Origin of the sequence: Pseudoalteromonas prydzensis, assembly GCF_001661495.1 — a bacterium.
Classification (GTDB): domain Bacteria; phylum Pseudomonadota; class Gammaproteobacteria; order Enterobacterales; family Alteromonadaceae; genus Pseudoalteromonas; species Pseudoalteromonas prydzensis.
The window spans coordinates 346030-403700 of sequence record NZ_BDDT01000003.1 but is presented as its reverse complement, the minus strand read 5'-3'; the positions used below and the strand labels follow the sequence as shown (position 1 = coordinate 403700).

The following is a 57671-nucleotide window of genomic DNA, read 5'->3' as shown; positions in this document are numbered from 1 at the left end:
ATCACGTTAGCAGTTCTATCAACAATTATTGGCATAGTTAAACCAACAGGACCTAATGAACCAGGTTTTGCACCAATAGCAGCAACGATGTCTGCTTCGCTGGCCATTTCAAGTGGTGAGTCAACTAATGGGTGTTTCTCAGCTTTTAATTCGTTGAGTTCGTGATCGCCACGAACAATTAACGCAACTAGGCCTCGTTTACCATTTTCGTCTGGCGTACCGTATACAATGAGGGTTTTTACGCCGCGATGTGGTTTAACACCATAATGCTTTTTAAGCTCTTCGATGGTTTTAGCGTCAGGCGTTGGAAATGCTTTTAATTCTTTTGCAGCAGCAGGGCGCGCTTCGCTAGGCGCTAATGCTTCAGCTTTTTCAATATTTGCTGCGTAATCGCTACCATCACTAAAGGCAATGGCATCTTCACCAGATTCGGCTAAAACGTGGAACTCATGCGATACGCTACCACCAATTGAACCTGTATCAGCAATAACTGGGCGGTAATCCAAGTTTAAACGCTCAAAAATATTGCAGTAAGCTTTGTGCATAACTTGATAGGTTGCGTCTAAACACTCTTCAGTAAGGTGGAATGAGTAGGCATCTTTCATGGTAAATTCGCGTGCACGCATCACACCAAAGCGAGGGCGGCGTTCATCACGTACTTTAGTTTGTACTTGGTACAATGTAAGTGGTAGCTGTTTATAAGAGCTGACTTCTTTACGAACAAAATCGGTGATCACTTCTTCATGGGTTGGACCTAGTGCAAACTCGCGATTGTGACGATCGGTAAAGCGCATTAACTCAGGACCAAATTGTTCCCAACGACCTGATTCTTGCCATAAGTCAGCAGGTTGAATAACAGGCATCAGCATTTCAATTGCGCCTGTTTTATCCATTTCTTCACGAACGATGTTTTCTACTTTTCTTAACACGCGTAAACCAGAGGGCAACCAAGTGTACAAACCTGACGCTACACGACGGATCATACCCGCTCGTAGCATTAATTGATGTGAAACGATTTCAGCATCAGACGGTGTTTCTTTCAGTGTTGCGAGTATATATTGACTGGTACGCATGGTTAATTCCGATAGTTATAAAGTTTTTATTTCGATAGGCGCTAAGTTTAGCAGCGGTTGCTTTTACACTAAAGCGCTAAGTGTGTTTTTCTAGTTTTTTTCTATACTGCTGACGTAGTTATGGTCGTCGTTTACCTGCCAACGAATATTAAAATCGTATAATGTCATACCATAACTTTGCTCACCATCTTGCTGTTTTTTATAAGCAGGGCGTGGATCTTGTTTTAGTACATTACTGATAAAGTCTTGCAGCTCTGGATAGCTATGCTGTTTGGCAATAAAATCCAAGCTCGCTTGGCTAAATTCAACGCTCATATCTGTTTCTGGACGAGTATCGGCAAAGCCCGCACTCGCATCGAGCATCGCATCCGAATAAGGTAAATAAGGCTTAATATCTAAAATGGGTGTGCCGTCGAGTAAATCAATGCCCGCAAGTAGTAAACTTAATTGGCCATTTTTATATTCAATGCCTTCAAGTTTTACTGCGCTCATGCCAATGGCATTTGGCCTAAAAGTCGCACGTGTAGCAAATACCCCTTTTCGTTCGTTGCCCCCGAGACGCGGTGGCCTAACCATTGCTGAGTAGCCTTTATCTGCGGTTTCATGAAAACGAAAAAGTAACCAAATATGGCTGAATTCATCCAAGCCACGTACAAACTCTTCACGATTAAAATCTGCAGTGAATACCAATTTTGCTTTGGCTTGCGGCACTAAGCGAGGTTGACGGGGAATCGCAAACTTTTGTTTATAAGGAGAGTGAATATGGCCGATGGCCGTTAGTTGATAATCGCTCATGGGACTCAAATACAGTGAAAGATGCGATATTCTAACCGTTAACAACAAAAAAGGCAGCTTGAAGCTGCCTTTAACTGTTAAATAACCTGTAACGTAGCAATAAGAAATACCTAGAACATATATTGGAATGATACTGAAGCGACATCCATCTCAGGATCAAAGTCATCTTCTAACTCGTAACGCTCATACTCTAAACGCACCTGCATGTTAGTGGTAAATGCATACTCGATACCTGCACCATAGAATACATCACCGCCACTTTGGTCCGCTGATATCTCGCCAATGGCTGGAAGATCGCTAGATACTTCTGCATCCCATTCAAACCAACCCCCTTTAGCATAAACCGAAAAACTTTCAGTGATAGGGGCAGCTAAACGTGCTGCTAATGACACGCCATCTACTTCTGCGTAGCTGTCAATGTCGCTCACTTCATCAAAGTTTTGATAGGCGAGCTCTAAACTGAGGTACTTATTGAACTGTGTACCAACATAACCCTTGAGCATTTGTGAGTCATCATCGAAATCGATGTCGTCTTCAGAGTCTTCAAACTGGAATGAGTATTGGCCATAACCAATACCTGTGTAAACACGCGGGTAATCCATGTTTGTGGTGTCTGCTTGTGCCGCATTATTAAAACCAAGTAATGCCAGTGAAATTGCAGAAAGTGAAATTGCTTTAATCATTTAATAGCTCCTTTACAAAATAAAAATAACGCAATTTAGCGTTGGTTTAGTTCATTTCACTTTGTATATTGCACTACGCGTGCCAGTTGTGTTTTGTTTGAATAACATACTGTTAGAGCTATTTTTGGTTATTAATTAGTAAGAATGAGCGCTAAACAAACGCTCATTCAGTTTCACCAGAGAAATGATTTCTCAGTGCTATGTAGATTTTACGCAGCGAGCAGTGCGGGGCAGTTACGGCTCTGTTTTATGCAGTAGGGTTTCGGTCTCAATAGCAATTTCTTTCATTTTTATTGCGTAGTTTTCGATTTTTTTATCTTCATCGCTTTGTGCTGTGTATGCCGGTACTGCGACAGGGTAGCCAGTTTCATCCATAGCAATAAAGCTGATCACACAATGATTGGTTTCAACAAGGTTGCCGGTTTTTGGGTCGCCACAGCGTACTTGAATAAAAATTTGCATACTGGTTTTACCTGTATGGGCAATTTTTGCTTCAACTTCAACAATTTGACCAACGAGGATAGGGCGCTGAAATTTAACCCCGGCAACAGATACTGTCACGCAGTAATGACCACTCCAACCTGCAGCGCACGCATAGCCTGCTTGGTCAATCCACTTCATGACCACGCCACCATGGACCTTTCCACCAAAATTAACATCGGTGGGCTCAGCTAAAAAACGAAATATAACACTCGACGACGGCATAAACTTACTCATAGTTATTAAACAGTTATTATTGAGCATAGCGCAAAAAAGGGGCCGAAGCCCCCTGCAATTTAGGATTTGTTTAAAATTAAAAGTAATTACATATTCGGGTAATTAGGTCCACCAGCGCCTTCTGGTGTCAGCCAAGTAATATTTTGGCTTGGATCTTTAATATCGCAGGTTTTACAGTGCACACAGTTTTGCGAGTTGATCACAAACTCATCTTTACCTTCAATCTGCTGAACTTCGTACACGCCTGCTGGGCAATAGCGCTGAGCTGGCTCATCAAACTTAACTAAGTTAACTTCAATTGGAATAGCCGCGTTTTTAAGTTTTAAATGGCACGGTTGTGATTCTTCATGATTAGTATTAGATAAAAACACCGATGACAGCTTATCAAAACTTAATTGCCCATCCGCTTTTGGATAACTAAGTTGTGGTGCTTGGCTTTTATCAACCAAGGTTGCATAGTCTGGGGTGTTGTCTTTAAAGGTGAACGGTAATCCACCGCCGAATAAGTTTTGATCTAGCGTATTGTAAGCGCCACCCAAAAATTTACCGAGTTTATGCATTACAGGGCCAAAATTACGCGATTGGTGTAATTCTTTATACGCCCATGATTGTTTAAATGCGTCGCTGTAATCAACCAAGTCAGTATGCTGTTGCTCGTTTGCAAGCGCGGTAAAAATAACCTCAGCAGCAACCATGCCTGATTTCATCGCCGTGTGATTACCTTTTATTTTGGCAAAGTTCAGTGTGCCCGCATCACAACCTACCAGCAAACCACCCGGAAAGTGCATTTTTGGTAATGAGTGTAAGCCACCTTTAGTTATCGCCCGAGCGCCATAAGCAATCCGTTCGCCACCTTCAAGTATCTCTTTAAAGATAGGGTGATGTTTCATTTGTTGAAACTCATCAAACGGGCTCAAATGTGGGTTACTGTAATTAAGATCAACAATTAAGCCAACCACAACTTGATTGTTGTCGCTATGATACATAAAGGAGCCACCGTTGGTATCGCCACTTAATGGCCAACCCGTGCCATGCACAACGGTGCCTTGTTTGTGCTTTGCAGGATCAATTTGCCAAATTTCTTTAAAGCCTAAACCATAGTGTTGCACTGATACGTCTTTATCCAATGCAAATTGATTGATTAATTGTTTACCTAAATGGCCACGGCAACCCTCGGCAAATACAGTATATTTAGCTCGCAGCTCCATACCAGGCATAAAACCATCTTTTTCCTTGCCGTCGGTATCGAGGCCCATATCACCGGTGATAATGCCTTTTACTGTGTCATCTTCAATAATCAGTGAGTGTGCGCTAAAGCCTGGGAAAATCTCAACCCCGAGATTTTCTGCTTGCTCTGCCAGCCAACGGCACACGTTACCCATAGACACAATATAATTGCCGTCATTGTGGAATGTTTTAGGCGTAGCAAATTGGGGGATAGCCGTTGCTTTATTTTCGTTATTAAACCAATAAATTTCATCATTAGTTACTTTGGTTGTAACGGGGGCCCCTAATTCTTGCCAATTTGGCAGTAACTCATCAAGTGCAGTGGTTTCAAATACTGCGCCAGATAAAATATGAGCGCCAACCTCAGAGCCTTTTTCAACAACACAGATCATGCACTCTTGATCTTTTTGTTGGGCTTGCTGCGCTAATCTTATCGCGGTAGAAAGCCCTGCAGGGCCTGCACCTACGATTACTACATCAAATTCCATGGTTTCGCGTTCGACCATAATAACCTCTTGTGTGTGACGGAGCCGTACCTTTAACCAAGGTAATTTCATACTTGCAAATGAAACGTTACAGGCTTTGAATAGTTTAAGGTTATTTTAGGTTGACGTTTACGTCAACAGGAAGTAGTCTGAATTCATAAAATAAATAGGTTGACGTACACGTTAGCTTGTAGGTTTAAATAATTATGGAGTTCCTATGAAAGTTCTCGTTCCAATAAAAAGAGTCATCGACTACAACGTGAAAGCACGCGTTAAAGCAGATAACAGCGACGTTGATCTAACTAATGTAAAAATGGCACTTAACCCATTTTGTGAAATTGCCATTGAAGAAGCTATTCGCCTAAAAGAAGCGGGCACTGCAACCGAAGTAGTTGCTGTAACCATAGGCGCTAAAGCGTCACAAGAACAATTACGTACCGCACTGGCTCTAGGCGCAGATAAAGCTATTCATATTGAAACTGATGAAAAGCTAGAATCGCTTCACGTTGCAAAGTTACTTGCCAAGATTGTAGAGCAAGAAAGTCCTGAGCTGGTGATTTTAGGTAAGCAGTCAATCGACTCTGACAACAACCAAACAGGGCAAATGCTAGCTGCCTTAACGGGTCGCGGCCAAGGTACATTTGCTTCTAAAGTAGATGTTGCAAATGGCACAGTTAATGTGACCCGTGAAGTGGATGGCGGCTTACAAACTGTAGCGTTAAAACTGCCAGCGGTTGTGACAACCGACTTACGTTTAAATGAACCGCGTTATGCGTCATTACCTAATATTATGAAGGCAAAGCGCAAACCGCTTGAAGTAATTGCAGCAGATAGCTTAGGTGTTGATTTAACACCGCGTACTCAACTTGTTGCAGTACACGAGCCAGCTAAACGCAGTGGCGGTATCATTGTAGACGACGTAGCACAGTTAGTTGATTTGTTAAAAACACAAGCGAAGGTGATTTAAATGAAAACATTAGTTATTGCTGATCATGATAATGGCGTTTTAAAGCCAGAAACATCAAAAACGATTAATGCTGCGCTAAAGCTTGGTTTTCCGGTTAATGTGCTTGTTGCTGGCGAAAGTGTGGCGCCACTGAGTGAAGTGATTGCCAGTATCGAAGGTGTTAATAGTGTACTTATCGCAGATAACAGTGAGTATGCTCAGCAACTAGCAGAGAAAATTGCGGACTTAGTGGTATCACTTGCTGCTGATTACTCACATATCGTTACCAGTGGCACTACGACAGGTAAAAACTTTATGCCACGGGTGGCTGCATTACTCGATGTTGCACAAATTTCAGAAATTATTGAGGTAGTGGATGCTGATACCTTTAAACGGCCAATCTATGCGGGTAATGCAATCGCAACGGTAAAATCACTCGATAGTAAAAAAGTGATCACAGTACGTGCAAGTAGTTTTGATCTGCAAGGTACACAAGCACCTGCTGAATGTGTCACGATTGATGCGGTATTTAGTAGTGAATTAAGCAGTTTTGTGAGTGTTGAGCAAACTGAATCTGAGCGCCCAGAGTTAACCGCTGCGCAAGTGGTGATCTCGGGTGGTCGTGGTATGCAAAACGGTGAGAACTTCTCATTACTGCATGGCATTGCCGATAAACTCGGTGCTGCCATTGGTGCATCACGCGCTGCTGTTGACGCAGGCTTTGTACCAAACGATATGCAAGTGGGTCAAACAGGTAAAATTGTTGCCCCTAACTTATATATTGCCGTAGGTATTAGTGGTGCAATTCAGCATTTAGCGGGCATGAAAGATTCAAAAGTGATTGTTGCAATCAATAAAGATCCCGACGCGCCGATTTTCCAAGTTGCCGACTATGGCCTTGTTGCAGATTTATTTGATGTGCTGCCAGAGCTTGAACAAGCGCTCTAATTTACCTTATTCTGGTTGTTAAAAGCTGTTGTGATTGGTTCGCTGATCACACAGCTTTTTTTCTTTTTATGGCTTTTTTGCACAAAATATCAGCTCACGCTAAGCTATTGCTGCTAAGGACTAGAAATTTACAGCCAAAAAATGAATAATCAGCGGGTTAACTTGTTACCATCATAAATTGGCTCGAGCCTTAAATTTATTCCTAAAACGTTGAGACCCAGTAGTGAAAACCAAAGAGATCCGCAATTTTTATATCAATGAAGAGCAGTCGGTCTATTTGCTTTCTCACCACGATGCTAAAAAACATCGCCAGTGGCTTAATATCTGTATTAAGCAGCTAACTAATTTAGGCTATCGAGACGTTGAAATGATTGGCTCTGGTGCGTTTGGTTTTGTGTTTGCAGGGCTTGATCATCAAAACTTACCCTGGGTATTTAAATTCTCTCGTATCACCCTTGCACAAAGTGTGCGTGACCGCCTTGAAGATGAAGCATTTATGCTCTCCCAAGTTGATAATCCATTAGTGCCGAAGTTTTATGCGTTTGAGCGGATAAAAAAACAGGGCATTTTAATGATGGCCCGTGCAATGGGTGAAGACTTAGAAAAAATATCGCTCAAAAAAGGCCGATTCAGCGCCGCGACAATCACCGATCTTGCGTTAAAACTCCGTAATGTACTGATTGATTTGCGAAATCATAAAAACGGGTTAAGCCCACAGCCGATTGTGCACGGCGATATTAAACCCTCAAATTTAGTGTGGGATGAAACAGCCAGCGCATTATCGCTGGTGGATTGGGGAAGCTCTGTTTATGCGCAAATGGACAGTGATGCAAACCCAATAGCCAGTAATATAATGGATTTAATGTCCGGTGATTTAAGTACCACCAATGCCCGTATGGGAGATGTGTACTTTATAGGTGACGAGCAAATGTCGGGAGCTAAGTCATCCCCTCGTTTTGATGAGCAAGGAGTAGCATCGACTCTTTATGCGCTTGCCTCCGCGCAATCGTGTCGTTTTGGTGCACAAGTGATCCCCGCAAGCTCACTGGGTTTACCGATGGAGCTGGCAAAAGTGATTGACGGCATGTTGTCAAAAGACAAAACCGTCCGTGATGGCGCAGGTGATTACTTTATGCGTAATATGCCAAGTATGGCAAAAGCCTATTTACCGGAGCTCAATTTGGCGGAAGATGATAGGGCGCAGATCCCATTTTGGTTTGGCAGCGCTGATGAACTTCCTGATACTGTGGTATATAGCTCGCGAAAACAGTTTTTACGTCAAGCCGATCACAATCAGCAATTACTTGATGTAAATGATGCGCAACTTGACCGTTATTATAAAGAATTTTTGTTTGATACCGGTGATACCGAAAAAGCATTTTTAGCTTCAATTAGCCGCTTAGCAAAATACCCCGCAGTGGGGGGCTTAAGTTTTCATTGGAAAGAAGACTCACTGTTTATTGAATCTTCCTTGATAATGCATGACGAAAGTTTAGGCGCTGCGTTTACCCAAGCGATTAATAACACAGTGATGTTGGCTCAAGGGATCAGCCAAAAAGGACTGTTTAAATGTTGCCTATTTGATGCCCGTAAAACGATTCAACTAGAGCGTGATGGCACGGGGGCATTTAAATTTGAACAACTCCCAGAGCTTGATTACGAAGTAATGAACTTAGCCAGCTCAGATGTTACGCGCCCGCATTCATACTTTGAAGATGGTAAAGATCCCGATGAGCAATTACAGCTACCGAAAAAAGTGATCAAGTGTGTATTTGAACTAAACCAAATTCATCATACTGGCTGTATTATTTTTGAAGCCCTGCCGGATAGAATGAAAATTCACCATTACTATCGGCTACTAGATGCCAGTAAAGAAGTTGAATTTAAACGTCTGCTCAATAAACTCATGCAATATGCTGTCAGTATTACCGATGTGGGCGTTGCCGGGTTTATGAAATTACCCTACAAAAACACCCGTGAATTTGGTTTATGTGACCAGCAACCTGAATTATTCTTCCCGAAAGATCCAAAGCGTTATGACGCTTAACGAATAAAGCATTAAAGATAGGAGCAGCAATGGCAAAAAATAAGCCTGAGATCACTTTACAAAGTTATGGTATTTATAGTCATTGGGACTCATCGTCAAAAGAGTTACCACAAATTCAATCGTTTACTAATAAAGTACCCGCTAAACTCGATATTGAATTTGGCTTAATCGTCAATATTAAAAAAGCCAAAGGCGAAAAGCTCCATTACTGTATTTATCACCCTAATATTCCAGATGCCGATGGCGAGGTAATGCCACCATTCGATGGCTTTGAATACGTTAAAGATAACGACTGGCACTTTTATTTAGGCGATACCTTGTGGGAGCCAATAGCCAATAAAACCGGCAATTGGCGTATGACGATTGAGCTAAACGGTAAATTGATCGCCGATAAAACATTTACTGTGTTTGAACAAGAAGCAATGTCAGAAATAGAATTTTGGCAAAAGCGCGGGTATTGATGTTTTCATAGTAAGCAAGCTTAGGATTTTAGCTAATGCGTATTTATATCTGATACGTTGTTATTTTTCTCTAAATTTAATTAAATGACGCTATAACGCGTATTCTCTAACACGGAGGTTTATTTACATGAATATTTGTTTGATCGTTGCGGGAACATTGAGTGCTATTGCTGCACTACTGCATTTAGGCTGTATTTATTTTGGCGCACCTTGGTATCGATTTTTCGGTGCTGGAGAGCAAATGGCAAAATTGGCTGAGCAAGGTAGTATTCAGCCTACGTTGATCACATTGGTTATTTTTATGGTGCTTGCAACTTGGTCACTGTATGCCTTTTCTGCGGCAGGGCTTATTTTAAAACTGCCTTTTGTGCGCTTGGTGTTGATACTAATAACAACAATATATCTAGTTAGAGGAATTGCTGGCTTTTTTCTTATTAGCTCGCCAATGGGGCGCTCTCCTGAGTTTTGGGTTTGGAGTTCTGCTATTTGTTTATCTTTAGGTGTTATACATTTTATAGGGCTAAAGCAGCAATGGCAAAGCCTGTAACAGGTTAATAAAAGCTTCCTATAAAAACAAAAACGAGGCAGAAATCATACCTCGTTTAAAATACCTCACCAGTAATACTCTTAACCGGCTGCTAACTCTTTGCGGATGATCTCTGCGCCTGCTGTTAATGCATTGAGCTTGCCTCTGGCAACTGCGCGAGGAAGCGGTGCCATACCACAGTTAGTGCAAGGGTAGAGTTTATCTGCATCCACGTACTGGAGCGCTTTACGCAGGGTGTTGGCCACTTCTTCTGGCGTTTCTATGCTGTTGGTTGCAACGTCAATGGCACCTACCATCACTTTTTTACCGCGAATAAGCTCAAGTAATTCCATTGGCACATGCGAGTTATGGCACTCTAATGAGATTATATCGATATTAGATTGCTGCAGTTTAGGAAACGCTTGTTCGTACTGGCGCCATTCTGAGCCTAAGGTTTTTTTCCAATCAGTATTAGCTTTGATACCGTAACCGTAACAAATATGCACGGCTGTTTCGCATTTAAGACCCTCAATGGCTCGCTCTAAACAAGCAATACCCCAATCATTTACTTCATCAAAAAACACATTAAAAGCAGGCTCATCAAATTGGATGATATCAACACCGGCCGCTTCTAACTCTTTGGCTTCTTGATTAAGAATTTTGGCAAATTCCCACGCAAGCTTTTCACGGCTTTTATAATGGTCATCATAAAGCGTATCAATCATGGTCATAGGGCCTGGCAGTGCCCATTTTATTGGCTGTTTAGTTTGGCTGCGTAAAAACTTTGCATCATCGATAAAAACGGGCTTTATACGACTAACAGGGCCAACCACTGTAGGCACACTGGCATCATAGCGATCACGAATTCTCACTGTTTTGCGGTTTTCAAAATCTACGCCATTAAGGTGCTCAATAAAGGTGGTGACAAAGTGTTGGCGGGTTTGCTCACCATCACTAACAATATCAATACCTGCGTGTTGTTGCTCTTGTAAAGAGATGCGCAGCGCATCGTGTTTGCCGTCGATTAATTGATCACCTTGTAGCTTCCAAGGTGACCAAAGTGTCTCTGGCTCTGCAAGCCATGTTGGTTTTGGCAAACTGCCCGCAGTTGAAGTCGGTAATAGGGTTTTGTTAATACTAGTTTTCATAATAAGTAATGCCGTCTCTATAATTTAATTTTGGTAGCAATTAAGCCATACGCTTAGGCGTAGCTTGCAGAGAATTGCTCAAGTACCGTTTGATATGGCTTGATAAAGTGTTGCTCTGCAAATTTGCCTTGCTGATTTGCTAATTGGCTTCGCTCTTCACGGTCATAGACAATTTGCGTTAATGAGTGATCCAAGTTCTTTAGGTTTGGCTGATAGCATTTGCCAGCAACCGCATTGGCATTATAAATTTCTGGACGATAGATTTTTTGAAACGTTTCCATCGTACTTATCGTGCTGACTAACTCAAGATGAGTGTAATCATTCAATAAATCGCCAACAAAATAAAATGCAAGCGGTGCAACGCTGTTTGCAGGCATAAAATAGCGAACCTGTAAGCCCATCTTTTTAAAGTACTGTTCAGTTAAAGAGCTTTCATTGGGCTGATATTCAACGCCTAATGCCGGGTGATGATTCTCAGTGCGCTGATAGGTTTTGTTATCTGACACACTTAGGCATATAACAGGCGGCTTGTTAAAGTGCTGCTTATATACATCAGAGTTAATAAAGTATTTAAATAGTTTGCCGTGCAACTCACCAAAATTATCAGGGATACTAAAGCTTGATTTCCCTTTATTGTGGGCTTGTAGTAGTACGCTAAAATCGTAATCACGTACGTAAGATGAAAAGTTATTACCGACAATGCCTTCAATGCGTTTATTTGTTTGATGATCAATGATATTGGTTTTTAATACTTCAATCGATGGGAAGCTGTCACCACTTCCTGCAATATCCATATCCACAGATACAATTTCAAGCTCAACAGAATAACGGTCGCCTTTAGGGTTATCCCAATGGGCTAGGGCATTAAAGCGGTTATCAATCATCTTTAAAGCGTTGCGTAAGTTAGCTTGACGATAGCTGCCTCGTGCAAGGTTCGCAAAGTTAGTTGTGATACGGGTACTTTGTGCTGGATGATAATTTTCATCAAGACAAATGCTCTTAATAGTAAATTTAAAGTGTGTATTCATGGCGATCAGGTATCCATATTTGATTTAAAACGTGAGCCTTGCTCAATGTTAGAATTCTTAAGTTGCTCAGCTAATTATTAGCAACTCACTACACAGCTCAGAGATTTCTGCCTGGAGGCGTAATAACAATCTGTATAACGTGTAAGCGTCGAGATATTTATACGTGGATCAGTACATGAAGAAAAACGGTTTAATTTCACCTAAAACATGAACCACATTCATGGTTACTAAAGTTACCTGTACCTGATTATAAATAGTGCGCAATTTTGGCTTAAAACATAAAAATTTAACCTTTTAATTTAAGCCGTCTAGCCATCTGGATGTGCGTGTTGTATTTTTTTCATCTAAAACATGAGGATTATTCAGGGCTTATCGCAGGCAAAAATATAAAGTGCCGTTGGTTATATTGATATACTCACGATTGATAGAGTGAGTTAAGAGCATGCTGTTGTAACGCATAGCTAATGGCGTGCTGAGCAGTAAATTTATGAAAGCTCACTTGCAGCCTTAATAACTGCATTCATCTAGGATGATTGCCCCAATAATAAAGAGACGAACGGAATGAATGAATTACTGGTGTTAGTTGTGTACTGTGCATTATTAGGCAGTGGCGTGGGGTTTTTAGCGGGTTTACTAGGCATTGGCGGCGGATTGGTAATTGTGCCAGTGTTGAGTATTATTTTACTGCATTTTAATGTCTTACCAGAAGAGCACGTGGTTATAGTTGCAATTGCAACCTCATTAGCATCAATATTATTCACCTCAACGTCTTCAGCTATTGCTCATCATAAAAATGGCAATGTACCTTGGGAGTTAGCGCCGTGGGTAATGACGGGTGTTGCACTTGGCGCGCTGATAAGCGGGTTTTTAGCGGCACTACTACCTGAAAAAGTAGTACGAATTGTATTTGCGATTACAGTTGTACTGATTGCCATTAAAATGTTTTTAAGCAGTAAAGGAAATACAGCACAAGAGCGCCCACTTCCAAATAAAGGCTTATTAACTGTCTTGACGACAATCACCGGCGGTGTGTCAGCGATGATAGGGATAGGCGGCGGGGCATTGCTAGTGCCTTTATTAACGTTTTTCTCGGTAAATATGAAAAAAGCCATTGGCTGTGCGTCTGCTTGTGGAATAGTGATAGCCTTATTTGGCTCAGTGGGTTATATCAGCTCAGGTAGTACTGTTTATAAGCTTGCCGACGGTTTCGCTGGGTTTGTCTACCTGCCTGCATTATTCGGTATTATTTGCACATCATGGTTTACCGCACCATTAGGCGCCAAAGCCACCCATTACTTACCGGTTTCTTTGATCAAAAAAATCTTCGCCGCGTTATTACTCGCAACCGCTGTCAAAATGATTATGTATTAATAATACACCTATATTTTATACTCGGTACCAGTTTTGATGATAAAGCTGGTAACGATTGAAGTGTGTCGTTATCAGCCCCCTTACCAAATTTATTACATAGGCAGTAATAAATGCTTTATCATTTAGTTCGTTGTTACTTCAAAGCGTGCAATAAGGTGCTCGAGTTCCGTTGCACTTCTATCTACCGAACTTGTGCCTAAGCGGACCTCATCTAAAGAGCTTTGCAATAGTGAACTGATTTGATTAACTTGACGCGCACTTTGTAATTGTTCGGTACCTTTTAGATTTATATCAGTTAAGGTCGCTAACATATGACTTAACGTTACATTAAGTTGTTTATCATCATGTACTATATCTTGTGTTGATAACATATCTTGTTCAACACTTTGCATACTGGCTTGCATTATCTCTACTGACTGTTTGGCACTGTCTTGAATTTTACTAATCAATTGGCTAATTTCAGTGGTTGCTTCTGCGGTTCTGCCAGCAAGGTTTCGTACTTCATCTGCAACAACAGCAAAACCTCGACCTTGTTCTCCTGCTCGGGCTGCTTCAATGGCGGCATTTAATGCTAGTAAATTTGTTTGATCGGCTACTTGGCTGATCATGCCAACCACAGAGCCGACATTATTCACATGGCTATGTAAGCCGTTAATTGTTTTTGTTGAGCTATCTATTGATGTGTGTATCCCTTGAGTTTGTTGCCTGATGGTTTGAAAACGCTGAACACTTTGTTTTGCTGCGGCTTCTAAATTATCACGAATATCTTCAACTTCATTGGTAGCTCCTTGGATATTTGCAAGCTGAATCTCTAGTCGTTTTAGTAGTTTTTGCGTTTCAGCGAGTACAATGTTGGCATTGTTACTAAATTCATCTTGCTTAGTAACAAGTAAAGTTTTGGCTTCGCGTACTTCTTGCGAGACCTTGATCACTTTACCGACTGTTCTATCTAAGCTGTCTATAAAACTATTTGTCCAGCGGCCTAATTCACCGGTTTCATCATTTGGCAAACGGGTACAGTCTAAGCGTTGTTTTAAGTTTCCACCTCCTTCTGCGATCCCTCTGATCACATCTGTCATTTTTTGCAAGCGAAGCGCTAAGCGGGTAGGTCCACGTTTTGCGAATAATACACTGGATGCAATTAAAGATGCTGCAGCAATACTCAATGAGGTAAACCAGCTAAGTCCGATAACTTCATGGCATAGTGGTGCGATACTGGCGACAATCGCATTAATAATAGTATGCAGAGTAACCAAGTTAAAACTAATAGACCGGCCTCGGTAAACTTCTTCTAAATCGCCTTCACACATCATTCCCCAGTGATCGTGAGAGCCTGGGAGAGTAAAGGTAATGCCTTTACCAATAACAGGGATATGTCGATAATCAGAGTAGCCAGGATAGTTTACAAATAAGTTTTGCCCTTGGCTGATTGTTTCTCGAACGCCAGGGTGTAATTGTTTAGTGGCAGGATCGGTAAAACGCAATTCTAATTCTGTGTGCTCTTTTATTTTTATAACGCCCCAGTTTGTTTTAACCCCATCTTTTAAATTATCACCAAGCGAAAATGTTCGATCTTCAAATCGAGATCGAGAAAGTGCTGTGCCTGATGCTATCGAATTATCAAAGTTTGCTTTGACCATAAACAAATAGTTATCACCAGAGTCTTGATAAATATGGCCTGCCTCACGTTGAATTAAATCCCCGATCACATCGTTTGGAATTCGTGCGCATAAACAAATTTTATGGTTATCGGCTAATTCAATAGGCAAGAAAAACATTAAGGTGACAGCATCATGAAATTTAGATGAGCTTGGGCCTAATGATTTAGTTAATGGATCGCTGTATGGGCCATGTAAAAAACGTTCTTTAAACCCCGCAGTAATTGCAGCTCTAGATAAGTTATTTAGTCCAACATGTGCACTATGACTGGATGCTAATACGAGTCCTTGTTCATCAATAGTAAATAATTCTGTAATATCATTAGATTGCTTTAGTTTATTTAATAAAGTCGCACTGTCTAAAATATTCTCAGTTAAGTTAACTTCGTTGGCAATGCAGGATAAAAAATGCCACTGATTATTTGTCCAATCTAGTAGCAGTTCAAGTCGGGTGTTTGCGATGCCTTCAAAGGTATTGCGAATAAATGTTGTTCTATGACGATTTAAATAGCAGGCTATACCTAATGCTATTTTTCCATTACTACCAAAGTAGGGTAACCACGACAGTTCTTTATTACTTAAAAACATCGATACAGACTTCACCTATTACTCCTTTATAAATCAGTGCAATAGACGTAAAGCAAGAAGCTGACCATGTATATAAATTAAGTAGAAATTACAGTAAATGATGCTAATACAACAATTACTATCTTATAAATCTGTTATTTATAGATGATTTATAAATTAATTGGTTAAAGTAAAAATACGCTTGCACTATTGTGGTGCTGTGAGTGCATTAATGCACTGTTACAGAGTAAGTGATATGAATGTACGATAGTTTAAAGGAAACTACAGCAAAGCAAAGACAATGAATAACGCAAGCACTGAGTTGTTCATTGTCTGAGTGTATTAGTTCCCCCAAGGATTACTCGCACTAGAGCGCTGTTTACGCGTACGGGCGCGATCTTTGGCTTCTTTTTTCGCTTGAATGCGCTTTGCATCACTAAAGCTTAATTCACATGGTTCACCCGGTTTATGATCTTCAGGAATAACGCGGTCACGTGGGGGAAGCGCATACTGCACATCATCCGGTTTCGGCAGATTCTTTAGTCGATAAAGGTAAAAGTTTTCAACTTTATCTTGTGCCCACTGGGTTTTACGCAAAAATTTAACCGCAGATTTAATATCAGGGTTATTTTTAAAACAATTTAGCAGTAGATAAGCATGTAAAAGCTCCCACCCATATTGATCAACTAACTCTGATACAACTTGCTCTAGCTTAACGCCTTGTAGCGGGTTATTGCCGAATAAATCTTCATTACTCATGGTTACACTCTTTTTCTAAACGCTAATGGCATAATTATAATTTTTATCACGGTAATTTGATACAAGAAAAAGAGCAAAAACTAGCTAAAGCACGATTAAAGCTTCTTCAATCACCAGACATAAGAAGCTTTAACAACTGTATTTTACAGCTGACAGTTAACCACTACACGGCCGCGAATATTACCGGCCATAAGTTCACTTGCCGCGCTAACAACTTCATCTAAGCCGATTTCGGTTGAAATTTTATCTAAGTAGCATTGCTCAACCAATTCCCCTAAACGTTGCCATGCTTGAATACGGTCAATTTTAGGGCGCATTACACTGTCTATACCAATCAATGATATGCCACGTAAAATAAAAGGGGCAACTGAAGCTGGAAAATCCATTCCTTGTGCTAAACCGCATGCGGTCACTACGCCACCATATTTTAAAGAGGCACAAATATTGGCAAGGGTATGACTCCCTATAGAATCTATAGCACCAGCAAAACGCTCTTTGGCAAGAGGTTTACCTGGGTTTGATAATTCAGCGCGATCTATTACCTGTGCAGCACCAAGTTGTTTTAAATGATCAGTTTGATCAACTCGTCCCGTGGCTGCAACAACGGTATAACCTAATAAATTTAGTAAATACACCGAAAAACTTCCAACACCACCGTTTGCGCCAGTGACTAAAATATCTCCCGATGCGGGTGTGATCCCTTGCTTCTCAAGGGCGATAATACTGAGCATTGCAGTGTAGCCGGCAGTACCAATTTGCATTGCTTGTTTTGGTGTTAAGGTATCGGGTAGGGGGATCAGCCATTCATCTTTTAATGATGCTTGTTGAGCAAGGCCACCCCAGTGTTTTTCGCCAACGCCAAAGCCATTTAATAGAACGAGCTGGTCGGTGTTGAACTCGCTAGAATTACTTGCTGATACTTTACCCACCAAATCTATGCCTGGCACCATTGGGAATGATCGTACAACAGGGCCTTTGCCGGTAATTGCTAAACCATCTTTATAGTTCAAGGTGCTGTAAAGGACCTCAAGCATGACATTATGCTCGGGTAAATCAGTATTATTGAGCGTTTGTAATGACGCAGAATAAGTATCATCACTATTATTTATTACAACAGCTTTAAATTGGGTGTTCATGGCGACTCCATTTAGACCGATCGTCTTTTAATTGATAAATAAAAACGCATCCTTAATTACCTAAGTAATGCGCGTAAAAACATTTCAGTATATAAAATTAACGGTTGAGTATTTTTAGTCAACTTAGCGCGCATTACAGCACCCTCCCAGCCGATCCAGAAAAACTCACTCATCTGTTGCGTATTAACGCTGGTGGCTATAACGCCTTGTTGTTGCGCTTGCTCTAAGCAAGCTTGTACATGCTGTTGCCAAAGTTGATAACTGCCCAACAGCTTATTTTTAAATTCATCACTGAGGTGGTTGAGCTCTTGATTTAAATTACCAATTAAACAGCCACGATTAAATTCATATTTTTGCATGCCGCGAGCTGCGCTTTGCGTAAAATTAATAAGCCGCTCTAGGTGGGGGATATCGTCTTGCTCTAAATAACGACGAAGCTTCGCCACAAAATAGTCGTTATAGGCATCAATGACCGCTAAACCATAAGCATCTTTATTGGCAAAATAATGATAAAAAGAGCCCTTCGGAACACCTATCTTTTTTAAGATAGTGTCCAGTCCTGTGGCACTAAAACCAAACTCAGTGAGTGTTTCTACCCCAGTTGATATGAGTAATGCTTTGGTGTCTGCATTACTGCGGGCAACTTTTGGTGGGCGACCACGTCGAGGTGGATTTTGATTATTTTTTAGCATAAATACATATTAGACCGATCGTATTTATAGTTGCAAGGATTAATTATTAATCAATTTAAAAAAGTGTTGTGGAATGTGGGTAAATACTGTGCGAGTAAGCCGTCCTAAATAGGCTATAAATAAGTTCAAAAATTAAACTTCTTTACAATTAATAAGTTGAAATAAAGTTGTCATAATTACACTTTTTATAGGAACTTCACCTAAAAACGGTAGTCACAATTAAAGCAGGAAACTGCGTGTTAATGATTAAATAGTCGTAATTTTTTTGTACAGAAATAGGTCGCACGTTAGTTGGTACGACCACTTTACTTTTTTATATGTTAATTCATTTTTGCATCAGCAGCTTAGTTAAAGTCAATTTATTTAATTGCTTTTGTGATTTGAGTTTTACACTTTTATTAACTATTCATTAAATGTAGCTGCCGTGAGCACTACAAATTTATAAATATAAAAGGTGAGGATTTACCTATGAAGAGACAGAAAAGAGATCGGTTAGAAAGAGCTCATTCTCAAGGTTTTAAAGCAGGCTTAGCGGGTCGTTCAAAAGACCTTTGCCCTTATCAACAAGTAGACCCAAAATCAGAGTGGTTAGGTGGTTGGCGCGAAGCGATAGAAAACCGTAATATGTATAAAACCTAATTTTCATGTTTCGAATTTAAGCATAAACGCCGCTGTATAAAGCGGCGTTTTTGTAGCAGTTTTAATTAAAACGCACTGGTATCTTGGAATAAACCAACTTTTAAATCTTTTGCTTCATAAATAACGCGACCGTCAACTTCAACAGTACCATCAGCCATACCCATGAATAATTTACGCTTGATCACACGCTTCATTGTTAAGCGGTAAGTTACTTTTTTAGCTGTTGGCAGAATTTGCCCAGTAAATTTAACTTCACCCACACCGAGTGCACGGCCAAGACCTGGGCCACCAGACCAACCAAGGAAAAAACCAACTAATTGCCACATTGCGTCTAATCCAAGACAACCAGGCATTACAGGGTCACCTTTAAAGTGGCAGTCGAAAAACCACAGATCAGGATTAATATCTAATTCGGCAACAATTTCACCTTTACCATGCTCGCCACCATCATCAGTGATTGAGGTAATACGATCCATCATTAACATGTTGTCACTTGGTAGACGACAATTGCCTTCACCAAACATTTCACCTTGACCACATAGGATCAAATCTTCTTTTGTATAGCTATTTTTAGGTTCCATAACACTTATCATCGCTTAGAAATTGCCTCGTACTTTAGCGTACACTTGTACGCTAAACAACTCGGAGCAGTTAAAAAAATAATTTTTTTGCATGAAATTGCACCGCTTAGGTGAAGAACATGCTAATTACACGATTTAATCGCGCAATTAGGAGCAAAAATCATTATAATTACCGTGATTTTTTAACCAGTATAAAGGAAGTTTATGATCCTTTTTGTTAACGCACTTACCGTAATTGATTTTTCTTATCTTTGTAACAAACGAGGCGCAGTAGGTGAAAGCTGGATTGTTGATTTAACCTTGCATGGCAAGTTGAATGAAGAGTCTATGGTGCTCGATTTTGGCTTAGTTAAAAAGCAAATTAAAGGCATTATTGACCAATGCATAGATCACAAACTTGCTATAGGTAATCAAATTAACGGCCTTATTGAAAACCATGGTGATTACACAACGCTTGATTGTACGTTTGGTGATGATCACCATTTGGCGATGAGCGCACCAAACCAAGCATATTGCCTAATTGATGCCGACGAAGTTAATGAGCAATCAGTTATAGATTTTTTAATTGCGACTATAATGCCGCAATTACCAAGTAATATAGATAAAATTGAAATTGAATTAAAGCCAGAGCATAGCAAGAGTTTTTACTATCACTACAGCCATGGCCTTAAAAAGCATGATGGTAATTGCCAGCGAATTATTCATGGTCATCGTTCGCAAATTGGTATTGCACTTGATGGCATGGCGATGCCGCGCTTACAAAAGCAATGGGCTGATAAGTGGCAAGATATTTATTTAGCAACCGCTGAGGATCAAATTTCAGCTGCGCAGTTACAGCATATCAGCGCTAAAGAACATGACCTTTGTTTTGCATATACAGCGGCGCAAGGTTACTTTGAAATGGCTATTAGTGAAGCTCGCTGTGATATTTTGCCGATTGATACAACGGTTGAATGTATTGCAGGTTATTTAGCCGAGCAAGTTAAAGCCCAGCATCCTGAAAATGATGTAAAAATTACAGCGTATGAAGGGGTCGCAAAAGGATCAATTTGTTATGCGTAAATTATTAGCACTGTCGTTTTTTGCCACGGCCAGTTTTTTTGCAGATGCCGTGCAATTACAAGGTCACTTAACACAAGGCGGTTTAGTGACTGGCAAAATTGAAGGCGTTAAATCAATTAGCTTCAATGGCCAAGCATTAAAAACCACTGAGCAAGGTGAGTTTGTATTTGGTTTTGGTCGTGATGCTGAACTTGAACACCAGTTAGTTTGGGTTGATGCAACAGGTGCACAACACCAACAAGCAATTGTGATCACCAAACGTGATTATAAAATTGATAAAATAACCGGTGTTGCGAGTAAATATGTATCGCCTCCAAAAGAAGTCAGCGAGCGCATTAGCCGCGAAGCGGTTGCGGTTAAAAATGCCCGTAAAGTAGACTCCGAGTTGAAGTATTTTTTAGATCCTGTATACAAACCAGCAGAAGGTCGTATATCTGGTGTTTATGGTAGTCAGCGCTATTTTAACGGTGAACCACGTCGTCCTCATTTCGGTTTAGATATTGCCAATAAAACTGGTAGCCCAGTGTATGCTCCCGTAAGTGGCACTGTGGTATTTGCCGATAATGACCTTTATTACTCTGGTGGTACATTAATCTTAGACCACGGGCATAGTGTTACTTCTACCTATATACATTTGAGTAAACTCGATGTAAAAGTAGGGGATACCATTCAACGTGGCGATAAAATAGCTGAGATCGGTGCAACAGGCCGTGTAACTGGACCACATTTAGATTGGCGTTTTAACTGGAAAGGTGAACGCCTTGACCCTGCACTTATGATGTTAGACACATTAGCGAACCAAAAGTAGAGAACATGACAACACAAGTAAACCGTGAAGAAATAATTGCTCAACGCATTAAAGATTCAACCACGTCGGTAACTAAAACCGTTTTTCCTGGGCGCACGAATCATCACAACACGCTATTTGGTGGTGATGCACTGGCATGGATGGACGAAGTTGCGTTTATTGCTGCAACTCGTTTTTGCCGTAAACCTTTGGTAACTATTTCATCAGACAGAGTAGACTTTAAAGAAGCAATTCCGGCAGGTACTTTTGCTGAATTAATTTCAAAAGTCGTGCATGTAGGTAATACAAGCTTAAGAGTGGATGTAGAGATCTTTTTAGAAACAATGCATAGAGATGATAAACACTCAGCTATTACAGGAAGTTTCACCTTTGTAGCGGTAGATGATAACCACCGGCCAACTCCTGTTGTATGCGATAAAATGATTTATGGTTTTTAAAAACTGTTGTTAAAAAAGTGAGCACATTTTTGTGCTTTCTTTTTACAGCTAAAAGAACACATCATACTATATTGGTTTAAATATATACTTAGCAACAGCGTCATAATTGTAAATTAATAACCAAGTAGAAAGAGGGCTTCTACTTGGTTTTAACTTGCAGGATTAAAGTACCATAGCGGCTATCCAGCCAAATATAAGTAGTGGGATATTAAAATGAATAAAGGTGGGAACCACTGAATCCCATATATGGTCATGTTGGCCGTCTACGTTTAACCCGGAGGTTGGGCCAAGCGTTGAATCTGAAGCAGGGGAGCCTGCATCTCCTAGAGCGCCCGCGGTGCCAACTAATGCTGCGGTAGCCATCATTGAAAAATTAAGCTCTAAACACAAAGGCACAAATAACGTGGCAATTATTGGCACCGTAGAAAACGAACTACCAATGCCCATGGTGATCATTAAACCAACTAATAGTATCAGCGCTGCGGCCAGTGGCTTATTGCCATCGATAACTAACGCTGCACTTTGTACTAAGCTAGTTACATCGCCGGTTGCTTTCATAACCGATGCAAAACCTTGGGCAGAGATCATAATAAAGCCAATCATCGCCATCATTGCCACGCCCTTACTAAATACGTCGCTATTTTGCTCCCACTTAACCACACCAAATAAACTAAAAATCATCACCCCAACTAAGCCACCCAAAATCATTGAGCCACTGACATTTTGTGCAACTAAAGAGGCCAATACCGCGGTTATGCCTACGAGTAATACTTTTTTAGGCTGTTCAATTACAATACTGGTCGCCAGCTCTTCATTTTCGTCTTGTTGATAGACACGGCGTTTTCTATAACTAATAAATACCGCAACAAGCAAACCGACTAACATGCCACAAGCAGGGATGATCATGGCCAGTGGTACTTGAGTATTAATAATTTCTAACCCATTATCGACCAAGTTTTTATGTAAAATTGAGTATAAATAAATGCCACCAAAGCCATAGGGTAAAACCATATAAGATGTTGCTAAACCGAACGTTAAAATACAGGCGATTGCACGGCGGTCTAGCTTTAACTTATTAAATACAATCAGCAATGGGGGAATTAAAATTGGTATAAAAGCGATGTGAACAGGCACAAGGTTTTGTGATGAAATAGCACAGACTAAAATAATAAAAAGAATAAAATAACTTAGGCTAGTTTCACTATTGCCACTGTTGTTATTAACAGTTGCCAGTAATTTTACTGCGAGTATACGGGTGAGTCCGGACTTTGAGATTGCGACTGCAAAAGCGCCTAACATTGCATAACTTAACGCAATTTCAGCACCACCAGAAAGACCTGCATTAAACGCATTTAGTGTATCAGTTAAACTTAAACCTGCGGTTAAACCCGCAACTAAAGCACTTAATGTCATTGCGACTATTACATTAACCCGCGCTAAAGTGAGCCCCAGCATTAATAAAACACCGATCACAACTGCATTCATAACTTTCTCTTCATCTTTGTTTTAATTAATTTTATCAGATCTTTACTGTGTTTTTTACGATAACTACTAAATACTAACTGGCGATAACGCACATCGGAGTATAACTGTGCAAATTGTTCGATATACATTCGTTTTTCTGGCTTTTGCTCGGCGGCATAGTTTAAAAACTGTAACGGTGTTTGGTTTGGCTTAGCAACAATGCCTTGTTTTTCACACCAACTCACTAGTTTAAGATAGTCTTTGCTCAGAGCATGTTTGGGGTCCGGGGATTTTTTTGGCCACGATAAGTACACAAAATAACAAATAAATGCCAAGCAAACGGTTGCAATCACCATCAGTGAAATCTGCCACAATTGTTTGTTGCCAAACAAGGTGTTTAACAAAGATGTCTGTTTTTGCTGATCAAACCCTAATACCCAACTTGTCCATTGGTAATCAAGGGTTTCAAGTTTTAGTCTAAGCCAATTAAAACCAGCTATATTGCTTAACCGCAGTAGTCCAAAACTTAAGTTGCTGGTAAATTCATTATTCAGTTGTGTATGCTGTGATAATGAACCATTTAATCGTTCAGGTGAAACTACTGCAGTTGCATCAAAAATCTCCCAGCCTTTGTTTTTTATATACACTTCAACCCACGCATGGGCATCATATTGATAAACACTGAGGTAGCTATTTTGCTCATTGTATTCACCTCCTAAATAACCAGAGACCACACGTGCCGGGATGCCAACACTTCTAAACATAAATGCAGCGGTACTGGCGTAGTGGCCACAAAAGCCACGCTTATTATTAAATAAAAATTGATCTAAAGTATTGCTACCCGTAATAGGATCCGGCGTTAATGTATAACTAAAGCCATTACTGGCGAAGTAATCGTATAAAGCTGTATAGAAAGCGTCGTCATTATTATTGTGTTGCTCATATAATCGCTGGGCAAAAGATTGCGAGCGCATATTTGTGTCTTTTGCTAAATTTAGCTGTACGTTTTGATACTGCACTGAGCGAGATAACTGGGTAATATCCAACGGATAACTTTGTGCTGTATAACTAATACTGTTAGCTAAAAAACGTTTGCGAAGTAATAAACCATCACTGGTCGTTTTTACGTCTTTATGCGTTGAGGTCGCAAGCTGCAAGCCATAAAGCCACGGTTTAGCTGCAGGCTCTGCAAATATCTGATAACTAAACAAAGGCTCATCAGCACGCTTAGCACCGTTTTGACCTATAACTTGTTTAGCTTTCAAAATGTCCGATATCAACCAAGTTTTACCATCAAATTCATCATGAATAATGGCACGCCAGTAATAGGGCGCTGCGGGCCTTTGCTGATCAAACTTTGCTCTAAACACTAATTCATCTGAATTAGACAATTTAGCAATATCAAATGGGTCGACACTCTCAGACAACCCAGTTTTTGCTAGTTTTGGCCCAGGCAGCTGCCAAAATGCCGGCATTTTCGGTAATAGTAGTAATAAAAATATAGCGATAGGCAATGCCAGCAACAGCAGTTTTAAACTACTTTTTACGGCAATTTTTAAATTATGGTTAGACTCAATCAAAGCCAGTACAGCAAAATTTAGAATATAAAGTATGCTAATGATCAGTGTTGCAAATAAGCTTTGAGAAAAAAGATACACTGTAGAAAGGCTAAAAAAGCTAAGTAAGGTGATGGTTTGGTAATGTTTTTTTGTTGTTGCTTGGAGTAATTTAAATAAACTCGACAAAATCAGCATGGCTACAAACAAAGTAACGGTATCGCCAAAACCAACATCGTAAAACAAAACCAATAGACTAAACCCCGCTAATGTATTTGCAAGTATTGCATTAGGTTTATTGCGCTTTAGTAAGGTAATGGCAAGGTTCCAAATACACAAACTCACTAACAGTGCATTAAAAGCAGGTGGCAGCTCAGTAAAAATAAAACTCAACACTAAGATATAAATAACTGATAGCGACAAATTAATTGCGCTTAAATTATTAATGACTGGCATGTTAATCCTTGGCCATATTGGAAAAGCGACTAAGTGCTTCTAAACATTTTTTACAGTGTTGTTTTCCTTCGTCCACATCAAATAGTTGGGCCTCTAATTGTAAACCGTATGGAGTCCCTTGCTGACACGCATTGCTTATCAAATAGCTCAATTGTTGTAGGCGAGATTCAGTGTTGCCTTGTAACTGATTAAAATCAAAAAATACACTTTGCGCTGAGTAAGTTACAAACTCTTTAACCATCAACTGCTGTGTTTTAGCATAGTGTTTCCATGACACCCGTTTCATATTCATACCGACCTGATGAGGAATGAGTCCATCAAACTCGTCGCTTCCATGTGTGTTTTTGTGTTCACCATCATCCATGCTTTGATTAAAATGCTGATTTGCTTGTTGCACTGGTTTGAGCTGTTGCGGGTAAACAAATACACTATGTGTTAATTGCATATAGCTCCACGTTGAGACCAAACCGAATGGGTAACGGCTAATAATTTTTAAACGTTTTAATGGATATTCACCTCGTTTTTTAAGCGGTAAGTCTAAACTCACTAATTGTGAGGGGGCGGTTACTTCATCAATCGTAGTGAGAAGTTTATTTTCGTAAATAAACTGCAGAGAATGGCATGTTTTATCGTTTGAGAGCTGCAATTGAAGTTGCGCACAACTTGGGGCATAGCTGGCAATATGCTTTTTGTAAGATACCGTTAAACCTTTAACATTGTTATAGCCAAGTAATAATGAAAAAATCATCACCACGAGCATTAAGTACGCCATCACTAAGATCAAATTATTTTGATAGTTAACTGCCAATATAAAGTTCAGAGCAGTGATCAGTAGAAAACTGCTGCCAAGCTTAGAAGGTAAAATATAAATGTTGTTATGCGTTAATGTAAGCTGTTCAGTATTGTGCTTATTTTTAAGTAACAAACTGAAAAGCTGAGCCTTTAATTTAGAAAATAGAGCAGGGCGTGGTACTTTCTTATTCTCATGCATTACAAAGGTACATTAACGTCATTTAATAATTGGTTGAGCTGTTGACTACTGGTGTCATGATTTAAACCTAATCGGTGCTCTGTTACGCTTGCGAAAATGGCTTGTATATCATCTGGAGTAACAAAATCACGGCCATCAATAAACGCCCAGGCTTGTGCGGCTTTCCCTAAAGCAATACTGGCTCGTGGAGAAAGTGCATTAGCAAATTGACTATTATTACGCGTCGCCCAAACAAGCGCCAAAATATAATCAACAACCGGTGTACTCAAAGTAACAGTGCTAATTTTATTTTGTATCGCAATTAATTGCTCTGCGTTAATGCGTACTGGTAAACGGTCATAATCGCGATTATTTTGCCCTAAAATTAATTTTCGCTCAGCTTCTTGTGGTGGAAAACCTAAGCTAATTCGCATAAAAAAACGGTCTAATTGAGATTCAGGTAAAGGGTAAGTACCTGATTGATATAAAGGGTTTTGGGTGGCTATAACAAAAAAAGGACTGGGCAGGGCGTGTTTATCGCCATCCATAGTTACTTGGTTTTCTTCCATAGCTTCCAATAAAGCACTTTGTGTTTTTGGGCCAGCCCGATTGATTTCATCAGCTAAAACTACTTGGCTGAACACAGGTCCTTTATGAAAAGTAAATTCATGTTTATTGGCATTAAAAATACTTGAACCGAGAATGTCTGAGGGTAATAAATCACTGGTAAATTGCACTCGCTGATACGTTAAGCCTAACACCGCAGCAAGGGCATGGGATAACGTGGTTTTTCCCATACCTGGCAAATCTTCAATTAATAAATGCCCTTGGCTAAACAAGCAAGTTAACGCAAGTTTGATTTGCTGCTGTTTACCATAAATAACCCCAGATAAATCATCAATGATCGCTTGTACAGTTTGTTGCATAGTAACCTTATGATTTTAATCGGCTTAAATTAGTTCTAAGCGTTTCATTACCGTATCAACTTTTTTAGCATTAAAGGGTTTTGCAATAAATCCTTTAGCGCCAAGTTCCCAGGTATTTTGCACATTCTCAAGGCTGTTGTGGCCAGAGCACATTACAACATGGGTGTGTGGGTAGTTGTCATTGAGGTACTCAAGAATTTCTGTACCGTCGGTGTCGGGTAATTCAATATCTAGAAAAATAACATTAGGGGATTTTTCATCAATCAAGCTTTTAGCTGATTCAAAATCGTTGCTTTCGAGAATATCCTCAAAACCTAACTCAGTTAAGATTTGATTTAAGTAGTCACGTATATCTTGAACATCATCAATTATTAGGATTGGTTCTAACGGGCGCACAAATTCCATATTGTTTACTTCTTGTGATACAGCTTAAATTGTATTTTTAATACTATGCTAAGCGATAATGAAGCTCAAGAAAGATACCGTAATAAAACCAACTATTTGAAAGAAATCGACCAAATGTCCGATACCGTCTAGTATTGGACTTAGTGAGACTTAAATAAGGAAGGTGTGCCACATTAGTAAGCAACATAGATAACAACCTATAATTTATATTATGTTAAATACCGTTATTTTGTCACTAATCAGGCCACTATTGCAGTTCAATCAAAATGACAGCCCTAAGCCCCATTTTTATAACTTTTCTTTTTTTACGATCTTTTTTCATTTTTTTTCGATCTTTTTTCAAATTTTGGATCAATTTCATGAAACAACCCTACGCGGAACCATTAAATCGACATTCAAAGGAGTAAAAAATGACCGATTTTAAAACCGCACTACGTAAGGCTGGCTTTGTTACAGCAACAGGATTGATTGATAGAAAAGCGGCAATTGAGTATTTGTTGACCTCTGAACGCACTTTGGAGCGTTGGATCACAACCAATAAACCATGCAAACGCGCCCTAAAATTACTCGAACAAAAGATTGCGGGCATTGTTCAACATGGCAATTGGAACGGTTTTTTTATCTGCCATCAGGGGTATTTGTGGACACCTAACGGCCACCGTTTTGAGCCGTTGTATTTAGAACGTGTGTGGATTTTACAGCAAAGCACCCGCTTTAAGGATGCAACGATTTTAAACTTAAAGACTGAGCTTACGCATTTAAAGAACCTGGTTTCTACGCGGGAGCGCTTAAAAGAGATGGGCCATGAGCTGATAGAAATCTCTACTAACTGGAATTTTGTGGAGCAAATGCAAAAACAAATGGCTGAGCAAACACAGGAACTGGCAGAGTTGGAGGTGATTGCACCGCTTAAAAAGGCGTAGTAATAAAAAAGCCCTGGCAATTATGCCAGGGCTTTTTACCTTTAGGAGGCGTTACTTTAGCGCATCACTTAAGGCGCTGACAAGTTCATCATCCAAGTCATTCGTTGTTTTGCTGGCTAAGTGCTTGGCCGTGGCTAAGCAAACGCGCTTTAAAAATGCTTCAGTGACTAACTTTACTGCTAAGTATTTGCCGAGTGTTGCTAACATAGTTTTTCCTCTAACTTCTTTATTCGTTCGTCCTGGGCGTTGATGATCACCTTTAGCCAGTTAATGTCATTTTTTAACGTGGCAACGGTGGCAATAAAGCCCCCTATTTGTACGCCTATTACTATCAATGTGCTTGAATCCATACGTTATCCCTTAAGCGCTGTAACGATACTGGCCGCATCCACAACACCACCAACCAACGGAATATAGGGCGCTTTGAGCTGTAAGCTGGCATCGAATATTTGCTCAATATAATCGCCGTGGTCGTCATGGGTCATGTACATGGCTTTGAGCCAGGTTTTATCCCTGACACGTTGATCACTATCTAACTTGTCAGGATTTAAATAGAAACCAGGATTAGGGTATTTGATGTAATTGCTGCCGTTTATGGCAAATTGCACCTCTGCAAGCGCCGCCGCAACTGGCCTTGTGAGCGTTTTCACTGCAGCGTCAGTCTTACGGTAAAAGTAAGCGGCTGCGGCGGCCAGTAGCAACCATTTAAAATTGGTGTTAAGAAATTTAGCCATAAAACCCCCATTCGAAGCCCTGGCGTATTTCGTCCAGGCTAAACGGTTGCGATCCATTTTCCATGTGTATCATAGCGGCCAATACCTGCGGATAGGTTTCCCGCGTTAAAGGCCGGTCTTGCTCAATCCCTGTTTTTTGGCTCACAAAATTAATGTAGTTTTGCGTATCGTTTTCAACGGGCGGTGCCCAACGCGACACAATACCCGCGATAGTTGTTAGCTGGTATTTGGTGGCGTAGGTGCGCAATATGCGCCCCGCTGCTCTTAAACCATGCTCTACGGTTTCGAAGATCACAAAGCGGCCATCATCGCCCGCATGGCCCACCCAATCAGTGCCGTTTTCTTCAATGTTTAACGGGTTGTTGTTCCGTAAGCCTTTTGATTTAGCCATGTACAGCGCTCCAGATAGCAAGATAATAGTGACAAACGTTAGAGTAATTACGGTGTTTTGAGACATTAGCCGCGCTCCTGCATGACTTGACATGTACCCGCTAAAGCAAACACATTGTTTTCAGTCCAAACCTTAAGGAAACGAGTACCCACAGTATCACCTGCTGTATAACCAGCTCCCGTGGTTTCATCTACCATAAATACACGATGCACGCCGACACTGAGACCGTTAGGCCATTGCAAGTGTTGATTACCTTCATATTCATAAGTCCCTGGGGTTATACCACCCGAAACGAACCCTGTGTTATCAAGTGCTTCTGTCGTTGGGTCGCCTTGGGTAATAAATAATTTCGAGCCATGTGCAGACACTCCTTGATCAAATTGAAGTAAGACCTTTAATTTAAAAGGCACACCAGCCATACGAGCGGGAATTTCTATATCAAAGTAAGGTACGCCCAAGTTTTCTAATTCAGTTCGCGTTCTTACCGTTCCGTATTCCCAGGGAACAGCGACATTGCTCACACTGCCATCATTATCAAACAACACTGCCTGTGCTGTATCTGAGATATAACAATTCACATGCCCATAAGCGTGTATTTCAAACTCTTGGCCCGCTTTATATCTACGGGCATTTTGCGGTGTACCGAGTACAACGGCCATGTTTTCACCACCAATCCAAATATCCTTATCACATTCAACACGGGCGATCACTCGCGCTGGATCATTCTCTAAAAGTGTATTGATGCCATTACTAATAAACACCTGATCAGCACGTATCGTTTGCTGCCTAATACTGGGTTCTTGAACATCAATTGGCTGCTGACCAGCCCAGACAGTAATATCCTGGATAACATCAGAGCTAATATAAATATTATCAAACGGAATATTTTTTAGTGACATGCCCTGCCACATAATTGATTCAAATACTTTACTGCCGCTTTTAAACAGACTAACGCGCGTAATAGGTGCCGCTTTTAATAATGTGAAGTGACTGCCGACTGTGCTTATGAACACACCTTCGTTATCGTTTTGACGTTTTTGAAATAGCATTTACTTTCTCCCTACTGTTAGCGCCAGGGCGACAACGCCCGCCATGCCGACAACCACATAAATCATGGTTTTGTTTGTGTCTTTGGCCAATTGGCTGTCATCACTGCGGCTCATGTCATCAACGAACTGAAGCGCTTGCTCGCTGGCCAAGAGTGAACTTTTAGCCGCATCCGAATACGCGGCGGCAGTACCGGTGGCAAAATCACGGGCTAAGTCGCTGCTGTTGTTCGCGGTAAAATAGGCTAATTCTGATACCCGTTCATTGCTATCACCGATTGCGTCAATGGTGTTTAACATGGCGTTGTTAGCAAACGCGGTATTGGTTGCGTGCATGGATTCAGACAGGCTCGCTACATCACGGGCTAAGCTGCTGTTTGCATCAATGGAGGTTTCAGCCAGGTAACTTTGTGCCTCTATGCTATCGCGCGCTAAGTTGTTCTGTGCATCGATACTGTCACGAGCAAGGCCGCTTTGTGCATCAATGCTGTCACGGGCTAAATTAGTATTAGCGTCTAACGCATCAGAGCCAAACCCAAGCGCGTTACCTACAACGTCAAATATGCCTTGCTGTGAACGCTCTGCAAAGTCGAGTGAATCACGGCCAAAATCGAACGCTTCGCCTAAACTGTTATTGGCAAAATCTAAGCTGTCGCTGTTTACATCACGTGCCATGTTAAACGCATCACTGGTGACGTTCTCAGTCATGATGTTATTTTGGTATGTCATATCGTTTGCAGCATTGACCATTGTGTCCATGTTGCCCGACATATCCCCCCAAATGCCGACTAATCCGTCTACTAATCCGTGGTCTGTTTGTTGAATGTTATACGTGTTGCCGTTGCCAACGGTCATATAACCGGTGTTATCACCTTGTACACCTAAAGACGTACTGGTGTTACTGGTTTCTTGGCGGCTATCTGAACTGGATTTACTACCCATTATAAAACCATCCTATACACAAAATGGCCGCTGTTATCGGTCATTTCATAGTTAAAATTATATGCGCGTAAATGACGCGCTAAGGCTTTTCGTTTTGTGTGGTACACAATGGAGGGGGTTTTTAATTTGCGCGCAATTCTAACGATGTGCGGGGCCATTTTGAGCAAGTTTTTACCCTCGGCACAGACCACACATAACCCGTCATTATCAAGACGGAGCACACAGTAGCAGTTTTGAAATTCAACTAATAAAGCCTGGCTAAGTTCTATTTGTCGCTGTATATCAGCGTAATCGTTGAGGTTTCCAGCTGCTGTTTTGATGTTTTCAAGTTCGCTACTGTGTGCAATACGCATAAAATTACTTTTTGAATAAGAACAATGCAGCAAGGGCAATTGCGCCGAGTATCAACAACTGGTTGTTGTTATTCGACCCAAAATTAACCGCCCCGCCTTGGAATCCTATATTCGCCGCTTGGTCACCCGTACCCGAGCTTGCAGCACTGGAGTTTGAGGCACTCATGCCACCGCCGCCCATTACTTACTCGCCTTACGAGAACGGATCCAATCGCGGGCATACTCAGCCACGATTGCACCAATGGCCGCTACAGCCACACCGTAAGCAAAAAACTTAAGGCCTTTTCCTGATGGTTGTTGCATTATTTCCGACCTCGCAAAACTAAGCCCAGGACAAGTAACCCACCAAACGCCATAATCACCGTTTTTTGTGGGTAGCCAAATACCATTGGCTCAGCTGCTTGAGAACCTGGTACTTGTGGCACCTTTGGCGCATCAACTAAACGCGCTGCGCCGTTTTTAAGCTCAGGCGTGCTAGTGTGCTCAACACGCCCTTGGCCTGTGCTGTTTTTAGCCGCTTTGATGGCTTCAAACTGGCCGTAAGTATTGACCGCCTGAGATAAGAAACCGCCCATATCCCCCCAAATACTTGAGGGCTGAGGAGCACCAACAGGCAAAATATTATTTGCTGCTGCTGCCCCCGTTGCACCTAACATGCTTGAAAACATACAACCCCCTTAGAAAGTCGATTGTGCGTAATTTGAGAAGTAGTAAACAACGATTTCACATTGACCTTCAGTCTCAGAGTCAATCTTTAAACGCATATCACGAATAGCTGCATCTAACTTTAAACTGCCGTACATATCGCCTTCAAGCATGAAATCAATCAAGTACTCGTCAACGCGTGGGCTACGGCCATTTTGTTTAAGAATGTGGTTATGTAGTTCCAGTGGAATATCACCACGCCATTTCACGTTATCAATCAAAAACTCTACGCCTGTAATGCCTGGCGCTTTAATGAGAATTTGGCCGATGTGCGCACCTGGCGGACGTGGCAAGTTTTCAATTTCTGTACGCCCTTCAATTAAGTTTTTCATGAATGAGCGGCGTTTGAATAACCAACCAGGCACAGCGGGCGCTGATTTTTCACAATATGCTTGAAGTGCTGGCGCGGCTGCTGCGGCATCAATATCAAACTTGATTTGTACAGTTGAAAGGCCAACGGTACCCAATGCAAAAAAGCGTTGCTCAACCAGCTGCGGGCCTTGTGCGCTTTTAAGTTCATCACGTACAAAGTGGAAGGTTGCATAGTCACCTAAAGTTTCACGTTTAAAGGTGTTGTTCTCATTCAGTAAGTCTTGCAACGTTTTGTATTCAGTCAGCAAGTTACCATTTAGCTCAATACGAATGTTTTTAAGCTGTGCGGCGGTTACACCTGTGTAATGCAGGTGGATTTTGTCGTAAGTCAGGCCAACGGGGACATCAAGCGATACAGTGTTACCAGCTTCTACACCCGTAATACTTGGCATTTTTGAAATTTCGCGCATGTATGCAGCTCCTAGTTAATTAAGTTTTTAACAGGACGCAAAGCGCGTACTTTGTTGATTGCGGCAAAAACGGCTAAAGCCATGCCGATAGTGATCAAGCGATTTTTGTTAAACATAAGTGCTGCTCCAGTTGGTTGCACGTTGATAAAGCCACGTTTGTGGAAGCTGGAGCGTAAAGGGGAATTAAAAAGGCCGTCTTAGCTTTACTTATAGCTAAAACGGCCTGTTAAACATTTTTAATTTATAGCTTTAGCTAAAAAAAAATTAATCCCATCATAAAAACGACAAAAATAATTAATCCACTTCTTACCAGCCACTCAAAGAAATCGAGCACGCTACAAACCATGTCATCTAACATGTCACAAATTAGTTTCCACATAAAAACTCACTCCTGCACGTTCAGCGCGTGAACGAATAAACTTAGCCAGTTGCATTTCATCCAGACCAATTAAGCCGATGATAACGACCTTTATCTTATTTTTTAAAGCATCATGTCGTTTCAGCTTTTGATAACCGGACATATGTCTATATTGCCTAATCTCAGTTAAAATCCATTTAAGTCGGTTAACCTTGAGTCGCTTAATTCTAAATAACTCACCTTTTTTTAATTGGCACATAATTTAAAACTTAATGGTTTCGAGTGTGGCCGCGTCGGTTCCTTTGCGGATCCAATACTGAATTTGCTTACGGTGAATGTTATTAATCGTTTGCAGCTGCTGCACAGTCACCCCCATTTCTGCTGCCATGTATTTATAACTGGCTGCTGATTTAAGCGCGCCGCACCACATAAATTCAACTTGATTGAGTATCGTCTTATCTGATTCTTGTGGGCGCTGTGTGATTGCAAGCAACCTACCGCCGTATTTACGCACCTTACGACATAGCTCCCCCCAATTAGGCGGGGCTTTACCAACGCGGGTAACATCGGCTATTTCATCCGCTAAAATATCCATTGGCGCCGCTTGGTGGCAAATAGCAAAGACCAGGGCCGCCCACTTCTCGAAATTTTCTTCTGTGGGCCGAACTGTAAGCGCGCAACGAATGGGGCCAAAGCCGCACTTTTTAACCAGCTTTTCAAACGCGGCCATAGTACGAATACGGGGCAATGAATAATCTTCGTCAGGGTCCCACGCAATGATCCGCTTTTGTTTAAAGTCTACAGTTTCACGTAAAAACGCTGATTTACCGCTACCTGACGCGCCAACGATCAACACATTACGGTTTTCTAAACTGGCATCATGGCGTTTTATGGGTGTCGGTGGTCTCTTCATCCTCGTTTTCCTCCTCAATTTTGCTCAGATTAATATCGGTCATTATGCGCGGGCCAAATATCCCCACTGAAACAGCGCCTAGCGCCCACATAGGCGACATTTCAACATCTGGCATAGCTTCATCAATGGCATGGCTTAGCCCGCGCGCTTCATCCTCGCTTAGTACCCAATGCTCACCACGGCGAGCCGCTAAGTAATTAGTGCCGAACACCACCATGGTACTAAGTAGATCACCAGCATTAATTTTGGGGGTTTCGCCCTTCTCGGCCATAACCTGATCCGTTATTTCGGGGCTTTTTTCATCATCAGCAAAATCACCAAAATCAGGGCTACCTAAACGGGCCGCAATATCGTCAATTGTTTGCTCTGGTACGTCATTTTCTAGGCTCATGCGTCATCATCTCCAAATAGTGAGTCCATAAATGTTTTTTTACGGGTTGCAGTGGTAGCGGCTTTGGTTTGCTCTTCGCGGGCAACTTCGGCGGCTTCGTGGGCGGCTTCGTCAATCTCTACGCCGTTAAGCGGGCGCACGTTGTCACGAATGAATTTTTGCCCGCCTGGTAACGTGCATTGAATGGTGCCGCATGGCCCGTGTGGGCCGTCCATACAGCGGTAATATAATCGCGCTGAGCGGCTCGCTTGTTCGTGAACGGTTGCGTCTTCACTGCCGCAGTGCGGACAGGTGATTTTACCTAGTACGGCTTTACCCATTGCTGCGCTCCCGTTGTAGTTGCTCTACATTGTGAGTCAGTGTGATCACTTCTTTCATAAGCAACGCACACAGCCTGCGTTGGGCTTTAGCGAGTTCCAGGGCTTTAGCTTTGACATTGAATGCACTACTTGCGGCCACTTCTGTTTCAAGCACCAGGATTGATTCAAATTGTGCATGGATTTTTTCTTTAGAATCAGACATTTAACTTTAACCACCTGTTTTTTAACGAAAAAAACGAAATTTGTGGATAAGTGGACAAAAGCCGCTTCGCGTCTTGTTGCCACACTTACCGCACAATACAATAAGCCGTGGATATGTGGACAAAAGCCCCTTCGGGTCTTGTTGACACACATACCGCACCGCCCAATAAGTTTTATTTGCATTTTTATCAAAACAGGTCAGTTTTTTTATTCGCCTGCGGCGGGCCAAATGCTGGCCCCTGCGGGGCTTTTCACCTCACTTACGCCCTTCGGTTGTATGGGCCGCAATAAAGAGCCATTGCAGCCCAGTAAAAGGATGGCCCCTGCGGGGCTATTCTCCTTGTTTATGATGCGCGCCCTAAAAGGGCTGAGGACTCTTAATAGTCTTGCTGCCCCTCGCTGCGCTTCGGGTGCAGCAAGCCCCTTACAAATCGCTATAAGATTAACCGAACTGAATCGGTACTTATGCTAATTGCAATGTAGGCGCTGCACCCAAAGCCGCTTGAGGGGCTTATCAGTACACGCTAATTTAGTGCGTACTGGTAAGCCGTTGCTTCGGATGGCGGTTCGTCCTGGTAAACTTACCGCAAGAGTGACTATTCAAGTGCTTTCAACCTACGCACCCCTGATACCCCTGCTCACTCTCATAACGTTGGCCGTGTTCCTAACGGTTATGTGCGGGAGATTGCGAGTCTCCAATTACCCCAGTTGGGCGCTTATCCTAGCCAAAAATGTTATCGCTTCGTACAGGTAGGGCTTTTGGTATTGTTCCCGTGATAGCCCTATTGGAGCACTCAACTCCCACTATTGCGGTGCGCTTAAACCACAAAACTCTATGATCCAATTTAAGCGCTAAAGCTCCGCAACCGTTTATTTAACGAGTGTATTTATAGCTAAAGCTACCTTGATAGCTTTAGCTATAAACACAAAAACCAGCACAAGGCTGGTTAGGTTATTAGGTTGAGGGCTTTAGCCTCTTCTTTAAGCTTTAAATATTCTTGGGGGAGTACTTGAAAGGATCCGCAAAATTCACCACCACGCACTAAATAAATTACTTCAATGTCATCATTGAAAAGCAGTGCATCAAAGTAAACAGCTATGCCACCATCTGAGCTGGCGATACCATTATCGAAGGAAACTCTTATTTTTGTGTTTAAAGCCGTTTCTAGGCTTAAATTTTTAATTGCTTGTGTCATCGCTTCAAATCCATTCAGGGACGTTTTAAGTGACCATTCATGTCAAATTAAGAGAACGGGGCTAAACTGAAAGCTGCGACCCTCTCAGCCGCCCCGCTGACCTGAATGATACCTCTGCCGAGGCCACTTAATAGTAACTTGCCAATCGACCAAGTCAATTACCAAGTTACCTTGCAAAGCCCTGAAATTAGATTATTTTATGCTTCTGCACCTGCGGCCTGAATGAGAAAAGTTATGAAAATAAGCAATTCAATTGAACTACTCGATTGGTTTAAAGCCACCGTGGACATTGAGTCCGACTATATGACAGCCAGCTTGCTAGGTGTATCAAAACAAGCGATATCCAAGATTAGACAAGGAATCAATGAATTTAGTGAAGATAACGCTTTAATGATCGCAACGATAGGTAAACACCCTGAACCCTTGAAAATAGTGGCTACAATTGAGCTAGCTAAAGCTGAAAAGGCTGGTGATACTGAACGCGCTAAATTATGGCGCCAATATGTCGCTTAGGCAACTTTACCCCCCGTCAGAATGGCGGGGAAGAAATGTACAATCCCTTTTGTGCTGCACCCTACAGCCACGGTCGCAGCCTAAAGGGGACATTATGTTAAATAAGATGGATTATATAAGTAACAGCCAATTACCGTGATTAATAAACACTATTTCCCTACTTATGCAAATTTAGATTAATCAAATCAAACATCCACAACTAACTTTAACCGCACACCGTCCAACTTTGTTAAATACACTATTTAAAAGCGATTAGCATTAGCTTACTAATATTTTGTCTTTTTCTGGGAATATCATAACGGCTTGGTTGCCTCACTTAATAGCTACCAATTGAAACTCTTCACGATTCTCTAAGTACTTTTTGAAGGTAATGCGTGCGTGCCAAAGTTGCTCCTCAGATTGCATTTGATAAATTACAGGCCCTGAGGTTTCTTTTGCTAGGTGCAGTAACTTAGCGTATTCACGTGCATCTATTTTACCATCTTCAAAATAAGATTTGGCAACGCTGATAAATTCACCGTCGTTGTATACATCCATGTGCCAAATTAGTGATCGATACATATTCGGTGCTACCTCAACCGATGCAGTTGTTTTATTAAACAGCTGAACTTCACTGTAAATTGAGTTACCAGTAATACCTATGCCCACTAAAGATAAAGTTGTGAGTGTCATCATCCATTTCATGCTCAACGCCTCATCATTACGTATGAGTATAAGTATAGGAGATGAATATTACAGTTGATGTTTATTTAATCAATTTCAAAATTGACTATTATTTTTAAAATTAATGATTGTTGTTTTAACGGTGTTTTTTTATTGTCATAAACGGTGAGTTATTGGCGCCTGGCTACCCTAGAACGCTATAACTCACAGCTTAACAAGTTGATATTTTTAATGAAGTGCTGCGGTAAATGGAATACTTTGGCAAATTTTTGCTTCGGCAATAAGTATTTCTTCTAAGCGGATATCAACGTCACTTTTATCAAAATATTCATAAGCTAATTCAACAAATAAGTTTTTATGCTTTTCTTCCGACTTGGCGATAGCAACATAAAAATCTTTCTCTTTGCCTATCGGCAGAGCTTGAGCAACCAGTGAGAAACGTTCATGTCCCCTCGCCTCTATTACAGCGCCAACTAGCAGTCGATCCATTAAAAACTCATCACGACCATTTCTAAATACGGCGCGAATTTGTTTTACATAAGGATCTTTTTGGTCATTGCCTAAGTTAACATCGCGATCAAGGAGCAGCTTAAGTACTTGTTTGAAATGAATCATTTCCTCTAGAGCTAGATCGGTCATTGCTTTAACTAGCTTTCGGCGATCAGGGTAATGCGACAACATCGACATAGCCATGCCCGATGCTTTTTTTTCTGCAGCAGCGTGATCTTGTAAAAAGGTATCAAAGTCAGCGAGTACTGCTTCAGTCCATGAAAATGGTGTATGGTATTTTAATTCAAACATAAATATCTTACCTAAAAACTAATGGCGGGATTTTAACGTAATTGCGCTGCAAAATCTTGTTACCGTGGCAATTTTAAAACCAATTAAATGATAACTTGTAAGCGTCGTTAAGCTGTTGGGTATAATTGCTTATCAATTTTACCGTTTGCTGTAGAGGCAATTTTAAGTGGGTGCTTAATTGCATTCCAAGCGGTGACTTTACCGCCAATATTCATTTTTTCAAACTGAGTGAGTGCTGTTTGTATCTGTAAGAATCGACAAAGTAATGAAAAACTGTTGGCGTTGGCGATATCAATGCTAAGGAGATCTGCTGGACGATTTGCAAAATACTGCTGAGCGCTGGCTTTGTGCTGTTCGTAACAACGTTGCAAGTAAGCATCATTTTCAAGGTCATTACTCGTAAAATCACCGAAAGTATTTAAATAGCAGCGCTTAATATGCGGGTTAAATCCCCCATCCGCTCTAGTTAAGTTTACCTGCATGCGTTGTAATAGTTGACGAATTGACGGCAGCCATTTGTCAGACGCGCGCTCTAAATAAATAAACTTAGCGTTTGGGTAAAGCTTATCAAGTTGTTGATAGTCATTAAAAATTGGCGTATCAGCTAGCACTTGAGCAGTAGCAAAGGTTTTTTGAGTGTACGCCGTATGCGCGCAGCTAAAACCTAACTGTAAAAAGGCATGACATACACTGGTGGTGCCTGTACGCGGTAAGCCAATAATAAAAATTTTGCGGTTTGAATTCATAACGACTTATTTATCGAGTTGGTTGTTTTCAGGTGTGAACCATAATGTTCTATTATCCACTGGGGTTAACGGAGGAAGGTGTTTGTTTTCTAATTTTATAATTTCTTTTTCCGCTAGTTTTGCATTAGCGATAGTTTGTGCAAAATAACGGCTAAATAATTTATTGAACTGGCCATTGCGATGTATTTCTTCAAGTCCGGTTTGGATCGCGTGATGTAAATCATCACGCTTTGAATTAACAAAAAAATAAATTGCCGCTGGATATGTCAACACAACATTGGGTACTGTAGTAATAGTGTGCGTGTCAGCTAGTTGTTCAAGTTCCCAATCAACTTCTAAAATAGAACGAGGAAATGCATCGCCTCGCCCTTTAACAAGCATACTAAACAAAGATTCATAACTTGTTGATGTAGATACCTGAAAGTCGTTATCCTTTAAAATTTGTGTATCAGGCCAGTCATGGCCTTGCAAGAAGTGAAGTTTTTTCAGCTGAGTTGGTGTTTTGAGCGGCTCAAATAGGTGCAGTTTGTCTTTTGTAGTGAGTAATAAACGCCAACCATACAGGCCTTTATAAATTGGAACTCGGATCGGCTTAAAAATAGCTTCTCTTTCTACACTCGTCATAGACCACACTACATTGACCAACTCACCTTGCTCTAACTCTTTTAAAGAGCGACTCTGTACCATTTTTATAGATGACTGTAATGTGTAAGCTTGGCCACTATGCGCTAGTGCCAGTTTGAGTAACGCCAACGGGTACCAATTTTCCAGTTCATGATTTCGTTCAGGCTTAGGATAAATAATATTTAGTGTTGGAGCAGGCTCATTATTGCTGGCAAACGACGTTATTGGGTATACCAGCAAAGTCATTACCAGCGCTAATAACCTGGTCAACATATTAGAAAAAACGACCAAGTAACAAAGCAAGTGCACCCAGTGCTAATGTCGCAAAAGTAGCAAGCATGCCTATTACTCTCAGTTTGAGCGTGTTGTCATTTATAGCAATGCTATGGCAAACGCGGCCAAACACCAGTAACGCACCTAAAATATGGCAATAATGGCTACTTAACCCTTGGAATTCTGCTAAAAATATTAGAATAAGTGCAAAAGGCACGTATTCAATAAAATTACCATGAGCACGGGTTGCCCTTAGCAATTGCTGATTATCGTTAGTACCTAATGATATTTGATTTGATTTTCGCACTTTCACAACATTTATACTTAAATAAATGTACATAAAGGCTAATACAGCTGCGTAAAAAGAGATGATCATAATAATTTCCTAATTATTTTTTGCCATAATAACACAAGATTAATTAACGAATAGCCAGCTATTGTGCTGATTTATATGATAACGTACTAATTCAATGCAAAAATAAAGGATTGCCATGTTCACACCCCGTAAGATTGCGGATAACTACAGAGAAATGATCAACAGTATTGGCTTTTATCCTTCGATGATGTCGATTTGCTTTCTACTGTTTGCCGTATTAAGTATGTCAATCGAATACACCGCTATAGTACAGGAGATAAAAAAATTCTTATCTGTTGTGTTAGTTGATAGCGAAGAAAACGCACGAACCATTTTAAGTACGCTGGCAGGTAGCATTATATCGCTGACAGTATTTAGCTTTTCCATGGTAATGATAGTGTTAAATAGTGCCAGTGCGAGTTTATCGCCACGGGTAGTACCAGGCCTTATTACCCGAAAGTCACATCAAATGGTGCTCGGTTTTTATCTGGGGAGTATTATTTATTCAATCATTATGTTGATCAACATTAAACAGCTTGACGATAACACGGTGGCCATCCCTGCCCTTGGCGTTTTATTTGCATTGATTTTTGGGCTGATATCACTTGCGCTGTTTGTTTACTTTATTCACTCAATTTCTAAAGCGATTCAAGTAGATAATGTATTAAATGATTTATTTAAACACACCAAAAATGTCATTCAACAAATCATTACACGCCAGCAGCAAGATAAAATTGAGAGTTTTCCTGATTTTGAGCAGTGGTATCCGATCGGCAGTCACACCGAAGGCTATTTTAAAGGCGTACACAGCGATAAGTTATGCGCCATTTTGGCTGAACAAAACATTGAATTGTACATAGTGGTTAACCAGGGCTTTTTTACCGTTAAAGGTTACCCATTTTTAAAATGTAATCATGATCTAAGCCAAGATCCTGAACTGCTTGAAAAGCTACTCAATTGTTTTATTTTTTACATTGAAGAATACATAAGCGACCACTACCGCTATGGTTTAACGCAAATATCTGAAATTGCAGTTAAAGCGATGAGTCCTGGCATAAACGATCCGGGCACGGCCGTTAAAGCAATCGATATGCTGAGTATTTTATTGATTGAGCGATTAAAAATAAGTGATACGAATTACTCGTTTAAACACAGTGAAGGTTCACCATTATTGTATTTACACGAGACTTCATTCGACGAACTATTACATGATAATTTTACCCCTATTCGTAATTATGCAAAAAACGATGGCTATGTAATGACTAACGTTTTAGAGGCGTTTAAAAATATATTGTTTATTGCCCATACAAATGAGCAAGCGACAAACAGTTTATTTAATTACTTAACAGCCATTGTTGATGATATTAACGAGCACATTAGTAATCAATATGACCGTAATGAAGTGCGTAATATGCTAAGAGCAATCGTGAGAACGAGTGAGGAGCAAGGCAATAAATTGCTGGCACGCTTTGAGCACCAGCAACAGTAATGAACGCGAGTTAGTTATTATTCGATCAAGTAAATTGCATAGCTTGATGCTTTAATAACTAATTCACCTGCATGGTAGGCATCGGGTACAAAGCTGCCTGATTCAGCGCTGTCTGCCATGCTGGCCATTTTTACGCGCATATAAGGCTGTGCATTGGTGTCCATAGGACTCATTGACGCACTGTATAAACCTTTAATTTCCACATCATAGTCAGCAGCAAACTCTTGGGCGGCAGTTTTGGCATCTTTAATTGCCATTTTTTGTGCTTGTTGCTGTAGCTCTTGGTATCGGCTAGATACAAATTCAGTTTGATTAATTTCATTAATACCGCCACTCACTAAGTTTTGTAATAGTTGCGGATATTTGTCAATTTGCTTTAAAGTCAACGATAAACTGCGTGATACTCTAAAACCAACAAACTCTTGCTTATTAGTTTCACGGTTGTATTGGCTTTCTCGATGAATGCTGATCTGCCCTGCATTAATGTCTTTGTCTAATACACCAGCTTGTTTAGCAAGTTTAATTGCTTTAGCCATAGTTGTATCAGCCTTTTGCTTTGCTGCCATGAGGTCTTTTTCAACTTCAACAATGCCAACGCTAAGCTTCACATTATCAGCAACAGTGGAAATTTGTGCTTGGCCTTGAATATAAATGTGCGGTGCATCGGGGGTACTGGCTGCAAAAACGTTGAAACTAAGTGCTGCGGCTAACAATGGTAAATAACGCATAAATATCCTTAATAATTTTAGTATCACTATTAGATACCGTACGCGGTTAATTTAAAATGAACAAGCAAAAAAAACAGGCCGAAGCCTGTTGTTTGATTAGCGATTGATTAGATACTACAACGCTTATAATTACGGTATTTTGGTAACCAGTAATTTTTGTTGATAGCAGCCCACAGCATGTCATCACTGATCTCGAGTGCTGCGCCTTCTTCAATGGCTTTTTTAGCAACACCAAACGCAATGCGTTTACTCAAGGTTTCAATTTCAGTCAATGCGGGTAATAAGCTGCCTAATCCAGTGTTAGCGCGTGGTGACGACTCAGCTAAAATTTCACTAGAGACCATCAACATTGCATCGGTGATACGGGTCGCTTTAGCAGCGATCACACCTAAACCTATACCTGGGAAAATATAGCTATTATTACACTGTGGAATAACAAAGGTTTCACCGTTGTATATTACCGGCGCAAATGGGCTACCGGTTGCAACAATTGCGTTACCCTCAGTCCAGTTGATCACATCTTCTGGCAGTGCTTCTACTTGCTTAGATGGATTACTCAACGGGAAAATTACTGGTTGCGCACAACCTGCGTGCATGGCACGAATAACTTGTTCAGTGAACAAGCCTGGTTGTCCTGAAACACCAATCAAAATATCAGGTGCTGCACAATGCATTACATCAAGTAGCGATGCATATTCACCACTGTATTTCCAATCAACTAATTTATCTGTTGGCTGGGCAAGCGCTTGTTGAAAGTCGCGTAATCCTTCCATGCCTTGAGTTAACAAACCAAAGCGGTCAACCATAAACACTTGGCTGCGAGCTTGTTCGTCAGTGATACCTTCTGACACCATTTGCGTAATTATTTGCTCTGCAATACCACAACCTGCAGAACCCGCACCGACAAAAACAACTTTTTGCTCTGATAACTTCGCATTTTTAACGCGACATGCCGCAAGTAATGAACCAACCGTCACAGCCGCGGTACCTTGGATATCATCATTAAAGCTACAGATTTCATCACGGTAGCGTTTTAATAAAGGCATGGCGTTAGGTTGAGCAAAGTCTTCAAATTGCAGCAAGACATTAGGCCAGCGGCGTTTAACGGCTTTAATGAATAGATCTAAAAATTCATCGTATTCATCTTGTGCTATACGCTTATGACGCGCGCCCATATACATAGGATCGTTTAATAATTTTTCGTTATTGGTACCAACATCTAACATTACTGGCAGCGTATACGCAGGACTAATACCGCCACACGCGGTATACAATGATAATTTTCCAATCGGAATGCCCATACCACCAATACCTTGGTCACCAAGGCCAAGAATACGTTCACCATCGGTAACAACGATTACTTTCACTTTGCCTTTGGTGGCATTGCGCAGAATGTCGTCGATTTGATAGCGGTCTTCGTATGAAATAAACAAACCACGCGCACTGCGATAAATGTCAGAGAATTTTTCACAGGCATCACCCACTGTTGGGGTGTATATAATTGGTAGCATTTCTTCAAGATGATCACGTACTAAACGGTAGTAAAGTGTTTCATTATTATCTTGAATAGCACGTAAATAAATGTGCTTGTTTAAATTGTCTTGAAAACTTGAATATTGTTGGTAACAACGCTCAACTTGCTCTTCAATTGTTTCATAGCGAGGAGGCAGTAATCCCGCAAGGTTGAAACTTTCACGCTCTTTTTGTGTAAATGCACTGCCCTTATTAAGGAGTGGTGTTTCGATCAGACCAGGGCCTGAGTGATGAATATAAAGATAATTTGGGTCTGTATTTGTAGTCATAAGTCCAAGCTTAACGATGTCTTTAAGTTGTGATCTGCCATTATTGCTGTTGAATATTAAAAAGCAACGACATTCAACCTTGTCAGACCATTAAAAGAAAATACTCGATGCGCGTTAAGCACACCTAAAAGGCAATTGTACATTAAATAACGGCGGCTATTAAGGCTTATTAGCAGGCATTTCATGCTCTTTAAGCACAAAATTAACCTCACTTAGTGCTATACCTTCGCGGCGTGGATCAGCAGCCCCCACTAAGCTTCCGTTAACCAGTTCAACAGCATGTAACCCTGAATTCAAATCAACCACTTTCACTGTATGTCCGCGCTTTTCAAGATCAGCAGTAATGGCTTCTATCGCGGTGCCTTTTTCAAGGCTAGTGTAGCTATTACGATTGGTTATTCTGGGTAAATCGATTGCTTGCTGAGCGGTTAATTGCCAATCCAATACACCGATCACTACTTGCGCTACATAATTGATGATACGGCTACCACCGGGTGATCCGACCACTAATCGTAAGCTGCCATCATTATTAAACACCATCACCGGTGACATAGAGCTACGTGGCCGTTTGCCTGCTTCAACTCGGTTCGCTAATAATTTGCCATTTTTGCGTGGTGATAATGCAAAATCGGTTAATTGATTGTTCAAAATGTAGCCATTTACCATCACGGTTGAACCAAATGCCATTTCTATTGAGCTGGTCATTGATACCGCGTTACCTTCGCTATCAACAATCGATACATGAGTGGTGGACGGTAATTCATAGGCATCATCTTGTGCGTAGCTAAGTAATGGTCGAGGCTGGCCCGCTTCGGCTTTTTGATCGCGTTCGCTGATAAGTTTTGCACGTTGCGCTACATAGCGTTTATCAAGTAATTCGGCTGTTGGAATATCTGCAAAATCAGGATCGCCCATATAAACATTGCGATCAGCAAACGCTAAACGTGAAGCTTGGCTAAAGTAATGCAATGCTTGTGCAGAATTAGGTTTATATTGCGCCATATTTTTATCTTCTAATAAGGCTAATATTTGCAACACAGCCACACCGCCGCTGCTAGGTGGAGCCATAGAGCATACTTTATACGCATGGTAAGGGGTGCAAACTGCGTCGCGTTGCTTACTTTGGTAGTTTGCTAAATCAGTCAATGCTAAGGTACCTGGTGCAACCACTGAATGAGTGACCGCATCAACCATTTTTTTAGCATTGTCGCCTTTATAAAAAGCATCAATGCCAACATCGGCTATTTGCTTATATAAATCAGCTAAGGCTTGATTTTTCTTAACTGTGCCAACTGCAAGTGGTTTGCCATCAGGAAAGAAATAATCACGGATCACTGGTAATTTAGTCACACCAGGGTTTATTTGCTTGGCTAATAACGCATGTAACCGCGGTGAAACTTCAAATCCTTGCTCAGCAAGTGCTATCGCGGGCTTAAATAATTCGGCCCAAGCAAGTTTGCCATACTGTTTATGTGCATTAGCAAAAGCATGCAATAGTCCGGGTACGCCAACAGAGCGACCACCAACAACCGCCTCTATCCACGGCGCAGCGTTACCATTTTCATCTAAAAATAATGTTTCATCAGCATGACTTGGCGCAGTTTCACGGCCATCAAAACTGGTCAGTTTATTATGTTGTTTGTTGTAATACAGCATAAATGTACCACCACCAATCCCTGATGATTGTGGCTCTACTAAAGTCAGCACTAGTTGCGTTGCGATTGCGGCATCAACAGCGCTGCCACCTTGCGCGAGGATTGTTTGCCCTGCTTGCGCTGCATAAGGATTGGCCGCAGCAACCATAAACTGTTTACCAGTGACTTGTTGCTTAATTTGATGACCGGTTGCAGCTTCTGGTTCACGGACTTCTCGCGGGGATTGGCTGGCTAAAACGGGTAAAGCGAGCAGCGTTAAACTAAAGGCAACACTGCGCTGAAAAGGTAAATACATAAAAAAGCCTGATTTGCATTGAGATATTTGGCATCTTAAAGTTAAACGGGCACAATATGCAAAATTTTACTATGAAAATAAGAATAAAATGGTCAATTTACCACTGCAACCGCGTTATATTTTACCTCCGCTGTGTTTAATGGCATTAAGTGCCCTATTGGCTGCATTAAACTTAAACGATGTATTAGAGTTTAATCGGCAATTAATTGAGCAAGGCCAAGTGTGGCGTTTGATCACCAGCCAATACGTTCATTCTAATTGGCCCCATTTGGCATTAAATTGTGCAGGCATCATATTGATATGGGCACTGCATGCTGAACATACAAAACCCACTCAATATGCGTTACATACACTATTCTTGGCCGCTTGGTGTGGTATCGGTATTTACTACTTTTGCCCAGACATAAGAATATACACAGGCCTAAGTGCTTTACTGCATGGAGTGATTGTATGGGGAGCCATTAAAGATATTGAAGCGGGTATGAAAACCGGACTATTATTGTTTATCGGTATCTGGCTGAAGATTGGCTATGAGCAATTTCACGGCCCAAGTGCTGAGGTTGGTAAGTTAATCGCTTCACGTGTTGCGATTGATGCACATTTGATTGGTGCGATTGGTGGCATTGTACTCGCCTTACCGGTTTTTATTACTTACCTAAAAAAACGCCAAGTGTAAACTTGGCGTTTTATTTTTAAACCTTAAAGTGTTTCTTTAAATAACTTATAAATACGGCGGTATTCATCTAACCAGCTTGAAGGCTGAACAAAACCATGTGGCTCTACTGGGAAGATTGCCGTTTCAAAGTTTTCTTTTTCAAGCTCAATTAAACGTTGTACTAAACGTACCGAGTCTTGAAAAAACACATTGTTATCGACCATTGGAGCATTGATCAACAGGCGATTTTTAAGACCTTCAGCATAATAAATTGGTGAACTTTTTTCATACGCAATCGGATCTACATCTGGGTGATTTAAAATGTTTGATGTGTATGGGCCATTATAATGTGCCCAATCTGTTACAGGACGAAGCGCAGCGCCTGATTGGAATAAATCAGGTTGGGTAAACAAGGCCATAAAGGTCATAAAGCCGCCGTATGAACCACCATATGTACCAACCGAGCCTGTATCAACATTGGCATTTTCAGCCATCCAACTTACACCATCAGCTAAATCTTGGATTTCCGGCGTACCCATCTGACGATAAATAGCTGTGCGCCAGTCACGACCATAGCCTTTTGATGCACGATAATCCATATCCATTACAACATAACCTTCTGAGGCTAATAGCGAATGGAACATAAATTCGCGGAAGTAACCAGACCAACCCATATGTGAGTTTTGCAAATAACCGGCGCCGTGATTAAAAATAACCGCTTTACGGTTTTTTCCGCTTTCACCTTCAACGTAGTCTGCTGGGTAATATACTTTGGCATAGATTGGTTGATCAGTGTGACTCGATGGTACTGCTACAATTTTAGGAGCAATAAGCTGTTTCGCTAAAAATTCATCTGATACAGTATGGGTTAACTGTGTAGCTGAACTATTTGCTTTTGCATCAGCAACATACAGCTCTGGTGGAGCCATAATTTTTGAATGTGTTAACAATAATTTAGTTTGATCTGGGCTTAACTTATAATCAGTCATGCCGTCTAAGTTAGTTACTTGCTCAGAGTTACCATTATTTGGATCAACACGGTAAATTTCATAAAGACCTGGATGCTCAACATTCGCTTTATAATAAATTGCACTGTCGTCATTAGTAAGGGTTAAATTTGATACCACAAATTGACCTTTAGTAAGTTGGCTTGCTTTGCCATTAAGTGGTTTTTTATAGATATGGCTATAGCCTGTTTCTTCAGATAAGTAATACAAAGTATCTGAATTATTTAACCAACCAAAATCGTTATAAGCATAGTTAACCCAAGCATCATCGTGTAAACGATGTTGTGAAACCAGCTTTGAGCTTTCAACATCCACAGTTGCTAACCAACGGTCTTTATTGTCCCATGCTTCAAGCATCATCGCGACTTGCGTACCCGCTTTATTCCATACGATAGCGCTTTGATCCCAGCCCCAATCCATCATCAAGTTGATAGCACGAGGTTGTTTTTTAGATTCATATGTTTTACCGTCACGGGCGAAGTTTTCTTTTTTAACTGCCGCTAATACGTCTTCATCAAAGCCAGGTAAGGTATCGAATGCCAAGGTAGTTTGCCTTTGCTCAACTAAATCAATGTAAATCACTTCAGACGTTATTGGTTTTTCATCGGCAACACGACGGCGTACTTTTTCAGCTTTAACACCAGCATCATCGGCAATATAATTTGGCATTATATCGCTATCTTCACGCCATGAACGGCTTTCTTTTACCACCGCAACTAACGCTTTGCCATTAGGTGATAATTGCACGTCGGCTAACTCATTGCCCTTACCTAAATAAAACTGCGCATTAGCAATAGACGAGTTTTCAGCATTGATTTGTTCTTTGCGGGCTTGTTTATCTTTTTTATTTTTATGAGTAAGCGCAATGTAATCGATTAGCTTGTGCTGCTCTTTAGCAATGTAAGTTGCAGGCTCAGCAATCCCTTCTGGCGCATCACTTAAGTGTAAATTTGCAATTTCGGTTTGCAAACCAGTGGCTAAATTTACCTTATAAAAGGCGTTGCCTTGGCGGTATGCTAAATTACCATCGGTTAAAAATTGTGGTTTAGACTGTTTAGCGCTGTCGTGCGTTATTTGTGTAATTGCACCAGTATTGATGTTTTTTACAAATACATTGCCTTCAAACACATAAGCTTGCACTTTACCATCCGCAGAATAAACCGCATTCGCAGCACCTAAGGTATGTAATTTATTTAGTGCAACTTGGCTGGCTGCTTGGCTGTTCACCGCTTGTGTGTATAAATCTCTCAGCTCATTACCTTGCTGCTTTTGTGCATACACAACCGTTTTTGAGTCAGCGGCCCAAAAGGCACGCTCAGCTTGGCGACCTAACCAATCCGGATGAGCCATTGCTTGTTCAAGCGTGATGGCTGTAGTGCCTGTATCTACAGGTGTTGCTACAACACTTGCAACAGTGGCTTGCGGTTGCTCAGTTGGCGTAGATGCGGTTGATTGACAACCGGACAACATAACGCTGGACGTTACGGCAAGTGCAATTAAGGTTTTTTTAGTAGAAGATTTAAAAATCATAGGGCTTCTGTAAGGTTATTGTAATTACCTTGATTTAAGCAGAAGCCCCTATGTAATAGCAATTATTTCAGATAAACCGCCAAACTTTGCTGTTTAATAACAAAGTTACTTTAACGAAATATCTAACCACACCATACGGTGATCAGATGAAGCATTTCGATCTTTAATTAATCGGTATAATTCGCTATTTTTAACAGGCCAAAATACCCCACCATCGTGTACCTCTATGCCATAAGTTGAAGGCAGTACGTAATCAACGCGCGCTTGCCAATAGGCCGTGTAAGCTGCTGCATATTTTTCGCTATAACTGGTTTTTGCGCCTTTACTTGTTGGTACAAACTGACTATTAATTAAAGGGTTGTTTAATAGTTGATCGGTCGTATTTGGGCGTTTTTTATCGCCTTCTGGGGCTGCATTTAAATCACCAACAACCACAAACCGCGACTCTGGCACTAAGCCACCTTTTACACCTTGGTCATCATATAAATAATCAGCATTGGCAATATAGTCTTTAATCAAACGTACTTCATCGTGATTGCGCTTGCCGTTTCTGTCTTCATCACCGTCAAATACTGGCGGAGTCGGATGTGAAGCCAGTACATGCAAGGTTTTACCCTTTACGGTTATCGGTAAATCCCAAAATGATTTAGAGCTTAATCTCAGTGCTTGCCACTGCTCTTGGTTATACCAGTTTTCGCCGGTTTTTGGATCAATAGGCATTTGTGCGCCTGGCATATCTTTATATTTAAATGTTTGTAGCGTTCTGATTTTATCAAAATCTATCGGGTAGCGAGAAAGTATCGCCATGCCATAATGGCCTTCAAAAAAACCAAAGCCGAAAGCATCCCCTTTAATGCCAGTCGCTTGGCCGTCGTGATCAAGATCAAATGGAGTTTTTAAGCCTGTATTAACCGGTGCAATGTAGCTATAGGGATAATCAATAGCGGGTTGTTTATTTTGACTGACCGCGAGGTAGTTTGCTTTAAAATAATCAATGCCTTGTGCTTTGCTGATGTAATCAAATTCGTTTAATAGCAGTATATCAGGGCGAACACGTTGAATGATCTCAGCAATATTTTTAATTTGCGGGTGCTTATTTTGTAGTGCATTAGTCAACGCGTTTGGGTCTACTTGTTGATCTTTTTCAGTATAATTGGTGGCATCCATACTGACATTGAATGTTGCCACTCTAAGTGTATTGGCGGCCTCGGCACTGTTTGTCATACCATTGAAAAACATGGCAGATGCTAATGCAGCCATACAAAACTTACTATTCATATTATGAATCCATCTAAAATTAATAATAAAATGACACTACTTACCACTATCCATAAAATAATGGCCATTATAAAGGGCTTTAGTCCTGCTTGTTTTAAAACTGAAAGTGATAAGCCACTGCCAATTAAGAACAAAGTCATGACTAGTAGCTGTTTTGCAACTGTGTTGATCAGCTGCCAAGTGTCAGAAAACTGCGGCAAATAAGTATTGATCAAGGCTGCGGCTAAAAAACCAATAATAAATAAAGGGATACTGGCTTTTTCTTCTGAGCGCCAAAATACCCCTGCAATGGTGGTGTAGGGAATGATCCACATTGCACGAGTTAATTTTACAGTTGTGGCAATACTCAGCGCAACAGCACCATAGGCGGCTGACGCCCCGACTACACTACTAGTGTCATGAATTGCCAAAGCAGCCCATAAACCAAATTGTTGTTGGCTTAACTCAAAGTAATGGCCAATTGTAGGAAACAGCAATAAGCCCACGCCATTTAATAAAAATACCACGCCCAGTGCAACAGCCACTTCGTGATCTTTGGCTTTAATAACAGGAGCCATAGCCGCAATAGCGCTACCGCCACAAATCGCAGTACCAAAGGAGATTAGCACGCCAGTATTACGATTTAATTTAAATACTTGGGTTAAAATTTCCCCTAAGCCGATGATTGCAGTGATACTAACAATCGTTAACACCAAAGAACTGCGGCCGACTTCTATAACTTGATTAAAATCGACAGCAAAACCTAAACCAACCACTGCGGCTTTGAGCATCCACTTACTGGCTTGTTGCGATAACTCAGCAAACGGGTTTCCTAATAAAATAGCAAACAATGCGCCAAGGATCAGTGCCGTGCCACCGCCTATCAGAGGAGTAATACACAAACCGAGTAAAATAATATAAAAAGGTTTTTTAATGCTATCTGACAAAAGCATAATATTCCTTAAGGGCGAACAAGCTTTGCTGTAAGTTTATGAACAACGGGCGCTACAAAAATGACGGTTGGAAAAGCAACGCAAAATGCAAAAGCCGAGATAAACTCGGCTTTTATGACTAATTTAAAATCAGTGCGGTACTGGCTGCTAACACGCCGGGGTAATCTTCCTCTGGAAGATATTCAGTAAGCTGTGCTAAACGCTCTCCAAGTTCATGAAGATTATTAGCTGAGACATTAATGTGCCCCATTTTACGCCCTGGCTTAGCCGTTTTACCATACCAGTGACTGGTGACACTTGGCACACTCAGTACTTGCTCAGGGATAGATGCTTGGCCAAGTACGTTGATCATTGCTGTTACACGCTGCAGCTCTGTACTACCTAATGGTAAACCGGCAACCGCACGCATATGATTTTCAAATTGGCTACAATGGCTGCCCTGTTGAGTCCAATGACCTGAATTATGCACGCGAGGCGCAATTTCGTTAACGAGTAATTGGCCATTCACATCAAAAAACTCAATGGCGAGTACACCTACATAATCAAGTTCGCTTGCCAATTTATTAAATGCTTCTTCAGCCTGCTGTTGAATTGCTGACTTTTCTTTACCCGCCACTGATAACGTTAACACACCATTGGTATGTTGGTTTTCAGTCAACGGATAAATTGCTGTGTTGCCACTTTTGTCACGCACGCCAATAATAGACACTTCGCGGTCAAATGGGATCATCTGCTCTGCGATAATGGTATGCGGTGCGTGCTCTGTGCCTGAGGCAATAAAATCAGCCATTTCTGACCAGATCTGGTCAATTTGATCGTCAGATTTTAACCGCCATTGCCCTTTACCATCGTAGCCTGCTTGACAGGTTTTGATCACTAACGGCTTGCCTAAAGTAGCAACAGCTTGTTCAAGATGCGCTTTTTCAGTAATTAACTGGTATGGCGCGCATGCAACAGCCGTTTTGCGCAGTAAGGCTTTTTCAAGCGCACGATCGCCACCGGTTTTAATTGCCGCTTTCCCTGGGTAAAATTTATTACTTGCACAACATAGTGTAAGCACATCATCTGGGATATGCTCAAACTCAGCCGTGATAGCATCAGCATCCGCGATTGCTTGTGCTAACGTGGTATCAAATACTTGCCCAGTTAGTGGGTGGACAATGTGTTCACTGCCCACATCATAGGCAACCACATTTAAATTCAGTGGTGCACCGGCTAAGCTCATCATGCGTGCTAATTGGCCCGCGCCTAAAATTAAGATAGTCATATTACTCTGCTGGATTAGGGTTAGCTAAAATAGTCTCTGTTTGTTCTTTACGGAACGCTTCAACCTTGGCAAAGATCTCAGGTTGCTGACAACCTAAAATTTGTGCAGCAAGTAAACCTGCATTTGCTGCGCCAGCTTCACCAATTGCTAAAGTCCCCACTGCAACACCTTTTGGCATCTGGCAAATAGACAATAGTGAATCAATACCATTTAACGTTTTAGACTTCACCGGTACACCAAGCACAGGTAAAGATGTAAATGCAGCAGCCATACCAGGTAAGTGCGCAGCGCCACCGGCACCGGCAATAATTACTTTAATACCACGCTCTGCTGCTGAACTTGCGTAATCAGCGAGTAGTTGAGGAGTACGATGAGCCGATACAACTTTAGTTTCATACGCGATGCCAAATTTTTCTAGCATGATCGCCGCGTGTTCCATAGTTGGCCAATCTGACTTGGAACCCATAATAATGCCAACAGTCATAAATACTCCTCAGTAATGGTTTTAATACTTATAGCGGACTAATGTCCGCATTGAAGGCGGTCATTATACACGTATTAATTGTTAAATTGCGAATATCGAGTAACAAAAAAGCCATGACTGGCATGGCTTTTTTGATCAGTATGGAAATTGAGCCTTAGCCTTCTTTACTGGCTAGGTACTCAGAGTAAGTGCCTCTAAAATCAATAACTTTCCCGTCTTTTATTTCCCAAATACGGGTAGCCACTGATGATACAAACTGACGATCATGAGAAACGAACATTAACGTGCCTTCATACGCTTCAAGCGCAAGGTTCAATGCCTCAATTGATTCCATATCCATGTGGTTAGTCGGTTCATCCATCAGCAATATATTTGGTTTATGCATCATGATTTTACCAAATAGCATGCGGCCTTGCTCACCACCCGAGATCACTTTTACAGACTTTTTAATATCATTTTGTGAGAACAACATACGGCCTAAGAAGCTGCGAACAACTTGCTCATCATCGCCCTCTTGTTGCCATTGCTCCATCCACTGGAATAAGTTCATGTCAGTAGCAAATTCGTCCGCATGATCTTGTGCATAATAACCAATATTATGGTTTTCAGACCACTTATACTCACCTTGCTTTGGCGCTAAACGCCCAGCTAGGGTATTTAATAATGTGGTTTTACCCACACCGTTTTCACCGATGATGGCAATACGCTCACCTACTTCAACTAAACCTTCAAGGCCTGTGAACAGCATCTCTTCAAAGCCTTGGCCTAAATTGGTTAATTCAAGAGCGTTTCTAAACAACTGTTTTTCTTGTTCAAAACGGATAAACGGCGTTTGACGCGATGATGCTTTCACTTCATCTAATTGGATCTTATCAATTCGCTTGGCTCGTGATGTGGCTTGCTTTGCTTTAGACGCATTCGCTGAGAAGCGCGAAACAAACTGTTGCAGCTCTGCAATTTGGCTTTTCTTTTTGGCATTTTCACTTAATAAACGTTCACGTGCTTGCGTTGCAGCAAACATGTATTCGTCATAGTTACCTGGGTAAACACGTAATTCACCATAATCAATATCAGCCATATGCGTACAAACTGAGTTTAAGAAATGACGGTCATGGGAAATGATGATCATGGTGCAATCGCGTTGGTTCAACACGTCTTCCAACCACTTGATAGTATAAATATCCAAGTTATTGGTCGGCTCATCGAGTAGCATGATATCTGGATCAGAGAATAGCACTTGCGCCAGTAGCACGCGTAATTTAAAACCTGGGGCAATTTCTGACATTGGGCCGTAATGCTGTTCAGTAGCAATACCTACCCCCATTAACAACTCACCCGCTTTTGATTCAGCAGAATAACCATCCATTTCAGCAAACTCAGTTTCAAGGTCGGCCACTTTCATGCCATCCTCTTCACTCATTTCAGGTAAGCTGTAGATACGGTCACGCTCTTGTTTAATTGCCCACAATTCTTTATGACCCATTATTACAGTGTCGATTACTGAATATTCTTCATAAGCGAATTGATCTTGATTTAGTTTAGCAACCCGTTCATTTGGATCTGTACTAACATTACCAGCTGATGGCTCAAGTTCACCACTTAAGATCTTCATAAATGTAGATTTACCGCAGCCATTTGCACCAATTAAACCATAACGGTTACCTTCGCCAAATTTAGCTGAAATATTTTCAAATAACGGTTTAGCACCAAATTGCATGGTGATGTTAGCTGTACTAATGATAGCGCTACCCTCCAACGGGGAAATCATAAAATAAAATTGGCTGGAGTTTATATTAATTAGGCCGATTTTTCCATGTATTATTAGCTATGTTCTAAGCGCATATCAGCGTACTTGTAATTAAAAAGCAAGGCGCTAAACTCAACTAATTAGTCATCGTTTTGATTACTAATTAGTAACGCTTGCTCATAAAGCAATCGAAAAGCTATTTTCAAATTTCCTCTATGGTTTTTTGATGATATTTTTTCACTTTACCCTCAATTTAGCTTTGTTAGTCTGCGCCCTACCTGTAAACGATACAAATTTTAGTACAAGGCAAAACTGAATGAATAACAAGTTAGCTCAGCTTATCCTCACCTCTAGCATCATGCTTACTCCTTATGTAAGTGCTGTTGAGCTTTACGATGATGGAACAAATAACGTGACCATTGGCGGTTTTATCGATGCGCGCGTCATTCATACCCAAGGACAGACAGAAATAGTTAATGGTGCATCACGGATCAGTTTTGATTTTAGCCGTAAACTTAAAAATCAGTGGACCGCTCTGGCATTACTAGAATGGGGTGTAAATCCTGTTGGTAGTAGCGATATTCTTTATAATAATCGCTTTGAATCAATACAAGATGAGTTTTTATACAACCGTCTGGGTTATGTGGGCATAGCGCATGAAAAATATGGACAAGTGACTATAGGTAAACAATGGGGAGCATGGTACGACGTTGTTTATAGCACCAACTACAGTTTAGTGTGGGACGGTAATGCGGCAGGTGTTTACACATACAATAAAGACGACGGAGCGATCAACGGTACCGGCCGCGGCGATAAGTTATTACAATACCGCAATAGTTACGGTGATTTTAGCTTTGCAGCCCAAGTGCAGTTTAAAAATAATGATTTTTATACCTGTGATATTGAGGCTATTTCAGAGTCTGCTTGTCAAACATTATGGGAGAATGGCAGTAATATAGCTCAACAGGTAGAGTTTAATTCCACCTATGGTGCAGCTGTTACCTATGCAGTAAATGATGACTTAACACTCACCGCTGGCTTTAACCGCGGTGAGCTCAACGTAAATTACACCTCAGGACGCGTTCAATCAGTTAATGATTTTATTTATGGCGCTGGAGTTACTTGGGGTAACTTTGATAGTGACGGTGTTTATTTTGCGGCAAACATCAATAAAAATGAGAATCACGATACCGATAATTTAGGTCGTTTGATCAAAGATGCGGTGGGCTTAGAGTCATTACTATCTTATAAATTTGATAATGACATTCGTACTTTCATTGCTTATAACGTGTTTGATGCTGGTACAGATTACGTGATCCAGCCAAACTTTAATGCTGATCCGAATGACAATTTTAAACGTCAATTTAGTGTACTTGGTGTTCACTATTTATTTGATGCAGATACGATTGTGTACATAGAAGCGCGAAAAGACTTTAGTGACTTTTCAAGCGCCGATAAAGAGCAAGAGTATCAAATGGGTTTATCTGAAGACGATGGTATTGCTATCGGGTTTCATTACAATTTATAACTCTTAAGCAGATAGGCTGTATACCTTATAGCCTATCTAAATTAATCCATTTAATTACTTCCCTTTCGTTGCTCAAAAAATGCCTGCCTAAATGCTAAATACCCTGCTTTTGGACCGAGTATGATCCACAACATTAAAATCCCACCGGGCAATAAAATTGATTTGCTTAAAGCGGGTATGCAGCAGCAAATAGATGCGATTCTTCACCAAGCAAGTCAAACTGATAACCAGCATGCGCCACGTTTAAAACTTAGCCACTATGCCCTGCCGCTGTTTGAGTTTTATTGTGACAATAGCGAGTTTAGTAAAATACTAATTAGCGATATGATTTGGCAGGCTGCTTTTTTTGAGCAGCAAATGAATGACTTTAAGCAGCGTTTGTTTAGTGAACAGCCTGAGCTTGATGATATTAAAGCAAGCGCAATGTTAGATTGTTACTTTATGACTATAATCGCTGGCTTAAATGAGCATGA

At 41.0% G+C, this 57671-nt stretch carries 64 protein-coding genes (2 of these 64 only partly in view); 16 read left to right on the top strand and 48 right to left on the bottom strand.

Annotation, left to right across the window (positions count from 1 at the left end):
- The 5 genes from A7968_RS09190 to A7968_RS09170 form a co-directional block, all read right to left on the bottom strand.
- A protein-coding gene (locus A7968_RS09190; RefSeq protein WP_064666279.1) for a proline--tRNA ligase crosses the window boundary here: on the bottom strand, positions 1–1073 show its 5' portion. It extends 652 nt beyond the left edge of the window; 1073 of the gene's 1725 nt are visible here — the first part of the coding sequence; the start codon lies at positions 1071–1073; its stop codon lies off the left edge, out of view.
- 90 nt (positions 1074–1163) lie between these two features.
- Positions 1164–1868 carry a tRNA (N6-threonylcarbamoyladenosine(37)-N6)-methyltransferase TrmO gene (tsaA, locus tag A7968_RS09185; protein ID WP_064666278.1) on the bottom strand — a complete coding sequence of 235 codons (705 nt, stop codon included), beginning with the start codon at positions 1866–1868 and terminating at the stop codon, positions 1164–1166.
- A gap of 110 nt (positions 1869–1978) precedes the next feature.
- Positions 1979–2551, bottom strand: coding sequence for an outer membrane beta-barrel protein (locus tag A7968_RS09180; protein WP_064666277.1), 573 nt, complete (start codon positions 2549–2551; stop codon positions 1979–1981).
- 234 nt (positions 2552–2785) lie between these two features.
- Positions 2786–3256 carry an acyl-CoA thioesterase gene (locus A7968_RS09175; protein WP_064666339.1) on the bottom strand — a complete coding sequence of 157 codons (471 nt, stop codon included), beginning with the start codon at positions 3254–3256 and terminating at the stop codon, positions 2786–2788.
- 98 nt (positions 3257–3354) lie between these two features.
- Positions 3355–5001, bottom strand: coding sequence for an electron transfer flavoprotein-ubiquinone oxidoreductase (locus A7968_RS09170; RefSeq protein WP_064666276.1), 1647 nt, complete (start codon positions 4999–5001; stop codon positions 3355–3357).
- A 196-nt stretch (positions 5002–5197) separates the two neighbouring features.
- On the opposite strand from A7968_RS09170, the gene A7968_RS09165 reads away from it, so the two are divergent.
- The 5 genes from A7968_RS09165 (at position 5198) to A7968_RS09145 (ending at position 9929) form a co-directional block, all read left to right on the top strand.
- The gene (locus tag A7968_RS09165) at positions 5198–5947 is read left to right on the top strand and encodes an electron transfer flavoprotein subunit beta/FixA family protein (RefSeq protein WP_064666275.1); all 750 of its coding nucleotides are present in this window, start codon (positions 5198–5200) and stop codon (positions 5945–5947) included.
- Positions 5948–6874 (top strand): electron transfer flavoprotein subunit alpha/FixB family protein, encoded by a 927-nt coding sequence (locus A7968_RS09160; protein WP_064666274.1) that lies wholly within the window; start codon positions 5948–5950, stop codon positions 6872–6874.
- A gap of 223 nt (positions 6875–7097) precedes the next feature.
- Positions 7098–8921 (top strand): protein kinase domain-containing protein, encoded by a 1824-nt coding sequence (locus A7968_RS09155; RefSeq protein WP_064666273.1) that lies wholly within the window; start codon positions 7098–7100, stop codon positions 8919–8921.
- A gap of 29 nt (positions 8922–8950) precedes the next feature.
- On the top strand, positions 8951–9382 hold the full coding sequence (locus tag A7968_RS09150) for a DUF3859 domain-containing protein (protein ID WP_064666272.1): 432 nt from the start codon (positions 8951–8953) through the stop codon (positions 9380–9382).
- A 127-nt stretch (positions 9383–9509) separates the two neighbouring features.
- Positions 9510–9929 (top strand): hypothetical protein, encoded by a 420-nt coding sequence (locus A7968_RS09145; RefSeq protein WP_064666271.1) that lies wholly within the window; start codon positions 9510–9512, stop codon positions 9927–9929.
- 80 nt (positions 9930–10009) lie between these two features.
- On the opposite strand, the gene A7968_RS09140 is transcribed toward A7968_RS09145, so the two are convergent.
- Positions 10010–11056: a methionine synthase gene (locus tag A7968_RS09140; protein ID WP_064666270.1), complete on the bottom strand. Its 1047-nt coding sequence runs from the start codon at positions 11054–11056 to the stop codon at positions 10010–10012.
- Positions 11057–11109: 53 nt separating this feature from the next.
- Positions 11110–12084: a DUF1852 domain-containing protein gene (locus tag A7968_RS09135; RefSeq protein ID WP_064666269.1), complete on the bottom strand. Its 975-nt coding sequence runs from the start codon at positions 12082–12084 to the stop codon at positions 11110–11112.
- 561 nt (positions 12085–12645) lie between these two features.
- Here A7968_RS09135 and A7968_RS09130 point away from each other — a divergent pair.
- Positions 12646–13455, top strand: coding sequence for a sulfite exporter TauE/SafE family protein (locus A7968_RS09130; RefSeq protein WP_064666268.1), 810 nt, complete (start codon positions 12646–12648; stop codon positions 13453–13455).
- A 122-nt stretch (positions 13456–13577) separates the two neighbouring features.
- Here the strand turns inward: A7968_RS09130 and A7968_RS09125 are convergent, their stop codons facing one another.
- The 4 genes from A7968_RS09125 to acuR form a co-directional block, all read right to left on the bottom strand.
- Entirely contained in the window at positions 13578–15716 is a 2139-nt protein-coding gene (locus A7968_RS09125; protein ID WP_157586699.1) for a methyl-accepting chemotaxis protein, read from the bottom strand.
- 306 nt (positions 15717–16022) lie between these two features.
- Entirely contained in the window at positions 16023–16439 is a 417-nt protein-coding gene (locus A7968_RS09120; RefSeq protein WP_064666266.1) for a VF530 family protein, read from the bottom strand.
- A 143-nt stretch (positions 16440–16582) separates the two neighbouring features.
- On the bottom strand, positions 16583–17575 hold the full coding sequence (gene acuI, locus A7968_RS09115; RefSeq protein ID WP_064666265.1) for an acrylyl-CoA reductase (NADPH): 993 nt from the start codon (positions 17573–17575) through the stop codon (positions 16583–16585).
- 56 nt (positions 17576–17631) lie between these two features.
- Positions 17632–18267, bottom strand: coding sequence for an acrylate utilization transcriptional regulator AcuR (acuR, locus tag A7968_RS09110; RefSeq protein ID WP_064666264.1), 636 nt, complete (start codon positions 18265–18267; stop codon positions 17632–17634).
- Positions 18268–18735: 468 nt separating this feature from the next.
- On the opposite strand from acuR, the gene rmf reads away from it, so the two are divergent.
- On the top strand, positions 18736–18906 hold the full coding sequence (gene rmf, locus A7968_RS09105; protein ID WP_016707188.1) for a ribosome modulation factor: 171 nt from the start codon (positions 18736–18738) through the stop codon (positions 18904–18906).
- Positions 18907–18971: 65 nt separating this feature from the next.
- Here rmf and fabA read toward each other — a convergent pair whose 3' ends face one another.
- Positions 18972–19487 (bottom strand): bifunctional 3-hydroxydecanoyl-ACP dehydratase/trans-2-decenoyl-ACP isomerase, encoded by a 516-nt coding sequence (gene fabA, locus A7968_RS09100; RefSeq protein ID WP_064666263.1) that lies wholly within the window; start codon positions 19485–19487, stop codon positions 18972–18974.
- A gap of 204 nt (positions 19488–19691) precedes the next feature.
- Between fabA and A7968_RS09095 the strand changes: the two genes are divergently transcribed.
- From A7968_RS09095 to A7968_RS09085, 3 genes are read left to right on the top strand one after another with little or no spacing between them, the layout of a single operon-like run.
- Positions 19692–20549 carry a 6-carboxytetrahydropterin synthase gene (locus A7968_RS09095; RefSeq protein ID WP_064666262.1) on the top strand — a complete coding sequence of 286 codons (858 nt, stop codon included), beginning with the start codon at positions 19692–19694 and terminating at the stop codon, positions 20547–20549.
- Positions 20542–21357 carry a M23 family metallopeptidase gene (locus A7968_RS09090; protein ID WP_064666261.1) on the top strand — a complete coding sequence of 272 codons (816 nt, stop codon included), beginning with the start codon at positions 20542–20544 and terminating at the stop codon, positions 21355–21357. Before A7968_RS09095 ends, A7968_RS09090 begins: the two co-directional genes overlap by 8 nt.
- Positions 21358–21362: 5 nt before the next feature.
- Positions 21363–21794 (top strand): acyl-CoA thioesterase, encoded by a 432-nt coding sequence (locus A7968_RS09085; protein ID WP_064666260.1) that lies wholly within the window; start codon positions 21363–21365, stop codon positions 21792–21794.
- A gap of 162 nt (positions 21795–21956) precedes the next feature.
- Here A7968_RS09085 and A7968_RS09080 read toward each other — a convergent pair whose 3' ends face one another.
- The 5 genes from A7968_RS09080 to A7968_RS09060 are packed head-to-tail and all read right to left on the bottom strand — an operon-like array spanning position 21957 to position 27571.
- Positions 21957–23279 carry a Na+/H+ antiporter family protein gene (locus A7968_RS09080; RefSeq protein WP_064666259.1) on the bottom strand — a complete coding sequence of 441 codons (1323 nt, stop codon included), beginning with the start codon at positions 23277–23279 and terminating at the stop codon, positions 21957–21959.
- Entirely contained in the window at positions 23276–25270 is a 1995-nt protein-coding gene (locus A7968_RS09075; protein WP_064666258.1) for a transglutaminase TgpA family protein, read from the bottom strand. Before A7968_RS09075 ends, A7968_RS09080 begins: the two co-directional genes overlap by 4 nt.
- A 1-nt stretch (position 25271) precedes the next feature.
- Positions 25272–26261, bottom strand: coding sequence for a DUF58 domain-containing protein (locus tag A7968_RS09070; RefSeq protein ID WP_064666257.1), 990 nt, complete (start codon positions 26259–26261; stop codon positions 25272–25274).
- On the bottom strand, positions 26261–27166 hold the full coding sequence (locus A7968_RS09065) for an AAA family ATPase (protein WP_064666256.1): 906 nt from the start codon (positions 27164–27166) through the stop codon (positions 26261–26263). The genes A7968_RS09070 and A7968_RS09065 overlap by 1 nt, the downstream gene beginning before the upstream one ends.
- 24 nt (positions 27167–27190) lie before the next feature.
- Positions 27191–27571, bottom strand: a complete 381-nt coding sequence (locus A7968_RS09060; RefSeq protein WP_016707179.1) for a response regulator — start codon at positions 27569–27571, stop codon at positions 27191–27193.
- A gap of 410 nt (positions 27572–27981) precedes the next feature.
- Between A7968_RS09060 and A7968_RS09055 the strand changes: the two genes are divergently transcribed.
- Positions 27982–28494: a DUF3653 domain-containing protein gene (locus A7968_RS09055; protein WP_064666255.1), complete on the top strand. Its 513-nt coding sequence runs from the start codon at positions 27982–27984 to the stop codon at positions 28492–28494.
- A gap of 51 nt (positions 28495–28545) precedes the next feature.
- Here A7968_RS09055 and A7968_RS23330 read toward each other — a convergent pair whose 3' ends face one another.
- From A7968_RS23330 to A7968_RS08985, 17 genes are all read right to left on the bottom strand, one after another.
- A complete protein-coding gene (locus tag A7968_RS23330) occupies positions 28546–28701 on the bottom strand; it encodes a hypothetical protein (RefSeq protein WP_167542968.1) in 156 nt (51 codons plus the stop codon).
- Positions 28695–28844: a hypothetical protein gene (locus A7968_RS23325; RefSeq protein ID WP_167542967.1), complete on the bottom strand. Its 150-nt coding sequence runs from the start codon at positions 28842–28844 to the stop codon at positions 28695–28697. The genes A7968_RS23330 and A7968_RS23325 overlap by 7 nt, the downstream gene beginning before the upstream one ends.
- 3 nt (positions 28845–28847) lie before the next feature.
- Entirely contained in the window at positions 28848–29228 is a 381-nt protein-coding gene (locus A7968_RS09050) for a hypothetical protein (protein ID WP_064666254.1), read from the bottom strand.
- On the bottom strand, positions 29221–29685 hold the full coding sequence (locus A7968_RS09045) for a virion protein (protein WP_064666253.1): 465 nt from the start codon (positions 29683–29685) through the stop codon (positions 29221–29223). The genes A7968_RS09050 and A7968_RS09045 overlap by 8 nt, the downstream gene beginning before the upstream one ends.
- Positions 29685–30668 (bottom strand): hypothetical protein, encoded by a 984-nt coding sequence (locus tag A7968_RS09040; protein ID WP_064666252.1) that lies wholly within the window; start codon positions 30666–30668, stop codon positions 29685–29687. Before A7968_RS09040 ends, A7968_RS09045 begins: the two co-directional genes overlap by 1 nt.
- On the bottom strand, positions 30669–31607 hold the full coding sequence (locus A7968_RS09035; RefSeq protein ID WP_064666251.1) for a hypothetical protein: 939 nt from the start codon (positions 31605–31607) through the stop codon (positions 30669–30671). It lies immediately after the preceding gene.
- Positions 31607–31960 (bottom strand): hypothetical protein, encoded by a 354-nt coding sequence (locus A7968_RS09030; RefSeq protein ID WP_064666250.1) that lies wholly within the window; start codon positions 31958–31960, stop codon positions 31607–31609. The genes A7968_RS09035 and A7968_RS09030 overlap by 1 nt, the downstream gene beginning before the upstream one ends.
- 4 nt (positions 31961–31964) lie before the next feature.
- Positions 31965–32126 (bottom strand): hypothetical protein, encoded by a 162-nt coding sequence (locus A7968_RS23320; protein ID WP_167542962.1) that lies wholly within the window; start codon positions 32124–32126, stop codon positions 31965–31967.
- Positions 32127–32140: 14 nt separating this feature from the next.
- The gene (locus tag A7968_RS23715) at positions 32141–32263 is read right to left on the bottom strand and encodes a hypothetical protein (RefSeq protein ID WP_264373506.1); all 123 of its coding nucleotides are present in this window, start codon (positions 32261–32263) and stop codon (positions 32141–32143) included.
- Positions 32263–32628, bottom strand: coding sequence for a hypothetical protein (locus tag A7968_RS09025; protein WP_227008914.1), 366 nt, complete (start codon positions 32626–32628; stop codon positions 32263–32265). The genes A7968_RS23715 and A7968_RS09025 overlap by 1 nt, the downstream gene beginning before the upstream one ends.
- Positions 32629–32637: 9 nt before the next feature.
- Positions 32638–33447 (bottom strand): major capsid protein P2, encoded by an 810-nt coding sequence (locus tag A7968_RS09020; protein WP_064666249.1) that lies wholly within the window; start codon positions 33445–33447, stop codon positions 32638–32640.
- Between the two features lie 359 nt (positions 33448–33806).
- Positions 33807–34064, bottom strand: a complete 258-nt coding sequence (locus A7968_RS09015; protein WP_064666248.1) for a hypothetical protein — start codon at positions 34062–34064, stop codon at positions 33807–33809.
- A 3-nt stretch (positions 34065–34067) separates the two neighbouring features.
- On the bottom strand, positions 34068–34718 hold the full coding sequence (locus A7968_RS09010) for an ATP-binding protein (RefSeq protein WP_064666247.1): 651 nt from the start codon (positions 34716–34718) through the stop codon (positions 34068–34070).
- The gene (locus tag A7968_RS09005) at positions 34684–35109 is read right to left on the bottom strand and encodes a hypothetical protein (RefSeq protein ID WP_064666246.1); all 426 of its coding nucleotides are present in this window, start codon (positions 35107–35109) and stop codon (positions 34684–34686) included. Before A7968_RS09005 ends, A7968_RS09010 begins: the two co-directional genes overlap by 35 nt.
- On the bottom strand, positions 35106–35429 hold the full coding sequence (locus A7968_RS09000) for a hypothetical protein (RefSeq protein WP_064666245.1): 324 nt from the start codon (positions 35427–35429) through the stop codon (positions 35106–35108). Before A7968_RS09000 ends, A7968_RS09005 begins: the two co-directional genes overlap by 4 nt.
- Positions 35422–35631: a hypothetical protein gene (locus A7968_RS08995; protein WP_064666244.1), complete on the bottom strand. Its 210-nt coding sequence runs from the start codon at positions 35629–35631 to the stop codon at positions 35422–35424. The genes A7968_RS09000 and A7968_RS08995 overlap by 8 nt, the downstream gene beginning before the upstream one ends.
- Before the next feature lie 946 nt (positions 35632–36577).
- Positions 36578–36826, bottom strand: a complete 249-nt coding sequence (locus tag A7968_RS08985; RefSeq protein ID WP_064666242.1) for a hypothetical protein — start codon at positions 36824–36826, stop codon at positions 36578–36580.
- 234 nt (positions 36827–37060) lie between these two features.
- Between A7968_RS08985 and A7968_RS08980 the strand changes: the two genes are divergently transcribed.
- Entirely contained in the window at positions 37061–37339 is a 279-nt protein-coding gene (locus A7968_RS08980; RefSeq protein ID WP_064666337.1) for a hypothetical protein, read from the top strand.
- 312 nt (positions 37340–37651) lie between these two features.
- Here A7968_RS08980 and A7968_RS08975 read toward each other — a convergent pair whose 3' ends face one another.
- The 5 genes from A7968_RS08975 to A7968_RS08955 all read right to left on the bottom strand — a co-directional run bounded on the left by A7968_RS08975 (position 37652) and on the right by A7968_RS08955 (position 40822).
- Positions 37652–38023 carry a hypothetical protein gene (locus A7968_RS08975; protein ID WP_064666241.1) on the bottom strand — a complete coding sequence of 124 codons (372 nt, stop codon included), beginning with the start codon at positions 38021–38023 and terminating at the stop codon, positions 37652–37654.
- A gap of 207 nt (positions 38024–38230) precedes the next feature.
- Positions 38231–38803 carry a MiaE family protein gene (locus tag A7968_RS08970; protein WP_064666240.1) on the bottom strand — a complete coding sequence of 191 codons (573 nt, stop codon included), beginning with the start codon at positions 38801–38803 and terminating at the stop codon, positions 38231–38233.
- 107 nt (positions 38804–38910) lie between these two features.
- Positions 38911–39549, bottom strand: coding sequence for a sulfotransferase family protein (locus A7968_RS08965; RefSeq protein ID WP_064666239.1), 639 nt, complete (start codon positions 39547–39549; stop codon positions 38911–38913).
- 6 nt (positions 39550–39555) lie between these two features.
- Positions 39556–40419 carry a substrate-binding periplasmic protein gene (locus A7968_RS08960; protein WP_227008913.1) on the bottom strand — a complete coding sequence of 288 codons (864 nt, stop codon included), beginning with the start codon at positions 40417–40419 and terminating at the stop codon, positions 39556–39558.
- 28 nt (positions 40420–40447) lie between these two features.
- Entirely contained in the window at positions 40448–40822 is a 375-nt protein-coding gene (locus tag A7968_RS08955; RefSeq protein ID WP_064666237.1) for an MAPEG family protein, read from the bottom strand.
- A 115-nt stretch (positions 40823–40937) separates the two neighbouring features.
- Between A7968_RS08955 and A7968_RS08950 the strand changes: the two genes are divergently transcribed.
- Positions 40938–42290, top strand: coding sequence for a DUF2254 domain-containing protein (locus tag A7968_RS08950; RefSeq protein ID WP_064666236.1), 1353 nt, complete (start codon positions 40938–40940; stop codon positions 42288–42290).
- 17 nt (positions 42291–42307) lie between these two features.
- On the opposite strand, the gene A7968_RS08945 is transcribed toward A7968_RS08950, so the two are convergent.
- The 3 genes from A7968_RS08945 to ggt all read right to left on the bottom strand — a co-directional run bounded on the left by A7968_RS08945 (position 42308) and on the right by ggt (position 46770).
- Positions 42308–43018 carry an SIMPL domain-containing protein gene (locus A7968_RS08945; RefSeq protein ID WP_064666235.1) on the bottom strand — a complete coding sequence of 237 codons (711 nt, stop codon included), beginning with the start codon at positions 43016–43018 and terminating at the stop codon, positions 42308–42310.
- Positions 43019–43125: 107 nt separating this feature from the next.
- Positions 43126–44820, bottom strand: coding sequence for an NAD-dependent malic enzyme (locus A7968_RS08940; RefSeq protein WP_064666234.1), 1695 nt, complete (start codon positions 44818–44820; stop codon positions 43126–43128).
- A gap of 159 nt (positions 44821–44979) precedes the next feature.
- Entirely contained in the window at positions 44980–46770 is a 1791-nt protein-coding gene (gene ggt, locus A7968_RS08935) for a gamma-glutamyltransferase (RefSeq protein WP_064666233.1), read from the bottom strand.
- 88 nt (positions 46771–46858) lie between these two features.
- Here ggt and rrtA point away from each other — a divergent pair, with 88 nt between their 5' ends.
- Positions 46859–47446, top strand: coding sequence for a rhombosortase (gene rrtA, locus A7968_RS08930; protein ID WP_064666232.1), 588 nt, complete (start codon positions 46859–46861; stop codon positions 47444–47446).
- Between the two features lie 23 nt (positions 47447–47469).
- On the opposite strand, the gene A7968_RS08925 is transcribed toward rrtA, so the two are convergent.
- The 6 genes from A7968_RS08925 to A7968_RS08900 form a co-directional block, all read right to left on the bottom strand.
- Positions 47470–49962, bottom strand: coding sequence for a prolyl oligopeptidase family serine peptidase (locus A7968_RS08925; protein WP_064666231.1), 2493 nt, complete (start codon positions 49960–49962; stop codon positions 47470–47472).
- Between the two features lie 105 nt (positions 49963–50067).
- Complete coding sequence (locus A7968_RS08920; RefSeq protein ID WP_157586707.1) at positions 50068–51222, bottom strand: endonuclease/exonuclease/phosphatase family protein; 1155 nt, start codon at positions 51220–51222, stop codon at positions 50068–50070.
- A gap of 14 nt (positions 51223–51236) precedes the next feature.
- On the bottom strand, positions 51237–52172 hold the full coding sequence (locus A7968_RS08915; RefSeq protein ID WP_157586697.1) for a YeiH family protein: 936 nt from the start codon (positions 52170–52172) through the stop codon (positions 51237–51239).
- A gap of 118 nt (positions 52173–52290) precedes the next feature.
- On the bottom strand, positions 52291–53439 hold the full coding sequence (locus A7968_RS08910; RefSeq protein WP_064666230.1) for a 5-(carboxyamino)imidazole ribonucleotide synthase: 1149 nt from the start codon (positions 53437–53439) through the stop codon (positions 52291–52293).
- Between the two features lies 1 nt (position 53440).
- Positions 53441–53923 (bottom strand): 5-(carboxyamino)imidazole ribonucleotide mutase, encoded by a 483-nt coding sequence (purE, locus tag A7968_RS08905; RefSeq protein ID WP_064666229.1) that lies wholly within the window; start codon positions 53921–53923, stop codon positions 53441–53443.
- A 154-nt stretch (positions 53924–54077) separates the two neighbouring features.
- Entirely contained in the window at positions 54078–55664 is a 1587-nt protein-coding gene (locus A7968_RS08900) for an ABC-F family ATPase (protein WP_084448123.1), read from the bottom strand.
- A 322-nt stretch (positions 55665–55986) separates the two neighbouring features.
- Here A7968_RS08900 and A7968_RS08895 point away from each other — a divergent pair, with 322 nt between their 5' ends.
- Positions 55987–57198 (top strand): porin, encoded by a 1212-nt coding sequence (locus A7968_RS08895; RefSeq protein ID WP_064666227.1) that lies wholly within the window; start codon positions 55987–55989, stop codon positions 57196–57198.
- Between the two features lie 120 nt (positions 57199–57318).
- Positions 57319–57671, top strand: partial view of a TetR/AcrR family transcriptional regulator gene (locus A7968_RS08890; protein WP_193330427.1) — the 5' portion only. The gene runs 55 nt beyond the window's last position; only the first 353 of its 408 coding nucleotides appear in the window; its start codon is at positions 57319–57321; its stop codon lies beyond the right edge, outside the window.

Coding starts and splice junctions, on each gene's coding strand:
- A7968_RS08945 (WP_064666235.1), bottom strand. CDS start 43,018: ATGCGTTATTTACCATTGTTAGCCGCAGCACTTAGTTTCAACGTTTTT.
- A7968_RS09065 (WP_064666256.1), bottom strand. CDS start 27,166: ATGCAACAAACTGTACAAGCGATCATTGATGATTTATCTGGGGTTATT.
- A7968_RS23320 (WP_167542962.1), bottom strand. CDS start 32,126: ATGAGTGCCTCAAACTCCAGTGCTGCAAGCTCGGGTACGGGTGACCAA.
- acuI (WP_064666265.1), bottom strand. CDS start 17,575: ATGAACACCCAATTTAAAGCTGTTGTAATAAATAATAGTGATGATACT.
- A7968_RS08955 (WP_064666237.1), bottom strand. CDS start 40,822: ATGATCATCTCTTTTTACGCAGCTGTATTAGCCTTTATGTACATTTAT.
- fabA (WP_064666263.1), bottom strand. CDS start 19,487: ATGGAACCTAAAAATAGCTATACAAAAGAAGATTTGATCCTATGTGGT.
- A7968_RS09070 (WP_064666257.1), bottom strand. CDS start 26,261: ATGCATGAGAATAAGAAAGTACCACGCCCTGCTCTATTTTCTAAATTA.
- A7968_RS09025 (WP_227008914.1), bottom strand. CDS start 32,628: ATGTTTTCAAGCATGTTAGGTGCAACGGGGGCAGCAGCAGCAAATAAT.
- A7968_RS08920 (WP_157586707.1), bottom strand. CDS start 51,222: ATGGCTGCATTAGCATCTGCCATGTTTTTCAATGGTATGACAAACAGT.
- purE (WP_064666229.1), bottom strand. CDS start 53,923: ATGACTGTTGGCATTATTATGGGTTCCAAGTCAGATTGGCCAACTATG.
- A7968_RS08960 (WP_227008913.1), bottom strand. CDS start 40,419: ATGACTTTGCTGGTATACCCAATAACGTCGTTTGCCAGCAATAATGAG.
- A7968_RS09175 (WP_064666339.1), bottom strand. CDS start 3,256: ATGCCGTCGTCGAGTGTTATATTTCGTTTTTTAGCTGAGCCCACCGAT.
- ggt (WP_064666233.1), bottom strand. CDS start 46,770: ATGTATTTACCTTTTCAGCGCAGTGTTGCCTTTAGTTTAACGCTGCTC.
- A7968_RS09140 (WP_064666270.1), bottom strand. CDS start 11,056: ATGAAAACTAGTATTAACAAAACCCTATTACCGACTTCAACTGCGGGC.
- rmf (WP_016707188.1), top strand. CDS start 18,736: ATGAAGAGACAGAAAAGAGATCGGTTAGAAAGAGCTCATTCTCAAGGT.
- rrtA (WP_064666232.1), top strand. CDS start 46,859: ATGGTCAATTTACCACTGCAACCGCGTTATATTTTACCTCCGCTGTGT.
- A7968_RS09015 (WP_064666248.1), bottom strand. CDS start 34,064: ATGTGCCAATTAAAAAAAGGTGAGTTATTTAGAATTAAGCGACTCAAG.
- A7968_RS08950 (WP_064666236.1), top strand. CDS start 40,938: ATGTTCACACCCCGTAAGATTGCGGATAACTACAGAGAAATGATCAAC.
- A7968_RS08980 (WP_064666337.1), top strand. CDS start 37,061: ATGAAAATAAGCAATTCAATTGAACTACTCGATTGGTTTAAAGCCACC.
- A7968_RS09090 (WP_064666261.1), top strand. CDS start 20,542: ATGCGTAAATTATTAGCACTGTCGTTTTTTGCCACGGCCAGTTTTTTT.
- acuR (WP_064666264.1), bottom strand. CDS start 18,267: ATGCTAAAAAATAATCAAAATCCACCTCGACGTGGTCGCCCACCAAAA.
- A7968_RS09030 (WP_064666250.1), bottom strand. CDS start 31,960: ATGCGTATTGCACACAGTAGCGAACTTGAAAACATCAAAACAGCAGCT.
- A7968_RS08970 (WP_064666240.1), bottom strand. CDS start 38,803: ATGTTTGAATTAAAATACCATACACCATTTTCATGGACTGAAGCAGTA.
- A7968_RS09135 (WP_064666269.1), bottom strand. CDS start 12,084: ATGAATACACACTTTAAATTTACTATTAAGAGCATTTGTCTTGATGAA.
- A7968_RS09170 (WP_064666276.1), bottom strand. CDS start 5,001: ATGGTCGAACGCGAAACCATGGAATTTGATGTAGTAATCGTAGGTGCA.
- A7968_RS08915 (WP_157586697.1), bottom strand. CDS start 52,172: ATGCTTTTGTCAGATAGCATTAAAAAACCTTTTTATATTATTTTACTC.
- A7968_RS09095 (WP_064666262.1), top strand. CDS start 19,692: ATGATCCTTTTTGTTAACGCACTTACCGTAATTGATTTTTCTTATCTT.
- A7968_RS09060 (WP_016707179.1), bottom strand. CDS start 27,571: ATGGAATTTGTGCGCCCGTTAGAACCAATCCTAATAATTGATGATGTT.
- A7968_RS09180 (WP_064666277.1), bottom strand. CDS start 2,551: ATGATTAAAGCAATTTCACTTTCTGCAATTTCACTGGCATTACTTGGT.
- A7968_RS09085 (WP_064666260.1), top strand. CDS start 21,363: ATGACAACACAAGTAAACCGTGAAGAAATAATTGCTCAACGCATTAAA.
- A7968_RS09165 (WP_064666275.1), top strand. CDS start 5,198: ATGAAAGTTCTCGTTCCAATAAAAAGAGTCATCGACTACAACGTGAAA.
- A7968_RS09120 (WP_064666266.1), bottom strand. CDS start 16,439: ATGAGTAATGAAGATTTATTCGGCAATAACCCGCTACAAGGCGTTAAG.
- A7968_RS09045 (WP_064666253.1), bottom strand. CDS start 29,685: ATGTCTCAAAACACCGTAATTACTCTAACGTTTGTCACTATTATCTTG.
- A7968_RS23325 (WP_167542967.1), bottom strand. CDS start 28,844: ATGGATTCAAGCACATTGATAGTAATAGGCGTACAAATAGGGGGCTTT.
- A7968_RS08940 (WP_064666234.1), bottom strand. CDS start 44,820: ATGACTACAAATACAGACCCAAATTATCTTTATATTCATCACTCAGGC.
- tsaA (WP_064666278.1), bottom strand. CDS start 1,868: ATGAGCGATTATCAACTAACGGCCATCGGCCATATTCACTCTCCTTAT.
- A7968_RS09080 (WP_064666259.1), bottom strand. CDS start 23,279: ATGAATGCAGTTGTGATCGGTGTTTTATTAATGCTGGGGCTCACTTTA.
- A7968_RS09145 (WP_064666271.1), top strand. CDS start 9,510: ATGAATATTTGTTTGATCGTTGCGGGAACATTGAGTGCTATTGCTGCA.
- A7968_RS08965 (WP_064666239.1), bottom strand. CDS start 39,549: ATGAATTCAAACCGCAAAATTTTTATTATTGGCTTACCGCGTACAGGC.
- A7968_RS09075 (WP_064666258.1), bottom strand. CDS start 25,270: ATGCCAGTCATTAATAATTTAAGCGCAATTAATTTGTCGCTATCAGTT.
- A7968_RS08995 (WP_064666244.1), bottom strand. CDS start 35,631: ATGTCTGATTCTAAAGAAAAAATCCATGCACAATTTGAATCAATCCTG.
- A7968_RS09150 (WP_064666272.1), top strand. CDS start 8,951: ATGGCAAAAAATAAGCCTGAGATCACTTTACAAAGTTATGGTATTTAT.
- A7968_RS09020 (WP_064666249.1), bottom strand. CDS start 33,447: ATGCGCGAAATTTCAAAAATGCCAAGTATTACGGGTGTAGAAGCTGGT.
- A7968_RS09010 (WP_064666247.1), bottom strand. CDS start 34,718: ATGAAGAGACCACCGACACCCATAAAACGCCATGATGCCAGTTTAGAA.
- A7968_RS23330 (WP_167542968.1), bottom strand. CDS start 28,701: ATGTTAGCAACACTCGGCAAATACTTAGCAGTAAAGTTAGTCACTGAA.
- A7968_RS09160 (WP_064666274.1), top strand. CDS start 5,948: ATGAAAACATTAGTTATTGCTGATCATGATAATGGCGTTTTAAAGCCA.
- A7968_RS09005 (WP_064666246.1), bottom strand. CDS start 35,109: ATGAGCCTAGAAAATGACGTACCAGAGCAAACAATTGACGATATTGCG.
- A7968_RS23715 (WP_264373506.1), bottom strand. CDS start 32,263: ATGCAACAACCATCAGGAAAAGGCCTTAAGTTTTTTGCTTACGGTGTG.
- A7968_RS08975 (WP_064666241.1), bottom strand. CDS start 38,023: ATGAAATGGATGATGACACTCACAACTTTATCTTTAGTGGGCATAGGT.
- A7968_RS09050 (WP_064666254.1), bottom strand. CDS start 29,228: ATGGCTAAATTTCTTAACACCAATTTTAAATGGTTGCTACTGGCCGCC.
- A7968_RS08910 (WP_064666230.1), bottom strand. CDS start 53,439: ATGACTATCTTAATTTTAGGCGCGGGCCAATTAGCACGCATGATGAGC.
- A7968_RS09035 (WP_064666251.1), bottom strand. CDS start 31,607: ATGGGTAGTAAATCCAGTTCAGATAGCCGCCAAGAAACCAGTAACACC.
- A7968_RS08895 (WP_064666227.1), top strand. CDS start 55,987: ATGAATAACAAGTTAGCTCAGCTTATCCTCACCTCTAGCATCATGCTT.
- A7968_RS09000 (WP_064666245.1), bottom strand. CDS start 35,429: ATGGGTAAAGCCGTACTAGGTAAAATCACCTGTCCGCACTGCGGCAGT.
- A7968_RS09040 (WP_064666252.1), bottom strand. CDS start 30,668: ATGCTATTTCAAAAACGTCAAAACGATAACGAAGGTGTGTTCATAAGC.
- A7968_RS08925 (WP_064666231.1), bottom strand. CDS start 49,962: ATGATTTTTAAATCTTCTACTAAAAAAACCTTAATTGCACTTGCCGTA.
- A7968_RS08985 (WP_064666242.1), bottom strand. CDS start 36,826: ATGACACAAGCAATTAAAAATTTAAGCCTAGAAACGGCTTTAAACACA.
- A7968_RS09055 (WP_064666255.1), top strand. CDS start 27,982: ATGACCGATTTTAAAACCGCACTACGTAAGGCTGGCTTTGTTACAGCA.
- A7968_RS09130 (WP_064666268.1), top strand. CDS start 12,646: ATGAATGAATTACTGGTGTTAGTTGTGTACTGTGCATTATTAGGCAGT.